Origin of the sequence: Streptomyces sp. NPDC059002 (genome assembly GCF_042740435.1) — a bacterium.
Classification (GTDB): Bacteria; Actinomycetota; Actinomycetes; order Streptomycetales; family Streptomycetaceae; genus Streptomyces.
The window spans coordinates 1-45,722 of sequence record NZ_JBHYJI010000072.1; the positions used below are offsets into that span (position 1 = coordinate 1).

Annotated in this window: 44 protein-coding genes and 1 riboswitch; of the genes, 24 read left to right on the forward strand and 20 right to left on the reverse strand. The window is 69.6% G+C overall.

Annotation, left to right across the window (positions count from 1 at the left end; all coding sequences use genetic code 11):
• Nucleotides 1–115: 115 nt before the first annotated feature.
• From ACFWZ2_RS38010 to ACFWZ2_RS38020, 3 genes are all read right to left on the reverse strand, one after another.
• Complete coding sequence (locus ACFWZ2_RS38010; protein WP_384553781.1) at nucleotides 116–1,147, reverse strand: alanine racemase; 1,032 nt, start codon at nucleotides 1,145–1,147, stop codon at nucleotides 116–118.
• Nucleotides 1,148–1,213: 66 nt separating this feature from the next.
• On the reverse strand, nucleotides 1,214–2,335 hold the full coding sequence (locus tag ACFWZ2_RS38015) for a lipid II:glycine glycyltransferase FemX (protein ID WP_384553782.1): 1,122 nt from the start codon (nucleotides 2,333–2,335) through the stop codon (nucleotides 1,214–1,216).
• 148 nt (nucleotides 2,336–2,483) lie between these two features.
• A complete protein-coding gene (locus ACFWZ2_RS38020) occupies nucleotides 2,484–2,798 on the reverse strand; it encodes a hypothetical protein (protein ID WP_384553784.1) in 315 nt (104 codons plus the stop codon).
• 266 nt (nucleotides 2,799–3,064) lie between these two features.
• Here ACFWZ2_RS38020 and rpsF point away from each other — a divergent pair, with 266 nt between their 5' ends.
• The 4 genes from rpsF (at nucleotide 3,065) to rplI (ending at nucleotide 4,805) form a co-directional block, all read left to right on the forward strand.
• Nucleotides 3,065–3,355 carry a 30S ribosomal protein S6 gene (gene rpsF, locus ACFWZ2_RS38025; protein ID WP_016644628.1) on the forward strand — a complete coding sequence of 97 codons (291 nt, stop codon included), beginning with the start codon at nucleotides 3,065–3,067 and terminating at the stop codon, nucleotides 3,353–3,355.
• 78 nt (nucleotides 3,356–3,433) lie between these two features.
• Nucleotides 3,434–4,030: a single-stranded DNA-binding protein gene (locus tag ACFWZ2_RS38030; protein WP_384553785.1), complete on the forward strand. Its 597-nt coding sequence runs from the start codon at nucleotides 3,434–3,436 to the stop codon at nucleotides 4,028–4,030.
• A 73-nt stretch (nucleotides 4,031–4,103) separates the two neighbouring features.
• Nucleotides 4,104–4,340 carry a 30S ribosomal protein S18 gene (gene rpsR, locus ACFWZ2_RS38035; RefSeq protein ID WP_003949403.1) on the forward strand — a complete coding sequence of 79 codons (237 nt, stop codon included), beginning with the start codon at nucleotides 4,104–4,106 and terminating at the stop codon, nucleotides 4,338–4,340.
• An 18-nt stretch (nucleotides 4,341–4,358) separates the two neighbouring features.
• The gene (gene rplI / locus ACFWZ2_RS38040) at nucleotides 4,359–4,805 is read left to right on the forward strand and encodes a 50S ribosomal protein L9 (RefSeq protein WP_055699823.1); all 447 of its coding nucleotides are present in this window, start codon (nucleotides 4,359–4,361) and stop codon (nucleotides 4,803–4,805) included.
• 136 nt (nucleotides 4,806–4,941) lie between these two features.
• Here rplI and ACFWZ2_RS38045 read toward each other — a convergent pair whose 3' ends face one another.
• The gene (locus ACFWZ2_RS38045) at nucleotides 4,942–6,279 is read right to left on the reverse strand and encodes an MATE family efflux transporter (RefSeq protein WP_384553786.1); all 1,338 of its coding nucleotides are present in this window, start codon (nucleotides 6,277–6,279) and stop codon (nucleotides 4,942–4,944) included.
• Between the two features lie 460 nt (nucleotides 6,280–6,739).
• On the opposite strand from ACFWZ2_RS38045, the gene dnaB reads away from it, so the two are divergent.
• The gene (gene dnaB, locus ACFWZ2_RS38050) at nucleotides 6,740–8,212 is read left to right on the forward strand and encodes a replicative DNA helicase (RefSeq protein WP_384553788.1); all 1,473 of its coding nucleotides are present in this window, start codon (nucleotides 6,740–6,742) and stop codon (nucleotides 8,210–8,212) included.
• On the opposite strand, the gene ACFWZ2_RS38055 is transcribed toward dnaB, so the two are convergent.
• Together ACFWZ2_RS38055 and ACFWZ2_RS38060 are read right to left on the reverse strand one after the other, a co-directional pair.
• Nucleotides 8,179–8,949 (reverse strand): dienelactone hydrolase family protein, encoded by a 771-nt coding sequence (locus ACFWZ2_RS38055; protein ID WP_384553789.1) that lies wholly within the window; start codon nucleotides 8,947–8,949, stop codon nucleotides 8,179–8,181. The two genes, dnaB and ACFWZ2_RS38055, sit on opposite strands and share 34 nt — an antisense overlap.
• A gap of 126 nt (nucleotides 8,950–9,075) precedes the next feature.
• Nucleotides 9,076–10,026, reverse strand: a complete 951-nt coding sequence (locus ACFWZ2_RS38060; RefSeq protein ID WP_384553790.1) for an SDR family NAD(P)-dependent oxidoreductase — start codon at nucleotides 10,024–10,026, stop codon at nucleotides 9,076–9,078.
• A gap of 58 nt (nucleotides 10,027–10,084) precedes the next feature.
• Between ACFWZ2_RS38060 and ACFWZ2_RS38065 the strand changes: the two genes are divergently transcribed.
• Both ACFWZ2_RS38065 and ACFWZ2_RS38070 read left to right on the forward strand, forming a co-directional pair.
• The gene (locus ACFWZ2_RS38065) at nucleotides 10,085–10,585 is read left to right on the forward strand and encodes a MerR family transcriptional regulator (protein WP_384553791.1); all 501 of its coding nucleotides are present in this window, start codon (nucleotides 10,085–10,087) and stop codon (nucleotides 10,583–10,585) included.
• 9 nt (nucleotides 10,586–10,594) lie between these two features.
• The gene (locus ACFWZ2_RS38070; RefSeq protein WP_384553792.1) at nucleotides 10,595–11,974 is read left to right on the forward strand and encodes a serine hydrolase domain-containing protein; all 1,380 of its coding nucleotides are present in this window, start codon (nucleotides 10,595–10,597) and stop codon (nucleotides 11,972–11,974) included.
• A gap of 114 nt (nucleotides 11,975–12,088) precedes the next feature.
• Here the strand turns inward: ACFWZ2_RS38070 and ACFWZ2_RS38075 are convergent, their stop codons facing one another.
• On the reverse strand, nucleotides 12,089–12,541 hold the full coding sequence (locus ACFWZ2_RS38075; RefSeq protein WP_384553793.1) for a GNAT family N-acetyltransferase: 453 nt from the start codon (nucleotides 12,539–12,541) through the stop codon (nucleotides 12,089–12,091).
• A gap of 95 nt (nucleotides 12,542–12,636) precedes the next feature.
• The gene (locus ACFWZ2_RS38080; protein WP_384553794.1) at nucleotides 12,637–13,095 is read right to left on the reverse strand and encodes a MarR family winged helix-turn-helix transcriptional regulator; all 459 of its coding nucleotides are present in this window, start codon (nucleotides 13,093–13,095) and stop codon (nucleotides 12,637–12,639) included.
• Between the two features lie 140 nt (nucleotides 13,096–13,235).
• On the opposite strand from ACFWZ2_RS38080, the gene ACFWZ2_RS38085 reads away from it, so the two are divergent.
• Nucleotides 13,236–14,447: an MFS transporter gene (locus ACFWZ2_RS38085; RefSeq protein ID WP_384553796.1), complete on the forward strand. Its 1,212-nt coding sequence runs from the start codon at nucleotides 13,236–13,238 to the stop codon at nucleotides 14,445–14,447.
• 50 nt (nucleotides 14,448–14,497) lie between these two features.
• A complete protein-coding gene (locus ACFWZ2_RS38090) occupies nucleotides 14,498–14,926 on the forward strand; it encodes a heme-binding protein (protein ID WP_384553797.1) in 429 nt (142 codons plus the stop codon).
• Between the two features lie 78 nt (nucleotides 14,927–15,004).
• Here ACFWZ2_RS38090 and ACFWZ2_RS38095 read toward each other — a convergent pair whose 3' ends face one another.
• Both ACFWZ2_RS38095 and ACFWZ2_RS38100 read right to left on the reverse strand, forming a co-directional pair.
• Complete coding sequence (locus tag ACFWZ2_RS38095; RefSeq protein WP_384553798.1) at nucleotides 15,005–15,874, reverse strand: GNAT family N-acetyltransferase; 870 nt, start codon at nucleotides 15,872–15,874, stop codon at nucleotides 15,005–15,007.
• Between the two features lie 5 nt (nucleotides 15,875–15,879).
• On the reverse strand, nucleotides 15,880–16,416 hold the full coding sequence (locus ACFWZ2_RS38100) for a DUF2269 domain-containing protein (RefSeq protein ID WP_384553845.1): 537 nt from the start codon (nucleotides 16,414–16,416) through the stop codon (nucleotides 15,880–15,882).
• 76 nt (nucleotides 16,417–16,492) lie between these two features.
• Between ACFWZ2_RS38100 and ACFWZ2_RS38105 the strand changes: the two genes are divergently transcribed.
• A complete protein-coding gene (locus tag ACFWZ2_RS38105) occupies nucleotides 16,493–17,125 on the forward strand; it encodes an HAD family hydrolase (protein WP_384553800.1) in 633 nt (210 codons plus the stop codon).
• Between the two features lie 391 nt (nucleotides 17,126–17,516).
• Nucleotides 17,517–19,097: a globin domain-containing protein gene (locus ACFWZ2_RS38110; RefSeq protein WP_384553802.1), complete on the forward strand. Its 1,581-nt coding sequence runs from the start codon at nucleotides 17,517–17,519 to the stop codon at nucleotides 19,095–19,097.
• On the opposite strand, the gene ACFWZ2_RS38115 is transcribed toward ACFWZ2_RS38110, so the two are convergent.
• From ACFWZ2_RS38115 to ACFWZ2_RS38135, 5 genes are all read right to left on the reverse strand, one after another.
• The gene (locus ACFWZ2_RS38115) at nucleotides 19,094–19,576 is read right to left on the reverse strand and encodes an NUDIX domain-containing protein (protein WP_384553804.1); all 483 of its coding nucleotides are present in this window, start codon (nucleotides 19,574–19,576) and stop codon (nucleotides 19,094–19,096) included. The two genes, ACFWZ2_RS38110 and ACFWZ2_RS38115, sit on opposite strands and share 4 nt — an antisense overlap.
• A 59-nt stretch (nucleotides 19,577–19,635) precedes the next feature.
• On the reverse strand, nucleotides 19,636–20,541 hold the full coding sequence (locus tag ACFWZ2_RS38120) for a LysR family transcriptional regulator (RefSeq protein ID WP_384553806.1): 906 nt from the start codon (nucleotides 20,539–20,541) through the stop codon (nucleotides 19,636–19,638).
• Between the two features lie 214 nt (nucleotides 20,542–20,755).
• Nucleotides 20,756–21,970 (reverse strand): cystathionine gamma-lyase, encoded by a 1,215-nt coding sequence (locus ACFWZ2_RS38125; RefSeq protein WP_384553808.1) that lies wholly within the window; start codon nucleotides 21,968–21,970, stop codon nucleotides 20,756–20,758.
• Complete coding sequence (locus ACFWZ2_RS38130) at nucleotides 21,967–22,455, reverse strand: low molecular weight protein-tyrosine-phosphatase (protein ID WP_384553809.1); 489 nt, start codon at nucleotides 22,453–22,455, stop codon at nucleotides 21,967–21,969. Before ACFWZ2_RS38130 ends, ACFWZ2_RS38125 begins: the two co-directional genes overlap by 4 nt.
• A gap of 8 nt (nucleotides 22,456–22,463) precedes the next feature.
• Nucleotides 22,464–22,844, reverse strand: a complete 381-nt coding sequence (locus ACFWZ2_RS38135) for a phage holin family protein (protein ID WP_384553811.1) — start codon at nucleotides 22,842–22,844, stop codon at nucleotides 22,464–22,466.
• 84 nt (nucleotides 22,845–22,928) lie between these two features.
• On the opposite strand from ACFWZ2_RS38135, the gene ACFWZ2_RS38140 reads away from it, so the two are divergent.
• From ACFWZ2_RS38140 to ACFWZ2_RS38155, 4 genes are all read left to right on the forward strand, one after another.
• Nucleotides 22,929–23,246 carry a cupin domain-containing protein gene (locus ACFWZ2_RS38140; protein ID WP_384553813.1) on the forward strand — a complete coding sequence of 106 codons (318 nt, stop codon included), beginning with the start codon at nucleotides 22,929–22,931 and terminating at the stop codon, nucleotides 23,244–23,246.
• Nucleotides 23,247–23,410: 164 nt separating this feature from the next.
• On the forward strand, nucleotides 23,411–23,632 hold the full coding sequence (locus ACFWZ2_RS38145) for a DUF5326 family protein (RefSeq protein ID WP_384553815.1): 222 nt from the start codon (nucleotides 23,411–23,413) through the stop codon (nucleotides 23,630–23,632).
• Between the two features lie 426 nt (nucleotides 23,633–24,058).
• Nucleotides 24,059–24,772, forward strand: a complete 714-nt coding sequence (locus tag ACFWZ2_RS38150) for an IclR family transcriptional regulator (RefSeq protein ID WP_384553847.1) — start codon at nucleotides 24,059–24,061, stop codon at nucleotides 24,770–24,772.
• A 103-nt stretch (nucleotides 24,773–24,875) separates the two neighbouring features.
• Nucleotides 24,876–25,313 carry an SsgA family sporulation/cell division regulator gene (locus ACFWZ2_RS38155; RefSeq protein WP_384553816.1) on the forward strand — a complete coding sequence of 146 codons (438 nt, stop codon included), beginning with the start codon at nucleotides 24,876–24,878 and terminating at the stop codon, nucleotides 25,311–25,313.
• Nucleotides 25,314–25,502: 189 nt separating this feature from the next.
• On the opposite strand, the gene ACFWZ2_RS38160 is transcribed toward ACFWZ2_RS38155, so the two are convergent.
• Nucleotides 25,503–26,930 carry a YibE/F family protein gene (locus ACFWZ2_RS38160; protein ID WP_384553818.1) on the reverse strand — a complete coding sequence of 476 codons (1,428 nt, stop codon included), beginning with the start codon at nucleotides 26,928–26,930 and terminating at the stop codon, nucleotides 25,503–25,505.
• Between the two features lie 71 nt (nucleotides 26,931–27,001).
• A riboswitch (TPP riboswitch) is annotated at nucleotides 27,002–27,161 on the forward strand.
• Here ACFWZ2_RS38160 and thiC point away from each other — a divergent pair.
• The 3 genes from thiC (at nucleotide 27,154) to ACFWZ2_RS38175 (ending at nucleotide 30,845) form a co-directional block, all read left to right on the forward strand.
• Complete coding sequence (gene thiC / locus ACFWZ2_RS38165) at nucleotides 27,154–28,941, forward strand: phosphomethylpyrimidine synthase ThiC (protein ID WP_384553820.1); 1,788 nt, start codon at nucleotides 27,154–27,156, stop codon at nucleotides 28,939–28,941. Its footprint overlaps the riboswitch before it by 8 nt.
• A gap of 114 nt (nucleotides 28,942–29,055) precedes the next feature.
• Nucleotides 29,056–29,784, forward strand: coding sequence for a hypothetical protein (locus ACFWZ2_RS38170; RefSeq protein ID WP_384553822.1), 729 nt, complete (start codon nucleotides 29,056–29,058; stop codon nucleotides 29,782–29,784).
• Nucleotides 29,781–30,845 (forward strand): hypothetical protein, encoded by a 1,065-nt coding sequence (locus ACFWZ2_RS38175; RefSeq protein WP_384553824.1) that lies wholly within the window; start codon nucleotides 29,781–29,783, stop codon nucleotides 30,843–30,845. The genes ACFWZ2_RS38170 and ACFWZ2_RS38175 overlap by 4 nt, the downstream gene beginning before the upstream one ends.
• A 28-nt stretch (nucleotides 30,846–30,873) precedes the next feature.
• Here the strand turns inward: ACFWZ2_RS38175 and ACFWZ2_RS38180 are convergent, their stop codons facing one another.
• From ACFWZ2_RS38180 to ACFWZ2_RS38190, 3 genes are all read right to left on the reverse strand, one after another.
• A complete protein-coding gene (locus ACFWZ2_RS38180) occupies nucleotides 30,874–31,761 on the reverse strand; it encodes a hypothetical protein (RefSeq protein ID WP_384553825.1) in 888 nt (295 codons plus the stop codon).
• A 180-nt stretch (nucleotides 31,762–31,941) separates the two neighbouring features.
• Nucleotides 31,942–32,997, reverse strand: coding sequence for a metallophosphoesterase (locus ACFWZ2_RS38185; RefSeq protein WP_384553827.1), 1,056 nt, complete (start codon nucleotides 32,995–32,997; stop codon nucleotides 31,942–31,944).
• Between the two features lie 220 nt (nucleotides 32,998–33,217).
• Nucleotides 33,218–34,339: a LacI family DNA-binding transcriptional regulator gene (locus tag ACFWZ2_RS38190; protein ID WP_384553829.1), complete on the reverse strand. Its 1,122-nt coding sequence runs from the start codon at nucleotides 34,337–34,339 to the stop codon at nucleotides 33,218–33,220.
• A 396-nt stretch (nucleotides 34,340–34,735) separates the two neighbouring features.
• Here ACFWZ2_RS38190 and hisC point away from each other — a divergent pair, with 396 nt between their 5' ends.
• On the forward strand, nucleotides 34,736–35,830 hold the full coding sequence (gene hisC / locus ACFWZ2_RS38195) for a histidinol-phosphate transaminase (RefSeq protein ID WP_384553831.1): 1,095 nt from the start codon (nucleotides 34,736–34,738) through the stop codon (nucleotides 35,828–35,830).
• On the opposite strand, the gene ACFWZ2_RS38200 is transcribed toward hisC, so the two are convergent.
• Nucleotides 35,827–36,201 carry a cyclophilin-like fold protein gene (locus tag ACFWZ2_RS38200; RefSeq protein WP_384553833.1) on the reverse strand — a complete coding sequence of 125 codons (375 nt, stop codon included), beginning with the start codon at nucleotides 36,199–36,201 and terminating at the stop codon, nucleotides 35,827–35,829. The genes hisC and ACFWZ2_RS38200 overlap by 4 nt on opposite strands.
• Nucleotides 36,202–36,456: 255 nt before the next feature.
• Here ACFWZ2_RS38200 and ACFWZ2_RS38205 point away from each other — a divergent pair, with 255 nt between their 5' ends.
• The 5 genes from ACFWZ2_RS38205 to ACFWZ2_RS38225 all read left to right on the forward strand — a co-directional run bounded on the left by ACFWZ2_RS38205 (nucleotide 36,457) and on the right by ACFWZ2_RS38225 (nucleotide 45,673).
• Nucleotides 36,457–37,998 (forward strand): cytochrome ubiquinol oxidase subunit I, encoded by a 1,542-nt coding sequence (locus ACFWZ2_RS38205; RefSeq protein WP_384553834.1) that lies wholly within the window; start codon nucleotides 36,457–36,459, stop codon nucleotides 37,996–37,998.
• A gap of 19 nt (nucleotides 37,999–38,017) precedes the next feature.
• Nucleotides 38,018–39,022 (forward strand): cytochrome d ubiquinol oxidase subunit II, encoded by a 1,005-nt coding sequence (gene cydB / locus ACFWZ2_RS38210; RefSeq protein ID WP_384553836.1) that lies wholly within the window; start codon nucleotides 38,018–38,020, stop codon nucleotides 39,020–39,022.
• A 48-nt stretch (nucleotides 39,023–39,070) separates the two neighbouring features.
• Nucleotides 39,071–42,580 carry a thiol reductant ABC exporter subunit CydD gene (gene cydD / locus ACFWZ2_RS38215; RefSeq protein WP_384553839.1) on the forward strand — a complete coding sequence of 1,170 codons (3,510 nt, stop codon included), beginning with the start codon at nucleotides 39,071–39,073 and terminating at the stop codon, nucleotides 42,578–42,580.
• A 175-nt stretch (nucleotides 42,581–42,755) separates the two neighbouring features.
• Complete coding sequence (locus ACFWZ2_RS38220; RefSeq protein ID WP_384553841.1) at nucleotides 42,756–44,492, forward strand: GAF domain-containing sensor histidine kinase; 1,737 nt, start codon at nucleotides 42,756–42,758, stop codon at nucleotides 44,490–44,492.
• Nucleotides 44,493–44,629: 137 nt separating this feature from the next.
• Entirely contained in the window at nucleotides 44,630–45,673 is a 1,044-nt protein-coding gene (locus ACFWZ2_RS38225) for a peptidoglycan DD-metalloendopeptidase family protein (protein ID WP_384553843.1), read from the forward strand.
• Nucleotides 45,674–45,722: the final 49 nt, after the last annotated feature.

Here is a 45,722-nt window from a genome sequence, read left to right on the forward strand (position 1 = left end):
GCTGTTCGCCGACAGCCAACATGGCCTGTGGGGAGCGGCCCGGTGTGTGCATGGCCACGGGCCGGGCCCCCCGCGCCTGGGCCCCGGCCCTCTTTGGTGCTTGATCAGTTCGGTCTCAGCGGTCGACGATCCGGTCGAACTGCGTGGTGGTGTGCCGCAGATGGGCCACCAGCTCCTCGCCGACCTTCGGCTCCGGGGCGTCGGAGGGCACGAAGAGGATGGAGACCTGCATGTGCGGGGGCTCCGCGAACCAGCGCTGCTTGCCCGCCCAGACGAACGGCGAGAGGTTGCGGTTGACCGTCGCGAGGCCCGCGCGGGCCACGCCCTTGGCCCGAGGCATCATGCCGTGCAGGGCCTTCGGGGCCTCCAGGCCGACGCCGTGCGACGTGCCGCCCGCGACCACGACCAGCCAGCCGTCGGACGCGGCCTTCTGCTGGCGGTAGCCGAAACGGTCACCCTTCGCGACCGCGGTGACGTCGAGGACGGCGCCGCGGTACTCGGTCGCGTCGTGGTCGCCGAGCCAGAGGTTCGTGCCGATGCGGGCACGGAAGCGGGTCTGCGGGAACTGCTGCTGCAGCCGGGCGAGTTCACCGGCCTTGAGGTGGCTGACGAACATCGTGTGCAGCGGCAGACGCGCCGCGCGCAGCCGGTCCATCCAGCCGATGACCTCCTCGACGGCGTCCGAGCCGTCGGTGCGGTCCAGCGGCAGGTGGATCGCGAAGCCCTCGAGGCGTACGTCCTCGATGGCCGCGTGCAGCTGCGGGAGCTCCTGCTCGCTGATGCCGTGGCGCTTCATCGAGGACATGACCTCGATGACGACGCGGGCGCCCACGAGGCCGTGCACGCCGTCCAGCGACGACACGGAGCGGATGACGCGGTCGGGCAGCGGCACGGGCTCCTCGCCCCGCCGGAACGGGGTCAGGACCAGCAGGTCGCCGCTGAACCAGTCCTTGATCCGAGCGGCTTCGTAGGTGGTGCCCACGGCGAGGACGTCGGAGCCGAAGCGCGTGGCTTCCTCGGCCAGGCGCTCATGACCGAATCCGTAGCCATTGCCCTTGCAGACCGGGACGATGCCCGGGAACTGCTCCAGCATGTGCTTCTGGTGTGCCCGCCAGCGCGCGGTGTCGACATAGAGCGTGAGCGCCATGGCTGGATCCCGAAACCTTTCTCGTGTCTGCGGTGTATCAGAGTGATGGAAGGAAATTGTGCGGGATCAGCGGCGCGACATGTAGATGTCGAGCGCCTTGTGCAGCAGCTTGTTGAGCGGGAAGTCCCACTCGCCGATGTACTCGGCGGCCTCGCCGCCGGTGCCGACCTTGAACTGGATCAGACCGAAGAGGTGGTCCGTCTCGTCCAGGGAGTCGGAGATGCCGCGCAGGTCATAGACGGTGGCACCCATCGCGTACGCGTCGCGCAGCATCCGCCACTGCATCGCGTTCGAGGGCCTGACCTCGCGCCCGATGTTGTCCGACGCGCCGTAGGAGTACCAGACGTGCCCGCCGACGACGAGCATCGTCGCGGCCGACAGGTTCACGCCGTTGTGCCGCGCGAAGTACAGCCGCATGCGGTTGGGGTCCTCGGAGTTGAGGGCCTGCCACATCTGCTGGAAGTAGCCGAGCGGGCGCGGGCGGAACTTGTCGCGCACGGCCGTGATCTCGTAGAGACGCTGCCACTCGGGCAGGTCGTGGTAGCCGCCCTGGACGACCTCGACACCGGCCTTCTCGGCCTTCTTGATGTTGCGGCGCCACAGCTGGTTGAAGCCCTTCTGGACCTCGTCCAGGGAGCGGTTGGCCAGCGGGACCTGGAAGACGAAGCGGGGCTGCACGTCACCGAAGCCGGCGCCGCCGTCCTCGCCCTGCTGCCAGCCCATGCGGCGCAGCCGGTCCGCGACCTCGAAGGCGCGCGGCTCGATGTGCGTCGCCTCGGTGTCGCGCAGCCGCTTCACGTCGGGGTTCTGGATGCCTGCCTTGATCGCCGGAGCGTCCCAGCGGCGGATCACGACGGGCGGGCCCATCTTCACGGAGAACGCACCCTGCTGCTTGAGGTGCGCCAGCATCGGCTGCAGCCACTCGTCCAGGTTCGGGGCGTACCAGTTGATGACCGGGCCCTCGGGGAGGTACGCGAGATACCGCTTCAGCTTGGGCAGCTGCCGGTAGAGCACCAGGCCGGCGCCGACCAGCTGACCGGTCCTGTCGTCGAACCAGCCCAGGTTCTCCGAGCGCCATTCGCTCTTCACGTCAGCCCATGCCGGGACCTGGCAATGACTCGCCGCCGGCAGTGTCTGGATATACGCCAGATGCTGCTCGCGACTGATGGTCCTCAGGGTCAGACTCATTCGGGGCGCTCCTCGGGCTGGTGTGTCCCCATGGGTTCAGGGGCTCCGGCTCTCGCGCCGAAGCCTACTGCGCCCTGCGAGCGACCCGTCTGGGCGTACGGAAGTCAGGCCCCCGGCCGGTCTGCCGGACCGGGGTGCCGCGCGGCCGTCAGCCGACGATTCCGCCGAAGAGTCCGCCGTGCGCCATGCCCAGGAAGAACCCGACCGCGGAGGCGCCGAGACCCAGGATCAGGCCGAAGCGCTCACGGGTCGTGGCGGAGATGAACTGGCCGTACGCGCCCGTGACGATGCCGACCAGGCCCGCCCACGAGCTGAGCAGATGGAGGTTGTGGAACATCGCCGTCACGAAGGCGATCGCCCCCAGCACCAGGGTCACGCCGACCAGCGTGTCCTGGAGTGGATGGGACTTGCCGTCCGTGGCGAAGAGGGAGGTGGCGGTGTTCGGTCGCATTGCTTGTGCCATGTGGGGCACCTCCTGCGGAAGACGGCGCATCGTAGCGCCATACACACCCGATGTGTACAGATTCTGCCCGTCCGCCGCCGGATTTCAACCGGAAGCCTAGGTGCGGGTACTCTGTACCGTCTGCACCGGTGTCTGCCCAGGCCACAGCAAGCGCCCCGCTCGCGGGAGCCGCGTTGTCAGTGGCGGCCGATACCGTTGCGTACGCATCACGACCCTCCTGCCACGGAACGACCGTGGCCGCTGAGTCCAAAGGAGGTGGGTTCCACATGCGTCACTACGAAGTGATGGTCATCCTCGACCCCGATCTCGAGGAGCGCGCTGTCTCCCCGCTGATCGAGAACTTCCTCTCCGTCGTCCGTGAGGGCAACGGAAAGGTCGAGAAGGTCGACACCTGGGGCCGTCGTCGTCTGTCCTACGAGATCAAGAAGAAGCCCGAGGGCATCTACTCGGTCATCGACCTGCAGGCCGAGCCTGCGGTCGTCAAGGAGCTCGACCGACAGATGAACCTGAACGAGTCGGTCCTCCGGACCAAGGTCCTCCGTCCCGAGATGCACTGAGCTTTCTAGCTCAGCAGCACCCGGGAATCGAGTAGCAGCAACAAGCAGCCAGCAGCAAACCCGCCGAGAGGTTCCCCCATGGCAGGCGAGACCGTCATCACGGTCGTCGGCAATCTTGTCGACGACCCCGAGCTGCGCTTCACCCCCTCCGGTGCGGCGGTCGCGAAGTTCCGTGTCGCGTCCACTCCCCGCACCTTCGACCGTCAGACCAATGAGTGGAAGGACGGCGAGAGCCTGTTCCTGACCTGCTCGGTCTGGCGTCAGGCGGCGGAGAACGTCGCGGAGTCGCTTCAGCGAGGCATGCGCGTCATCGTGCAGGGCCGACTGAAGCAGCGGTCCTACGAGGACCGTGAGGGCGTCAAGCGCACGGTCTACGAGCTGGACGTCGAGGAAGTCGGCGCCAGCCTGAAGAACGCCACGGCCAAGGTCACCAAGACCACCGGTCGCGGTGGCCAGGGCGGTTACGGCGGCGGTGGCGGCGGCCAGCAGGGCGGCGGCTGGGGCGGTGGCTCCGGCGGCGGTCAGCAGCAGGGTGGCGGCGGTGCTCCCGCCGACGACCCCTGGGCGACCGGTGCCCCGGCCGGCGGCGGCCAGCAGCAGGGCGGCGGCGGTGGCGGCTGGGGCGGAAGCTCCGGCGGCTCCGGTGGCGGCTACTCGGACGAGCCCCCCTTCTAAGCCTCAGGGCTTTCGGGCCTCCGGGCCGAGGGTGGGCCGTACCCACACTTCTTGATCACACAGGAGAAACACCATGGCGAAGCCGCCTGTGCGCAAGCCTAAGAAGAAGGTCTGCGCTTTCTGCAAGGACAAGGTCACGTACGTGGACTACAAGGACACGAACATGCTGCGGAAGTTCATTTCCGACCGCGGCAAGATCCGTGCCCGCCGCGTGACCGGCAACTGCACGCAGCACCAGCGTGACGTCGCCACGGCCGTGAAGAACAGCCGTGAGATGGCGCTGCTGCCCTACACGTCCACCGCGCGATAAGGGAAGGGTGACCGACTAATGAAGATCATCCTCACCCACGAGGTCTCCGGCCTCGGCGCCGCCGGCGAGGTCGTTGACGTCAAGGACGGCTACGCCCGCAACTACCTGATCCCGCGGAACTTCGCGATCCGCTGGACCAAGGGTGGCGAGAAGGACGTCGAGCAGATCCGTCGTGCTCGCAAGATCCACGAGATCGCGACGATCGAGCAGGCCAACGAGATCAAGGCCCAGCTCGAGGCCGTCAAGGTCCGCCTGGCCGTCCGCTCCGGCGACGCCGGTCGTCTCTTCGGTTCCGTCACCCCGGCCGACGTCGCTTCGGCGATCGAGGCTGCCGGTGGCCCGAAGATCGACAAGCGCCGCGTCGAGCTGGGTGCGCCGATCAAGACGCTGGGCGCCCACGCGACGTCCGTGCGTCTGCACCCCGAGGTTGCCGCGAAGGTCAACGTCGAGGTCGTCTCCGCCTAAGCACTGCGCTTGGCAGAGTTGAAGCACGCCATTGGGCCGCACCCTTCGGGGTGCGGCCCAATGTGTTTCACGGACACGGTGGGGTGCTGTTTCACGCACTGTGGGGCGCTGTTTCACGTGAAACAGCGCAAAGCGCTCAGCGCGTGGCGCCCGTGACGACCCAGCGACCCGAGCGGGAGCGCAGCCACAGGGTGAGCATCCGGACCGTCATCATCAGCGTCATTGCTCCCCACAGCGCGGTCAGGCCGCCGCCGAAGGTCGGTACCAGCAGGGCGACGGGCGTGAAGACCGCCAGTGTGGCGAGCATGGCCCAGGCCAGATACGGGCCGTCACCGGCGCCCATCAGGACACCGTCGAGCACGAAGACGATGCCGCAGATCGGCTGGGTGAGTGCCACCACCACGAGGGCGGGCAGCGCCGCGTCCTGGACCGCCGCGTCACTGCTGAAGAGCGGGATGAACAAGGGCCGCGCGAGGATGACCAGCAGGCCGAGGGCGACGCCGGAGGCGATGCCCCACTGCACCATCCGTCGGCAGACGGCGCGTGCACCGTCCGGATCGTCGGCGCCCAGATAGCGTCCGATGATCGCCTGCCCGGCGATGGCGATGGCGTCGAGCGCGAAGGACAGCAAACTCCACAGGGACAGAACGATCTGGTGGGCGGCCACATCGGAGTCACCGAGGCGGGCGGCCACGGCGGTCGTGATCATCAGGATGGCCCGCAGCGAGAGCGTGCGGACCAGGAGCGGTGCTCCGGCCTGGGCGCAGGCCCGGATTCCGGCGGCATCGGGGCGCAGCGAGGCGCCGTACTGCTTGGCGCCGCGTACGACGACGACCAGGTAGACGGCGGCCATGCCGAACTGGGCGATGACCGTGCCCCAGGCGGACCCGGCGATGCCCAGGTCCGCGCCGTAGACCAGGCCGACGTTGAGGACGCCGTTGGTGACGAAGCCGCCGATCGCGACGTACAGCGGGGTCCTGGTGTCCTGCAGGCCGCGCAGCACACCGGTGGCGGCGAGTACGACGAGCATGGCGGGGATGCCGAGCGAGGAGATCCGCAGATACGTGATCGCGTACGGGGCCGCGGTGTCCGAGGCGCCGAAGAGTTCCACGAGCGCGGGCGCCGTGGGCAGGACCACGGCGATGACGGCGGCGCCGAGGAGCAGGGCGAGCCAGATGCCGTCCATGCCCTGCCGGATCGCGGCCTGGAGATCGCCGGCGCCCACTCGGCGGGAGACGGCGGCAGTGGTGGCGTACGCAAGGAAGACGAAGACGCTCACCGCGGTGGTGAGGAGTGCCGAGGCGACGCCGAGACCGGCCAGTTGTGCGGTGCCGAGGTGGCCGACGATGGCGCTGTCGGCCATCACGAAGAGGGGCTCGGCGACCAGTGCGCCGAAGGCGGGGACGGCGAGCGCGATGATCTCTCGGTCGTGTCTTCGCCTGACGGCCTTGGGCGCTGCGGGAGCCTGTGTCATGGGTACCAATCTAATCTTCCACAGGTAAGAGATGCAATGTTCCTTAGACCCTTACTTGTGGGCTCGTGGGACGCTCCGTCGTGCGCCGTTTCCCACGATCTTGGTCCGACTGGGGAAGTTTTTCTTCTGCACAGCCGGTGGATGGGAAAGTTGCAGGTCAGGGGTGCTTTGTCGAGTTGGCTGAGGGCTTGTTCACAGGGCTGTCCACCGGGCCGTGCACAGGTTTGGCGGGGTTCTCCACAGCATCGGGCCCGTCATCCACACCGCCTGTGGATAACCAGATTGGCTGACGGTGCCCACGGGCCTACCGTGGTCCGGCGCCCGCCTCGTCCTCCGACCTCGGAAACCCCGCAAAACCGACGCGTCAGAACCGGAGTTGGGCCCCCTTATTTGTCAGTGTCGTGCCGTAGGAAAGAGGGGCACGGCTAGGTCCGCGCGGCGGACGGGAGGAGGTGGCCCGGTGAGTATCTCCGAGCCTTTGGACGACCCCTGGGCCGACAGCGGTCCCAGTGACCGTCTGCCCGTCTCCCGCCCGCGCCGCGATGGAGGCCGGGGCCGCGACGAGCAGCACGAGCGAGGACGCGAGGGCGGCTGGGACGGCGGTGGCACGTCCTTCGAGCGGGTTCCCCCGCAGGATCTCGACGCCGAGCAGTCGGTGCTCGGCGGCATGCTGCTCTCCAAGGACGCGATCGCCGACGTCGTCGAGGTCCTCAAGGGCCACGACTTCTACCGGCCCGCGCACGAGACGATCTACTCCTCGATCCTCGACCTGTACGCGAAGGGCGAGCCGGCCGACCCGATCACCGTCGCGGCCGAGCTCACCAAGCGCGGTGAGATCACCAAGGTCGGCGGCGCATCGTATCTGCACACCCTGGTCCAGACGGTCCCGACCGCGGCGAACGCCGAGTACTACGCGGAGATCGTCCACGAGCGCGCGGTCCTGCGCCGCCTCGTCGAGGCCGGCACCCGCATCACGCAGATGGGATACGCGGCCGACGGCGACGTCGACGAGATCGTCAACAGCGCCCAGGCCGAGATCTACGCGGTCACCGAGCAGCGCACCACCGAGGACTATCTGCCGCTCGGCGACATCATGGAGGGCGCACTCGACGAGATCGAGGCGATCGGCTCGCGGTCCGGGGAGATGACCGGTGTGCCGACCGGCTTCACCGACCTCGACCAGCTCACCAACGGTCTCCACCCGGGCCAGATGATCATCATCGCCGCCCGTCCCGCCATGGGTAAGTCGACGCTGGCGCTGGACTTCGCGCGAGCCTGCTCGATCAAGCACAACATGCCGAGCGTGATCTTCTCGCTCGAAATGGGGCGCAACGAGATCGCGATGCGTCTGCTGTCCGCCGAGGCGCGCGTGGCGCTGCACCACATGCGGTCCGGCACGATGACCGACGAGGACTGGACCCGGCTCGCGCGCCGCATGCCGGACGTCTCGGCCGCGCCGCTCTACATCGACGACTCCCCGAACCTGTCGATGATGGAGATCCGCGCCAAGTGCCGTCGGCTCAAGCAGCGCAACGACCTGAAGCTCGTCGTCATCGACTATCTGCAGCTGATGCAGTCCGGCGGCAAGCGGTCCGAGAGCCGCCAGCAGGAAGTCTCCGACATGTCGCGAAACCTGAAGCTCCTGGCCAAGGAGCTGGAGCTGCCGGTGATCGCGCTCTCGCAGCTGAACCGTGGCCCCGAGCAGCGCACGGACAAGAAGCCCATGGTCTCCGACCTGCGTGAATCGGGCTCGATCGAGCAGGACGCGGACATGGTGATCCTGCTGCACCGCGAGGACGCGTACGAGAAGGAATCACCCCGCGCGGGCGAGGCCGACATCATCGTCGGCAAGCACCGTAACGGCCCGACGGCGACGATCACGGTCGCCTTCCAGGGCCACTACTCGCGGTTCGTGGACATGGCGCAGACCTGATCCGGCCCGCTGGACTCCGCTGTGGGTAGGCATTCGGCGAGCACGGCGACGATGTCGCGCCAGGCGCGTTGAGCGTGCCGTGGGTGGTGGCCGACGCCGGGGCGCACGGTCTGGTCGACCGGCGGGTGGTGGAAGGCGTGCAGGGCGCCGCCGTAGACCACGAGGCGCCAGTCGACGCCCGCGGCCTGCATCTCGGCGGCGAACGCGTCCCGTTGCGCGGGCGGCATGATGGGGTCTTCCGAGCCGACCCCGGCCCACACCGGGCAGCGAATGTGCGCGGCTTCGCCCGGTCGGCCCGTGGTCAGCGCGTTGACCGTGCCGATCGCGTGCAAGTCGGCGCCGTCGCGCCCGAGTTCCAGCGCGATCGCGCCGCCGGTACCGTAGCCGATGGCGGCGATCCGGTCGGGGTCGGTCCGCGGTTCGGCGCGCAGTACGTCGAGGGCGGCGTGGCCGATGCCCCGCATCCGGTCGGGGTCGGCGAGCAGTGGGGTCGTGTGCGCCAGCATGTCCGTGGGGTCGGTGAACCAGCGCCCGCCGTTGATGTCGAAGGCCAGTGCCACGTACCCCAGCTCGGCCAGGGCGTCGGCGCGGCGGCGCTGGAAGTCGTTCAGGCCGGGCCCCTCGGGCCCGACCAGGACCGCGGGCCTGCGGTCGGTACCGGCCGGGAGCGCGAGGTGCCCGATCATCGTCAAGCCGTCGGCGGGGTACTCGACCGTGCGCGTGGTAACCGTCGTCATGGGCCCGGACTGTAGTGATCGTCGGGCCTGGTCGGGGCGAATCTTTTCCGTCGGCAGAACAGCGTGGACGGAGGGACCACGGCCGGGCATGGTGGAGGGTTCTGACGCCGATTCGGCCGGTCCTGCTCAGAAGGCGCCGAGTCCGGTGAGGTCGCAGGAGAGGTCCCAGAGCCGCGCGGCCGCCCCGGGGTCGACGGCCCAGGGCTTGACGCCGCCGATGAGCATGTCGTCGCCGGTGGCCGGTTCGGCGATGTCGCAGTCCTGGCAGTACGCGCCTCCGCGCCCGTCGAGCAGGGGTGAGGTCGCCGCCCACACGGCTGTCGCCGCGCCCTGCCCGGGGGACTTGAAGCCGTCGGCAGGCGCGCCGTCCGGGGTCACCCAGCCCTGCGCGTGCCACTCGGCGCGGGGGATGTGGCGCTGCAGCGGGGTGAGGATGCTGCCGGGGTGTACGGCGAAGGCGTGCAGGTCGTGGCCGGCACCGAGGGAGTCGAGGTGCAGCGCGAAGAGGGCGTTGGCGGTCTTGGACTGGGCGTAGGCCAGCCACCGGTCGTAGCCGGTGCGGAAGTGCGGGTCGTCCCAGCGGATGTCGGACAGGAAGTGCCCGGAGGAGGCCACGGACACCACCCGCGCTCCGGGCGCGAAGGCCGGGCGCAGACGCTGGACGAGCGCGAAGTGCCCGAGGTGGTTGATCCCCAAGTGCGCCTCCCAGCCCGGGCCGACACGTGTCTCGGGGCAGGCCATCACGCCCGCGCCGTTGATGAGGATGCCCAGGGAGCGGCCGGTCTCCAGGAAGCGCTCGGCGAAGACGCGCACGCTGTCCGGGTCCGCCAGATCGAGGGCGTGCACCTCGGTCCTGGGGAGGGCGCGCAGGGCGTCCTCGGCGGTGGCGGGCCGACGCGCAGGGACGACGACGTGCGCGCCCGCGCGGACGAGGGCGCGGGTCGTCTCAAGTCCCAGGCCGGAGTATCCCCCGGTCACCAGGGCGGTGGTGCCCGTCAGATCGAGACCGGTGAGGACGTCGGCGGCGGTGCTGTGGGCGCCGAATCCGGTGCCGAGTTTCCGCTGTTCCGTGATCATGCGTGTGACGCTAAAACCTAGAGCGCGCGCTAGGTCAAGGTGCCGCTACGGTCGTGGCATGAGTGAGGATGCGGGCGGTCCGCCCCCAGGAGATCCGGGTGTGCTGCCCGCAGGCGGCAGCGGTCTGTCCATCGGGAAGGTCGCCGAGGCGACCGGTCTGAGCGTGCACGCGCTGCGGTTCTTCGAGCGCGAGGAACTCTTCCTGCGCGAGATCCCCCGTTCCGGGGGCGGGCAGCGGATCTATGAACAGGCGGATGTGGACTGGCTCCTGCTGTGCGGTCGGCTGCGGGACTCGGGGATGCCGATCGCCACGATCAAGCGGTTCGCGGCGCTGGTGCGCTCGGGGCCGGGCAATGAGGAAGAGCGCCTCGCACTGCTCCAGGAGCACGAGAGGAACGTACGCGCCAAGATCGACGACCTCAGCTCCTGCCTCGACGTCATCCAGGGCAAGGTCCTCGTCTACGAGCAGCACCTGCGGGACGGGACGGCCGCCGGGCTCTGGTCGCCACTCGACGGACGCCACTCGAATTCACTCGACGCAGGGGCGCCTCCCAGGTGAACTGGTCCCATGACGACACCCCATGAAGAGCTGCTCCCCGCCACCCGCCGAGCCCTGCTGCACCGCATCGCCACCGCTCAGGCGGAGGGACGGACTCCTTCGCTGGTCGCCTCGGTGGCCCGGGACGGCGAGTTGGTGTGGAGCGGCGCCCGCAGCATGGTGGACGGTCACGCGCCGGACGAGAACGTCCAGTACCGGATCGGTTCGATCACCAAGACGTTCACCGCCGTATTGGTGTTGAGGATGCGGGACGAGGGTGTGCTCGATCTCGGCGACCCGTTGGAGAAGCATCTGCCGGGCAGCGGTGCGGGGGAGGCCACGATCGCCGAACTCCTCGCGCACACCGGCGGGTTGGCGGCCGAGACCCCGGGGGCGTGGTGGGAGCGCACGCCCGGATCGACGCGCCCGGAACTCGCCGATGTCCTGGGCGAGCAGCCCTTCCGGCACCCCGTCGGCCGTCGCTTCCACTACTCCAACCCCGGCTATACGTTGCTGGGGGCGCTGGTGGAGGCACTGCGGGACGCCTCCTGGGAGGACGTTCTGCGCCGCGAGGTGCTCGAACCGCTGGGGCTGAGCCGCACGAGTGCGCAGCCGCAGGCCCCGCACGCGGGCGGCTGGGCCGTGCATCCCTGGGCGGACGTGATGATGCCCGAACCCGTCGAGGACCTCGGCCTGATGGCTCCGGCAGGTCAGTTGTGGTCCACCACGGCCGACCTGGTGCGCTTCGCGTCCTTCCTGGCGAAGGGAGACGACCGGGTTCTCGGCGCGGAGTCCGTGCGGGAGATGCGTACGCCGTCGGCGCCGTCACAGCCGGGGGAATGGGACAGGGCGTACGGCCTCGGCATGGATCTGATGCGGTGGGAGGGGCACAGCCTGGCCGGGCACACGGGCTCGCTCCCCGGCTTCCTGGCGGGTCTGTGGGTCAGCGAAGAGGATGGCGTGGCCGCGGTCGTGCTCGCCAACAGCACCTCTGGACCGCTCGTGGCGACGGCGGCCGCGGACCTGGTGAAGATCGTGGTCGAGGCCGAGCCCCGCATCCCGGAGCCGTGGCGCCCTCTCCCCGAAGTCGACGAGAAGGTACTGGAGTTGGCGGGTCCCTGGTACTGGGGGACTCAGGTGCTCGCGCTCCGGCTCACGGCCGACGGCGGGGTCGAGCTGGGCCCGCTCTCCGGCGCGGGACGCCAGGCGCGCTTCCGTTCCAACGGCGACGGCACCTGGACGGGGCTCAACGGCTACTACGCGGGGGAGCTGCTCCAGGCAGTGCGGCGCCGGGACGGTTCGGTGAGCCATCTCGACCTGGGGTCGTTCGTCTTCACACGCAAGCCGTACGACGAGGGGGCGCCTGTTCCGGGTGGGGTGGACCCGCAGGGGTGGCGCGGCTTCGAGTAGGCGCCGAGTAGCGGCACTTGGTGATGCGGCGGCCTGTTTCACGTGAAACAGGCCGCCTTGCTCTGTCCAGAGCCTGGAGCCATGCCCCGGAGTTCAGAGCACACAGTTCCGGGCTCAGAGCTGAAGCTTGAACCCCACGTGCGACGCCGTGAAGCCGAGCCGTTCGTAGAAGCGGTGCGCGTCGGTACGGGTGGCGTCGGAGGTCAGCTGCACCAACTGGCAGCCCTGGCGCCGGGATTCCTCGACGGCCCATTCGATGAACCGGGTGCCGAGCCCGCTGCCGCGCTCATCGGCATGGACGCGTACGGCTTCGATGATCGACCGTATGGCGCCCTTCCGGGAGAGCCCCGGAATGATCGTGAGCTGAAGCGTGCCGACGACGCGTCCCTCGCGCACGGCGACGACCATGTGCTGGTTCGGGTCGTCGGCCAGCCGCTCGTACGCCGCGACGTACGGAGTGAGGTCGTCCGGCGACTCGCGCGCGGCGCCCAAGGGGTCGTCGGCGAGCATGCCCACGATGGCGGGCAGGTCGTCGACGACCGCAGGGCGTATCTCAAGATCTCCCATGGCCGCAGCCTATGCGGGCCGCGGCCTCCTGGGCAGGCGCTCGCAGCCGTTCTCCCGGAGGCGCGCCTGGCCCGGATGTGTCCGTCGCGCCCCGCTCAGGCGGGCACCCGGAGCGTCTCGACCGCCTTGACCAGCGGGGCGAGCTCCGGATCCTGCGCGGCCTCGTCGAGTGCCTCGCGCAGGGCGGCGTCATTGGTGGGGCGCGCCTCGGCGAGCAGCGCGGCGCCCGCCTCGCTCACGTCCGTGTAGATGCCGCGGCGGTCGGTGGGGCACAGATAGCGGGCCAGCAGCCCGCGGTCCTCAAGGCGGGTGACCAGGCGCGTGGTGGCGCTCTGGCTCAGCACCACGGCGTCCGCGACCTGCTTCATCTGCAGATGGCCACCGTCCCCGTCGTGCTGGCGGCTGAGCACGTCGAGCAGGGAGTACTCGCGCACGCTCAGGCCGTGCTTGCTCTGCAGGGCGCGCTCGATGTGGGTCTCGATCTGCCCGTGGAGCAGGGAGAGCGCGCACCAGCTCTGGGCGAGCGCGGTGAGTGCGGGGTCCGTCGCTGTCATGGCTCTTGGTTCCTCCGTCCCGGAGTGGCTGTCACCAGGGTAGTCCACAGCTGCAATATCCAGCGCTTGCAATTAGCCAGCGTCTGCAATTATTGTGGACGCACGTTAAGCGCATCCGCAACTGTCTGGAAGGTAGATCCATGCCTCTCGCGCTACTGGCCCTCGCGATCGGGGCCTTTGGAATCGGAACCACAGAATTCGTGATCATGGGGCTGCTCCCCGAGGTCGCGAGCGACTTCGGTGTCTCCATCCCCACGGCCGGCTTCCTCGTGACCGGTTACGCCCTGGGCGTTGTCCTCGGTGCCCCGCTGATGACCGTCCTCGGCACCAAGATCTCCCGCAAGCGGATGCTGATGCTGCTGATGGGCCTGTTCATCGCGGGCAATCTGCTCTCGGCCGTCGCCCCCGTCTTCGGCGTGATGCTGGCAGGCCGTGTCGTCGCCTCCCTCGCCCACGGCGCCTTCTTCGGCATCGGCTCGGTCGTCGCGGCCGAACTGGTCGCCCCCGAGAAGAAGGCCGGAGCGATCGCCATGATGTTCACCGGCCTGACCGTCGCCAATGTGGTCGGCGTGCCGCTCGGCACCTTCGTCGGCCAGACGCTCGGCTGGCGGATGACCTTCACCATCGTCGCGGCGCTCGGCGTCATCGGCCTGGCGGGCATCGCCAAGCTCGTCCCGGACCTGCCCAAGCCCGAGGGTGTGCGGCTCCGTCACGAGCTGGCCGCCTTCCGCAATGTGCAGGTGCTGCTGGCCATGGCGATGACCGTGCTCGGCTTCGGCGGAGTCTTCGCCGCCATCACGTACCTGGCGCCGATGATGACGGACGTCGCCGGTTACGCGCACTCGTCCGTGACCTGGCTGCTCGTCCTCTTCGGCGTCGGCATGGTCGTCGGCAACCTGGTCGGCGGGAAGTTCGCGGACCGTGCGCTGATGCCGCTGCTCTACATCTCGCTGGGCGCCCTGGCCGTCGTGCTCGCCCTCTTCACGCTCACCGCGCACAACAAGATCGCTGCCGCCGTGACCATCATGCTGATCGGCGCTCTGGGCTTCGCCACCGTGCCGCCGCTCCAGAAGCGCGTCCTCGACCAGGCGTCCGGCGCGCCCACCCTCGCCTCGGCCGTCAACATCGGCGCCTTCAACCTCGGCAACGCCCTCGCGGCCTGGCTCGGTGGCATCGTGATCGCCGCGGGCCTCGGCTACACCGCCCCGAACTGGGTGGGCGCGGTTCTCGCCGCATCCGCCCTCGTCCTCGCCATCCTCTCGGCCGCGCTGGAGCGCCGCTCCGCCACGGCCCCGAGCCTGGTCGTGACCGGAGGGGCGCCCGTCGAGCAGCCGACCCCGGTCCACCACTGACCCCCCACACCCCCCACATCCCAGCACCACCCGCAAGGAGAAGACCCCTCATGAGCACCACCGCCACCACTGCCGTCGCCCCGCTGACCATCGGGGACGCCGAGGCGCTCGTCGGCGCGGCCCACCGTGCCGCCGAAGCTGCCGGTGTCACCGTCAGCGTCACCGTCCTCGACGCGGGCGGCCACCTCCTCGCCTTCCGGCGCGACGACCGGGCCGTGCTGATCTCCGGTGAGACCAGCACCCGCAAGGCGTACACCGCCCTTCAGCTGAACGCCCCGACCGCCGATCTCGTCGACGCGGTCCAGCCCGGCGGCCTCTTCCACACGCTGCCCACCGCACTCGACCGGCCGCTGCTCTTCATCGCCGGTGGCGTGCCGGTCCACCGCGACGGCCGTCTGATCGGCGCGATCGGCGTCGGCGGCGGTGCGCCGGAGCAGGACCACGGCTTCGCGACGGCGGCCGTCGAGGCCCTCGCGTAACCCGTACAGGAAAGCCCGCCCTCAAGTGCCGGAAGGACCAAGGCACTTGAGGGCGGGCTTCTGTGTGTCGGTGTGCCGTCAGCCGGCCGCCACCGTCAGTGGTGCGAAGCGGCGGGTACAGTCACCGGGCAGCTCCGAAATGCCGTAGGCCATCACGGAGTTGAAGGCGACGGAGGCGAGGCCGCTCTCCTTCACCCACGCCAGAAGCTCTTCATGCCGTACGTCGATGTCGGTGCGCAGCGGCCGGTCGGTGCGGGTGCCGAGCGAGGCGATGAGGGCCTTCGCGGTCTCCGTGTCGCGGGCGATGAGCGGGCCGACCACATGGGTCTCCATGTTCGGCCAGGCGCCCGCGTACCCGATGATCTCGCCGTCGGCCTCCGCGACCCGGAGCTGGTCGGTGAAGGCGGGGAGCCGGGTGATCACATGGGTGCGGTCGTGGCCGAAGACCTCGGTGTCGAGCCGGAGGATGGCCGTCAGGTCTTCCGCGGTGGCGGATCGCGTGGCGATGTCGGGCAGTGGGCCCGCGGGGTCGAAGCGGCCGCTGACCATTTCGGCACGGCCGATCGCCTTGAAGCCGAGCTGCTCGTAGAGCGGGCGGCCGTTCGGCGTCGCGTGGAGGGTCAGCGGGATGGTGGCCGCCGCTTCGACGGCGTACTGCATCAGGCGGCGGCCGATGCCCCGGCGGGCATATCGCTCGGCGACGAGAACCATGCCGATCGCCGCGAGTCCGGGGCGTTCCTGGGGGCCGTATTGGGTCACTACGTAGGCGCCGATGAGGCCGTTGCCGTCGGGGTCGTCGATGCCGTAGCCCGTTCCGGCGGAGAGCAGAAGGCCCCATTTGTGTTCTTCGCGCGGCCAGCCCCGGTCCTCGGACAGGTCGGCGCAGGAGGCCAGATCACGGGGGGTGAGTCGGCGGATGGGCAGTGCGGAGAGGGAAGGTGTCGACACTCGGGTCAGGCTGTCTGACGTTTGTCCCTGGCGTCCACCCGTTTGTGGGCAGAAGCACGTTGCTTTTGGCCACGGCGGGTGAGTCCCCAGGGCTTGAGCACCGAGATGACCGTCATGAAGACGTAGGCGCTCAGCGAGACGATCGGCCCGGCGATCAGGCCGCTGGCGTCCGTGATCGGGTCGCCCGCGGCCACGGTCGCGGCCGAGTCGCTGACGCCGGGGCGCAGTGCGAAGACCGAGGCGATGGTCGTGGCCAGGGTCAGCCAGAACTTCGTGTAGACCCAGCGGTGCTTCGCGAGCCCCCACGGCGTGCCCACGGAAAGGAGCAGGCCGCTCAGCAGGGTGAGCAGGGAGAGCGGGATCACCAGCCAGTCCGTGAAGATCTTCATCGAGCGGACGGCGGCCTCGATGATCGTGGTGGATTCCGTTGTGATCGCGGTGAGGGCGAGAGCCAGCAGCCCGAGCGTGAGCCCGAGCCAGCCGGCTGAACCGACTACATGGACAACCAGGGTGGCCCGTCGAGCGGGGCGGCTTAGTTTCACGTGAAACACGATGCCGAGCGGGTCCGCCAGGGGCGTCTGACAGCGGGAGTAACCGCGGGTACTAGCCTCGGCGTACATGGCACGCCTACACCTTTTCGACCTTGACGGGACGCTGCTGCACGGCACGGCGGCCCCTGTGGAGATATCGCGGCAGCTCGGCCTGGACGCGGAGATCGCCGAGCTGGAGCGTGACTTCGTGGCGGGGCACATCGATTCGCCGGAGTACGCGGTCCGCGTCCATGCCCTGTGGGCGGAGCTCACGGACGCACAGGTGACGGAGGCCTTCGACGGGGCGCCCTGGCTGTCCGGCATCAGGGAGACCTGGGCCGAGATCCGGGAAGGCGGTGACTACTGCGCGGTGGTGTCGCTGTCGCCGTCCTTCTTTGTGGAGCGGCTCGTGGGGTGGGGCGCTCATGCCGCGTACGGGTCGCGTTTTCCTGCGGTGCCGTTCGCCGAGCCCGTGAATCCGGCGGGCATTCTCGATGCCGCGGCCAAGGTGAAGATCGCGGACCGGCTCTGTGAAGAGTTCGGGGTGGGGCGGAGCGATTGCGTCGCGTACGGAGACTCGCTTTCCGACCTGGAGTTGTTCGGTGCCGTGCCGGTTTCCGTCGCGGTCAATGCGGATCAACGGCTGGTGAGCCTGGCTACCCACTCTTATGTCGGGAGGGATCTGCGTAAGGCGTACGAATTGGTGCGGCACGCCCGGTAATTGAGGCAATTGAGGGGCAGGCCCGTTGAATTCAGGGCGAAGGGAAGGGGGACTTGTGCGTCGGGCGGCTGCCGGTATGGTCGAGTCCGGTCCGTGCCTGGTGCGCATCTTCGCACCGTGGGGGGTACACGCGCAGGTCAATGAAGCCTAACGGGGCGAAGAGATCCAGAACCCGTACTTCTCGTTATGCGGTCGGCACGTCGACGGTGAATGGGATGCTGCGGTGAGATGACTGCGGCCAATGTCACATTCTCGACCTACTTGTCCGTAGGGTCCGGGAATCCAAGGTTCAATGTGGCCCTATTGGTCATCGAGGCAGAGCGGGGAAAGCAGGCGGCTTCCGGCAGGAAGCGCACAGACCGACTGAGAGATGTTCGAGGCGAGGCACAGCATGGACGCTCCGACCACCACGTCGTCGGAAGACGACACTTCCGGCGAGGGAGGCGGCTGGTTCACCCCACGCAGGCCACCGAAGCGGCAGGAGGACGGGGAACCACAGCAGTCCGGTGCCGACGGACCCGAGGCCGTCGAGGGGCGCCGCGTGGCCTCGATACGCCCTCTCGGCAGGCCCGCCACGGAGACCAGCGGTGCCGTGTCCGCCGCAGAGATCAGCGGTGCCGTGCCTGCCGCGGCGCCCAGCCCCTCGGCGCCCAACCCTTCGGCGCCCGCCGCGGAGGCCAGCAGCCCCGCGCCCGCCACCGAGCCGGGAGAAGCGCGAATACCGGCCGCCCGCGAAGCCGCCGAGCCGACGCCCACCGACGACACGGCAGGCACCCCGCCCGCGCCCTCGGAAGAACACCGCGCCTCCGTGGAACACCTCGCGCCGCGCGCCTCTGTCGCGCCCCCGGAGCGGGCCGAGACGGGATCCCCTGACGCCATCCTCGTGCAGCGCACGATGGCGGAAATCGGCCCTGTCGCCGACAAGGTCACCTCGTACTTCTACGCGCTGCTCTTCACCCGTCACCCCGATCTCCGCCCCCTGTTCCCCGCGGCGATGGACACCCAGCGGGACCGGCTCCTGAAGGCGCTGCTCACCGCGGCCGAGCACATCGACCACACCGACGTACTCGTCTCGTATCTGAAGAACCTCGGGCGCGGACACCGCAAGTACGGCACTCAGCCTGAGCACTATCCGGCCGTCGGCGAGTGTCTGATCGGCTCGCTGAGCCGGTACGCGAGCGCGGTCTGGGACGACGAGACCGAGGCCGCCTGGGTCCGGACGTACACGACGATCTCCCAGGTCATGATCGACGCGGCGGCGGCCGACGAACTGCGCGCCCCCGCCTGGTGGTTCGCCGAGGTCGTCGCGCACGACCTCAGAACCCCGGACATAGCCATCGTCACGGTCCGCCCCGACCAGCCGTACCCCTTCCTCGCCGGGCAGTACACCAGCCTGGAGACTCCCTGGTGGCCGCGGATCTGGCGGCACTACTCCTTCGCTTCCGCGCCCCGCTCGGACGGGCTGCTGTCCTTCCACGTCAAGGCCGTCCCGGCCGGCTGGGTCTCCAACGCGCTGGTGCACCACGCCCGTCCCGGTGATGTCCTGCGGCTCGGGCCGCCCGCCGGATCGATGACCGTCGACCACACCACCGACAGCGGACTGCTCTGCCTGGGCGGCGGCACCGGCATCGCGCCCATCAAGGCGCTGGTCGAAGATGTCGCCGAGCACGGCAGACGGCGCCCGGTCGAGGTGTTCTACGGCGCCAGGACCGATCACGACCTGTACGACATCGACACGATGCTGCGACTGCAGCAGACCCACCCGTGGCTCGCCGTCCGCCCGGTCGTCGACCAGCGGGCCCAGCTTCCCGACGCCGTACGCGAGTACGGCCCGTGGAACGAGTACGACGCGTATCTCTCCGGCCCGCCCGGCATGATCCGCAGCGGTGTCGACGCGCTGCGGGACGTGGGCATCCCCGCGGGCAGGATCCGCCACGACTCGGTCGAGGAACTGGTCGCGGCGGGGGATTAGCCCAGGTCGGGGGCGTGCATCGCGCGTACGCCCTCGATATTGCCGTCCAGGTAGTGGCGCAGCGACAGCGGTACGAGATGGACCGAGGCGATCCCGACCCGGGTGAAGGGCACGCGGACGATCTCGTACTCGCCGCACGGCTCCTCGATCTCGGGGCCGTGCCGCAGACCGGTGTCCATGGACTCCAGGCGGCATACGAAGAAGTGCTGCACCTTCACACCGGTCGCGCCGCCGTCCTCACCGATGTGCTCCACGGTGTCGACGAAGCAGGGCACGACATCGATGATCTTGGCGCCGAGTTCCTCGTGCACTTCACGATGGAGCGCGTCGACGACGGTGGCGTCCTCCGCCTCCACGCCGCCGCCCGGGGTGACCCAGTACGGATCGACGCCGGGCTTGGTCCGCTTGATCAGGATCAGATTGTCCCCGTCCAGCAGGACGGCGCGTGCGGTGCGCTTGACCACGGGTCGGACGGTCATGGGGGAAATGTGGCCCGGACTGTTCCACGTGAAACATCGTGAACCAGTCGAAGCCCCCATCAAGCCCAGTCGGCGGCAGCGCGCAGCAGCCACTCATGTGCCCGCGCAATGTGCGGCATGGCGAGTGTGCCGGTGCGCACCACCAAGAAGTACGTACGCAAAGGGGGCACCGCGGGGTCGAGGAGGGACACGACCTCGCCGCGCTCCAGGGCCTCGGCGCACAGATAGCGGGGCAGCACGGCGAGACCGGCGCCGGAGATCGCGCAGGCCAGGACCGCGCGCAGGTCCGGCACGATGACGGCGCCCGACGCGGCGGGGCGGGCATCGAAGACGGCGGCCCAGTAGCGCGCGACGAACGGCAGCGACTCGTGCACCTCCACCACCGGCAGGTTCTCCAGCGGCAGCGCTCCCCTGCGGCGCAGTTTGCCGGGGGCGAGGCGGGCCGCCCAGCACTCCCCCGCCACCAGGACGTGCTCCTCGTCGCAGAGCGGAGTCGCGGTGAGCAGGGCGCCGCGCGGCTGGGCCGTGGTGATGGCCAGATCGTGGTGCCCGGCGGCGAGCCCTTCGAGGACTTCCTCGGCGTTGCCGAACGAGGCGCGCAGGGCATAGCTGTGGCCGTCCTGGCCGGTGAGCCCGGTGAGGGCGGGCAGGGCGCGTTCCGCGGTGAACTCCGGCGGCCCCGCGAGGTGCAGTGTGCGCACCGACGAATCCTCGTCGATCCCGGTCTCGGCGATCTCGACCAGGGCGTCCAGATGCGGGGCGGCCTTGTGGGCGAGCTCGTCGCCGATGGTCGTGGGCGTCACTCCACGGGCCTGACGCAGGAACAGGGGGCGGCCCAGCTGTCGCTCCAGCGTGCGGATCTGGGACGTGACGGCCGGCTGCGAGAGGCCGAGCAGCGCGGCGGCGCGGGTGAAGGAACCGGCCCGGTGCACCGTCACAAAGGTGCGCAGCAGGGCCAGATCCATGACGACGTCCCTCCCCTCCAGTGGCCGGAGCGCGCCCAACTATAAATATGTCGATAGCTTTCTGTCGCTAGCGTGATTGGACACTGACACAGAGTCAACTAGCCTTGTTCGCGCGGTTCTTCGCGCGCAGAACCGGGACGGTCCGAGCCACGAGGGGGGAGGCTCGGACCGTTCGTTGTGCGTAGTGCGGGTGCCGAAGAGGCCACCGAGTGGGTCAGCCCACCGCACCGGCCGACTCGTCCAGCGCACGCAGCACGTCCGCCACCAGATCATCGGTGTCCTCGGCGCCCGCGGAGAAGCGGATGAAGCCCTCGGGGACGGCGTCGCCGCCCCAGCGGCGGCGGCGCTCGGCCGTGGAGCGTACGCCGCCGAAGCTGGTCGCGTCGTCGACCAGGCGCAGGGCTTCGAGGAAGGACTCGGCACGCGCGCGCGTGGGCAGCGTGAAGGAAACCACGCACCCGAAGCGCCGCATCTGCTGCGCGGCGATCTTGTGGGAGGGGTCGTCGGGCAGGCCGGGGTAGCGCAGGTCCGAGACGTCGGCGTGGGTGCGCAGCGCCTCGGCGAGCGCCAGCGCGTTGGCGTTCTGGCGGTCGGCGCGCAGCTGGAGTGTGGCAAGGGAACGGTGCGCGAGCCAGGCCTCCATCGGCCCCGGGATGGCTCCGACGATCTTGCGCCAGCGGCGTACGGAAGCGGTCAACTCCGCGTCCCGACAGGTGACGTACCCCAGGAGGATGTCGCCGTGACCGGTGAGCATCTTGGTGCCGCTGGCCACGGAGAAGTCGGCGCCGAGCTCCAGCGGGCGCTGGCCGAGCGGTGTGGCGAGGGTGTTGTCGACCGCCACCAGGGCTCCACGCGCGTGTGCCTCATCGGCGAGCCGACGCACGTCGCACACGTCGAGGCCCGGGTTGGACGGCGTCTCGATCCACAGCAGCTTGGCGCCGTCCAGGACGTCGAGCTGGGCGTCACCCTCGGTCGGGGCGGTGCGCACCTCGACGCCGTACGCGGTGAGCTGCTCATGGACCAGGGGAAGCAACTGGTAGCCGTCGCCCGGCAGGACGACCACGTCACCGGCGCGCAGCTGGGAGAACAGCACCGCCGAGATCGCGGCCATGCCGGAGGCGAAGGTCAGCGTCTCGACGTCGTCGGCACCCGGCGCCTCCAGCTCGCTGATGGCGCGCTCCAGATGCGTCCAGGTGGGGTTCTCGTCGCGGCCGTAGGCGTAGCCGCCGGTGGGGTCGCCAGGCAGGTGGAAGTGCGCCGCGAACACCGGTCCCGGAAGCGTCGGTTCGTGCTTCACCGGCTCGGGGAGGCCGGCCCGCACCGCGCGGGTGCCGTCGCCGAGGGCCGCCGGGCTTTCGCTCACGGACGCCGGGCCTTCTCCCACGAGCCTCGAGCCGTCGCCTACGCCTATCGGTGCCGATTCCGTCATTGCGCCCGCCCTTCCACCGCTTCTCGTACGACGTCGAGCAGCCCTTCGCTCGCCGCCTCCACCATGCTCAGACACTCCTCGAACCCCTCGAATTCCCCGTAGTAGGGATCGGGGACGTCCAGGTCGGTGGCGGCCGGGTCGTACGAGCGCAGCAGCCGCACCTTGTCGGCGTCGGCCGGGGCCGGGGCCAGGCGGCGCAGGGCCCGCAGATGGCCGGAGTCCAGGGCGATGACCAGGTCGCGCTTGGCGAACCAGTCGGCCTGGAAGCGCCGGGCCAGGTGGTTGCTCCCGTAACCGGCCGCCCGCAGCACGGAGACGGTGCGCGGATCGGCACCGTCCCCTTCGTGCCAGCCGTCGGTGCCCGCGCTGTCCACCTGGACCCGGTCGCCGAGACCGGCCTCGTCGACGCGGGCGCGGAAGACGGACTCGGCCATCGGTGAACGGCAGATGTTGCCCGTGCAGACGAAACAGACGGAGTAGGGCATCGGGCGGGTCAGTCCTTGTCGTCGGGGAGGACGACGTTCATGGCCCAGGACACGATCGAGATGATCAGGCCGCCCAGGACGGCGGTCCAGAAGCCCTCCACGTGGAAGGACAGGTCGAACTTGTCGGCCAGCCACGAGGTGAGCAGCAGCATCAGCGCGTTGACCACGAGCGTGATCAGACCCAGGGTCAGGATGAACAGCGGGAAGGTGAGGACCTTCACCACCGGCTTGACCAGGAAGTTCACCAGGCCGAAGAGCAGCGCGACGATGAGCAGCGTGCCCACCTTCTTGCCCGTGCTGTCGCCGGTCAGGGTGATCTTGTCGAGCAGCCACACGGCGACGGCCAGGGCCGCGGCGTTGGCGATCGTCTTGACTACGAAATTCTTCATGTGTCTGATCGTGGCAGACGTAGGTCGAGAGCGGTCGGTCGAGAACCGCCGGTTCACGAGCAGGGCAAGGGGCGTACGAGGGCGATGAAGGCATTCCGACTGGACGAGCTCGAGGCGGAGCGCGCCGCCAATGACGGCGCGTATCTGCAGTTCCTGCGGGAGCGGAACATGTCGGTCGGGCTGTACGCGCTCGATGCCGGGGAGTCCGACCCGCAGCAGCCGCACGGGCAGGACGAGGTGTACATGGTGGTGAGCGGACGGGCCTCGATCACGGTCGGGATGGAGACCACGTCGGTGGCGCGCGGCAGTGTCGTCTACGTGCCGGCCGGGGTGGCCCACAAGTTCCACCACATCAGCGAGGACCTGCGGGTGCTCGTCGTCTTCTCTCCCCCCGAAGGCTGACCGAATCAGGGCTACGACCTCGGGGTTCTCTCAGGGTTCGGTCAGGGGAGGACAAGGGCTCCGAGGCCCCCACAGAGCCCTTCGGCGTCCTAGCATCGAATGCAAGAAGCCGGGAACCTGCAAAGAATCAGGAACCCGCACAGATGCGGAGAGAGGTAAGGACGATGGCAGCGAAGGAGATCTTTGCGGGAATGCCGTGGTGGGTGAAGTGGATCGCGGTGCCTGTCGTCGCCCTGGTCGTGTTCGGCAGCCTGATAGCGAGCGTCGTCGGTTTCGTGGTCTCCCTGCTCTTCAAGGCGCTGATATTCGTGGCCTTGGTCGGTGGACTCATCTATGTCGTACGGAAGTTCATATCCGGCTCGTCGTCGTCGCGCAGCGACTGGTGACGGTGGCCGGTGACAGCGACCGGTGACGTTTCGCGCGACGAGCGGTGATGCGCGTTCGGTGACTTTTCGCAACGGTTCCCTCGGCCGGGGGAAGTTTCCCGGCGGGAGGCCGTAGAGCGGTGGCCAAGGGTTAGAGTCCGAAATCCGACGCGGGGTCGAGCCCCGCGGACGGGTGCACTGCCCTCCCTGTTTCTCCGGGCACGGGTGGACCCTCACGCGCTTCGGGAGTGAACCTTGGCCGCGGTCGACATCACCAACTCGCAGGTGGACACCACCACTTCGCCGACCGGCGTGACCACGTCGCCGACCGGCGCGACCTCTTCGCCTCCTGGCGCGATCACGTCGCCGACCGGCGCGACCTCTTCGCCGACCGGCGCGGCATCCGCCACCGTCACGCCCACCCTCATCGGCTCCGTCCAGCGGGCGATGCGGTTGCTGGAAGCCGCTGCCTCACATCTGCACGGGGCGCCCGCCAAACAGTTGGCGCGCGAAGCGGGACTCGCGCTCCCCACCGCGTACCACCTGCTGCGCACACTGACCCATGAGGGCTATCTGCGCCGCGACAAGGGAGTGTTCGTGCTCGGCGAGGCGGCCGAGCGGCTGGGCAGCAGCGGTGCGCAGCAGAGTCGGCGCGGCAGGATCCGGGAGGCCCTGGCGCACTGGCGTGACACCATCGGCGTCCCCGTGTACTTCGCCATGTACCGCGAGGGCGAGATCGAGGTCGTGGCCGTCGCCGACACCCCGAGCAACCCCGCGGTCGAGGAATGGGCGGACTTCCGCGAGACAGGGCATGCCCACGCGATCGGCCAGTGCCTCCTCAGCCAACTCGACGACGAAGCACGGCAGGACCACCTCGACCGCTACCCGGTCCAGTCGATCACTCGCTACTCGATCAGGGACGACCGCGCGTTCATGCGCAGACTCGACGGGATGGGGCGGATGCAGCCCGTCGTGGAGCGTCAGGAGTACGCGCTCGGGACGGTCTGTGCCGCGATTCCGATCACGGCCGGGGACACCGCGGCGACCTTGGCCATTTCTGTACCTTCCTGTCAGGCCGACCGGCTGCTTCCCGCCGCGGAGAGATTGCAGAGTGAGATCGGAAAGCTACTAGGGACACTCGCGTTCTCTATCAGCATCTGAAAACTCACTCCTTGTGATCTGGTGTGTACGTTAAGCAAGATGCCAGGAGTGTCAGGGAGTTGGTTCCTGGCCACTTGAGGGCTAAGTGACGGGGTAGGGCGCGATGGGCGAGTCGGTGCAGGCAGAGGTCATGATGAGCTTCCTCGTTTCCGAGGAGCTTTCGTTCCGCATCCCGGTGGAGCTGCGCTATGAGACCGGGGATCCCTATGCCGTGCGGCTGACGTTCCACCTGCCGGGGGATGCGCCGGTGACGTGGGCGTTCGGGCGGGAGTTGCTGGTCGACGGGGTGGGCAGGCCGTGCGGTGACGGGGATGTGCGCATCGAGCCCACCGACTCCGATCTGCTCGACGAGGCGCTGATCAGGCTGCAGGTCGGCGGGGACCAGGCGCTGTTCCGGGTGGGGATTCCGCCGCTCCTCGCGTTCCTCGACCGTACGGACAAGCTGGTGCCGCTCGGGCAGGAGCGGGCGCTGGCCGACTTCGACTCGCATCTGGACGAGGCGCTCGACCGGATCCTCGCCGAGGAGCAGAACGCGGGCTGATCCGCTGCGGTCAACGGGCGGATGCGGATGGCAGATTGGTGCATTTCGTGGCATCCGCGGGGGCGTCGGGAGACGTCGCCGGGGGACTGACGGTCAGGCGGCAGGCGGCAGGCGGCAGGCGGCGGGTTGGCGGCGGGCTGGCCGCAGGCAAGGCGGCAGTCGGCACGGACCGGGCTTACGACTTACGGCTCACGGCTTGCGGCGACGTCCTCTGCCGCCGCGGGACGGCCGGGCGGCAGGCTGGGCGGCAGGCTGGGCGGCACCGGACATCGCGGCGCGCGGACTGCCCGGACCCGGACCCGGCCCCAGCCCCAGCTCCGTGGAGCGGTCGGCCGAGACGACGAGGGCGGCCAGCGCGGTCGTCACCGGCACCGAGGCGACCAGGCCGATCGAGCCGATCAGGGTGCGGACGATCTCCTCGGCGACGAGCTCGCTGTTGGCCACCGTGCCCACGCTGGACTGGGCGATCGAGAAGAGGAGCAGCAGGGGCAGCGCGGCGCCCGCGTAGGCGAGGACGAGGGTGTTGACGACCGAGGCGATGTGGTCGCGGCCGATGCGGATGCCCGCACGGTAGAGGCCGCGCCAGCCCATCGTCGGGTTGGCCTGGTGCAGTTCCCAGACGGCCGAGGTTTGGGTGACGGTCACGTCGTCGAGCACGCCGAGCGAGCCGATGATGACGCCCGCGAGCAGCAGGCCGCTCATGTCGATGGACGGATACAGGCCGTGGATGAGGCCGGTGTTGTCGTCCGTGTTGCCGGTGAGCGCGGCCCAGCCGATGAAGAGCGAGCCGAGCAGGCCGATGAGGAGGAGGGAGATCAGCGTGCCGAGTACCGCGACGGATGTGCGGGCGGTGAGGCCATGGCAGAGATAGAGCGCGATCAGCATGATGGCGCTCGCCCCGATCACCGCGACGACCAGCGGGTTCGAGCCCTGCAGGATGGCCGGCAGGATGAAGAAGGTCAGGACCAGGAAGCTGATGGCGAGCGCGACCAGGGCCATCACGCCGCGCAGCCGTCCCACCACGACGACGGCGAGCGCGAAGATCCCGGCGAGCAGCGCCATCGGGATCTTGCGGTTCACATCGGTGACCGAGTACTGCAGCCCCTCGGGCGCCTTGGGCTCATAGGCGACCACCACCTGCTGGCCCTGGTGCAGCTGCCGGGGCGAGTCCGGCTGGATGATCTCGGTGAAGGTGCGGCCCTTGTCCTTGCCGCTGGTCACCTCGATCGTCGCCTTCTTGCAGGTGCCGTCCGCGCTGGACTGGGCGGACTGGCCCTCCGCGGTGGAGGTGTCGCCGTTCGGCGGGGTCTGCGAGGGGTTGAGGTCCTTGCAGGACAGCTCCTGCACCTTCGTGACCGTCGCCGACTGCGTCTGCCGGTCGAAGCCGACGCCGGTGCGTTCGTGGCTCGGCGTGCCGCCCGGCCAGAACACCAGGAGCCCCACGACCACCGCGGTGGCGAAAGGAATCAGCACCGCGGCGATGACCTTGCGCAGATGTTTGGAGACGGGCGCGGCCGGGCCGTGACTGTGCGAGTGGCCGTGCCCGTGACCGTGCCCGTGGGGGTCGGGGAGGGGTGGCTGCGAGGGTGGCTGGGACGGCGGCTCAGTGGTGGTCACTGCCCGATCATCGCAAGAACGGAGGGGGCCCTCTGTTCAGCGCGCCCGATATGACGCTAGCGTGGAGCCACCTTTGCAATCGCGGGAGCTCGGAGCACCGGGCTGAGAGGGCGCTGACCTCCGTACGAGAAGGCACGAGTGAATCGTGCCCGAGCCATACGGAATCCGCTGCGTCGACCGCCGAACCTGTTACCGGGTAATGCCGGCGTAGGGAGTAGGTCTCATGACCACATCGGACGCACGCACGCCTGCCTCGACGCAGCACCAGAGCGACGAGGCCGGGAAGTCCATCGGCTGGCACAAGGCGTATGTCGAGGGCTCGCGCCCCGACCTGCGGGTGCCGGTCCGCCAGGTGCACCTCACCAACGGCAAGGCCGTGACCCTGTACGACACTTCGGGTCCGTACACCGATCCGAACGCCGAGACCGACGTCCGCCGCGGACTGCCGCCGCTGCGGGAGAACTGGATCATCGCCCGCGGCGACACCGAGGAGTACGTGGGCCGCCCGCCCCGTCCCGAGGACGACGGCATCAAGCACACCTCGCCGCGCGGCGGGCTCAAGAACCTCGACGCGGTCTTCCCCGGCCGCCCGCGCCAGCCGCGCCGCGGCCGCCAGGGACAGGCGGTCACGCAGCTCGCGTACGCCCGCCGGGGCGAGATCACGCCCGAGATGGAGTTCATCGGGATCCGCGAGAACATCGACCCCGAGGTCGTGCGGCAGGAAGTCGCCGCGGGCCGGGCCGTGATCCCGGCGAACGTGAACCACCCGGAGATCGAGCCGATGATCATCGGCAAGAAGTTCCTGGTGAAGGTGAACGCCAACATCGGCAATTCCGCGGTCACTTCCTCCATCGAGGAGGAGGTGGACAAGATGACCTGGGCGACCAAGTGGGGCGCCGACACGGTCATGGACCTGTCCACCGGCCGGAACATCCACACCACCCGCGAGTGGGTCCTGCGCAACTCCCCCGTGCCGATCGGCACCGTGCCGCTCTACCAGGCCCTGGAGAAGGTCGACGGCAAGGCCGAGGAGCTGACCTGGGAGATCTACAAGGACACGGTCATCGAGCAGGCCGAGCAGGGCGTGGACTACATGACGGTGCACGCGGGCGTGCGCCTTCCATATGTCCCGCTCACCGCACGCCGCAAAACCGGCATCGTCTCGCGCGGCGGTTCGATCATGGCCGCCTGGTGCCTCGCGCACCACAAGGAGAGCTTCCTCTACGAGCACTTCGAGGAGCTGTGCGAGATCCTCGCGGCGTACGACGTGACGTACTCGCTCGGCGACGGCCTGCGCCCGGGGTCGATCGCGGACGCCAACGACGAGGCGCAGTTCGCCGAGTTGAGGACCCTCGGCGAGCTCAACACCATCGCCAAGCGGCACAACGTGCAGACCATGATCGAGGGTCCTGGCCACGTCCCGATGCACAAGATCAAGGAGAACATCGATCTCCAGCAGGAGATCTGCGAGGAGGCGCCGTTCTACACGCTCGGCCCGCTGACCACGGACATCGCGCCCGCCTACGACCACATCACCTCCGGCATCGGCGCCGCGATGATCGGCTGGTGGGGCACCGCGATGCTCTGCTACGTCACGCCCAAGGAGCACCTCGGCCTGCCCAACCGCGACGACGTGAAGACCGGTGTCATCACGTACAAGATCGCGGCGCATGCGGCGGACCTCGCCAAGGGGCACCCGGGCGCGCAGGACTGGGACGACGCGCTCTCGGACGCGCGCTTCGAGTTCCGCTGGGAGGACCAGTTCAATCTGGCCCTCGACCCGGTCACCGCACGGGAGTTCCACGACGAGACGCTGCCGGCCGAGCCCGCGAAGACGGCGCACTTCTGCTCGATGTGCGGGCCGAAGTTCTGCTCGATGAAGATCTCGCAGGACATCCGGCGCGAGCACGGCGGTGACCTGGGCAGCGAGGACATCGAGGCGGGCATGGAGCAGAAGTCCAAGGAGTTCGCCGCGGCAGGCAACCGGGTCTATCTGCCGATCGCCGACTGAGCGAACACCACACGTGGGCGGGACCGTGGACGGGACCGTAGACGGGGGTGTCCGTGGAGTGCCATTCTCCTGAGACCGCACGGTTCAGGACATTGGTGCCCTAGGTGGTGCGATATGGCGACATCTCTGCGGATACCCCGGTCGGCCACTCTTCTGCTCCTGAGTCTCCTGTGTCTGCCCGCCCTCGCGTGCGGGGGCGACAGCGATGACGACGGAAGTACGTCCGGAGGCGGGGTCGCGGCTTCCGGCGGCGGTGTCATCGGCGGCGGCTCGACCACGGGCGGCGGAACCGGGGACACCGGTGACAGTGGTGCCAATGGGGACACCGGCGACAGTGGTTACAGCGCGAGCGCCGGTGGCAGTGGCGACAGCAGTGACAACAGCGGTGGCAGCAGCGGCGACGACGGCGGCGATGACGGCGGCGACGGAAAAGTGCCGACCGCGCCGCTGCACATTCCGCCCATCAACTACAAGGGCCGGCCGTTCGACGACGTCACCGACTTCGGCAGGCAGACCTGGGAGTTGATCCAGAACGACGTCCGTACCGCCTGCAAGGACGGCACGGTCTGCCTCCGTCTGGAGCGGCTCTACAGCGTCGATCTCCCCGAGTCCGAGACCGCGGGCGTGGCGGAGTGCGGCTTCGTGAAGATCTCACCGGTCGCGGGCACGAAGGTCGACCCCCAGTCCCCGCTGACGATCATCGGCCTGGGGCCCTGCCTGGGCGGAACACCGGATGACGGTTCCTCGCCCGAGGAGTCCGACCCCGTCACTCCGCCGACCGACCCCGAGACACCCTCAACCGTGGCCTCCGACCCCGTGCCCCCGTCGACCAGCACCCCATGACCGCACAGGAACCGTCCGAAGGCCCGCTCGGCATCCAGCAGTTGTGGACCATCGTGGGCACGATCATCGCGCCCACCAGCATGATCACCGCGCTGCTCTACTACTTCGGCTGGCACCACGCGTACTGGTTCTTCGACTACTTCGGCGTGAACTCCACCGTCCTCGGCTTCGGCACGACCGACTATCTGATGCGCAGCCTGGACGCGCTCTACGTCCCGCTGACGGTCACCGCGGGCGCGGCGCTGCTCGCGTTCTGGGGGCACGACCTGCTGCGCAGGCGCCTCACGGCCGGGGCCGAACTCCTCGTGCTGCGGCGTGTACTGCCGTTCATGACGGGGCTCGGCTCGCTGCTCACGCTCGGCGGCTTCTGGTCCGTACTCGCCCCGACCTTCCTGCGCGACATCCTCGTGGCGGCGCCGCTGAGCCTGTCGTTCGGCGTGCTGCTGCTCGCGTACACGCTCCATCTCTGGCGTACGCTGCCCAACTCCCGGCCGGACGACGGCACTTCAGGGCCGGGGGAGGAGGACGCCCCCACATCCCCCGTACCCGGGGACGACGAAACGGAGCCGCCCCCGCCGTCACCGAGCACGCCAAACCCACCGAGCACTCCGGACCCGCCCAGCACGCCAGCCCCACCGAACACACCGACCCCACCCCGCCCGGCGGCGGCCGCGCTCGCGGAATGGGGTGTCGTCCTCGTGCTCGTGGGGCTCGGCCTCTTCTGGGCGGCCAACGACTACGCGGCCGCCGTCGGCGAGACCCGTGCCCGCGAGTTCGCCGCCGGCCTGCCCACATATCCGTATGCGATCGTCTACAGCGCCGACAGCCTCAGTCTCACCGCACCGGGAGTGCGGGAGACCCGCTGCCGGGACCCCAAGGCCGCCTACGGCTTCCGCTACGACGGGCTCAAGCTCATGCTGCAGTCCGGAGACCAGTACGTCCTCGTGCCCGAGCGCTGGTCCCGGGCGAATGGGGTGGCCGTACTCATTCCCCGCTCCGACTCCGTGCGCCTCGAGTTCGCGCCGCCGCTCGCCGGCAGCGGCGCCTCGAAGAGGTGTTGACTACTCCGGGTTTACTGCTCCGGGTTGACTACTCCGGCTTGTGGTCGGGCCCGCCGAAGTCCGGACTGGAGAAGTCGGGGCTCGAGAAGCTCGGTCGCGGACCCGCCGTCGGGCCGCCGTCAGGGCTGCTGAACCCCGGCCTGTGATAGCCGAGTTGCGGCATGCGGTTGTTCGCCGCCTCGGATCCCGACGACGGAGTACGGGCCGCGCGGCTCGCACTCGGGTCCGTCAGGGCCTCCCGGAGGAACGGCACGATGCCCCGCTCCAGGAGCGCCCGGCCCCAGGCTTCCCTGGCCCGGTCCATCTCCTTGTACCGCTCGCCGTGCGGTCCCGCCTGGAGCGAGGTGGCGCCGTTGCGCAGTGCGGTCAGCAGCAGGCCTACCGCGGCGACCAGGATGCCCCCGGCGGTGAGCGCGCCGAACAGCCACCCCGCGGTGAGCAGGGTGTCGGCGAAGGCGGGCTCGGGGTTGAGCATCTTCAGGATGTAGCCGACGAGCAGGAAGATCGCGGCGGCCGTCCCCGCGAGGACGGGTGCGAGGACCGCGACGACGGCGATCGCCCCGGCTCCCGCTGCCGCTGGTTCGGCGACCTCGCCCATCGTGGTGGCGAGGCTGACACCGCCGGAGCCCGACTCCGCGGCGCTCTGTCCACTCCCTTCGCGGATCGACGTGGACGTCGGTCGAGGTTCGCGCAACTCCTCGCGAACCTTCACGTAGTGCGCGTACTCGGCCGCGGCAGCGGCCGTGATCAGTGCTGTCGCGTTCAGGGCCATGGTGCGCAGTTGTTCGGTGTTGAGCCGCTGGCCCACTGCGGCGAGTTCCGGACGGTCAGGTGCGGTGCGCAGCGCCTCATCGAGGATCCGCTCGTACTCGGGGCGGTCCTCATTGAGCAGGTGTGGAGCGCTGTTCATGTGCATCCCCCGATGCTCCGTAGGGCTAGGGCTCGCATGGCTACGAGCCGTCGGGCAGAAACGGAGGGGAGCCTGCTACGGATAAGCCGATGGTAGAGCCGTGACGGCACGCGGTGACAGGGGGTTTCCAGAAATAGGCCCCCTGGCCAGCGTGATCCTGTAATGGACCGCCTGCCCAGCTAACGCTCAGATACCCAGGGGGAGTTGCTGGACCAGTAGCTTTCCGGCCATGGTCACTCCGCCGTCCATGGCGATGGCAAGACCGTCCGCGTAGACGTGCGGTCCCTCGATGACCGGGCCGCCCCCGTCCGACTCGTCCTCGGAGCCGACATCGCCCAGGAGGTAGGGGATGGGGCTGTGGCCGTGCACGATGCGCGTGCCGCCGTACATGTCGAGGAGTTCGCGTACGGCCGAGGGGCCCGACTCGTCGCGGAAGGCGAAGCGCTTGGTGAACTTCCGGAAGAGGTCCCAGCACTCGTCGGCGTCATTGCGCGTGAGGGTTTCCCGGATGGTGTCGTTCACCGCCTCGATCGAGTCACCGTAATCCAGATAGGCGGTCGTGTCGGAGTGCACGAGCAGATGGCCGTCGGCCTCCTCCATCGCGTCCAGGCGGGCCATCCACTGGAGGTGGTGGTCCTCCAGGCGCTCCATGTCGGTCTTCTGCCCGCCGTTCAGGAGCCAGGCGGCCTGGAAGGTGGCGGTGCCCGCACCGGAGTTGACCGGGGTGTCCCCGAAGCGCTTGGCGCCGAGCAGGAGCAGCTCGTGGTTGCCCATGAGCGCCTTGCAGTAGCCGCCGGCGGCCGCGGCCTCGGCGGAGAGCCGCATCACGAGGTCGATGACGCCGATGCCGTCGGGCCCGCGGTCGGTGAAGTCGCCGAGGAACCACAGGCGTGCGTTGCCCGCGGACCAGCTGCCCTCGGCGTCGATGAGGCCCTGCTCCTGGAGCGCGGCGACGAGCTCGTCGAGATAGCCGTGGACGTCGCCGACGACGTACAGGGGCCCGTGCTCGTCGCTGGCCCGCGGCTGCGGGGGCTCCGGCATGACCTGCACCTGGACGGTGTCGCCGCGGTTGATGACGGGCAGGTCGCGCTGGGTGGGGGTGTAGCCGTCCTCGGACGGTTCACCCCCGCCGGGCGCGTTCTGCTGGGGGCTTCCGGTGGTCTCATGGACGTACGCCGGTACGCGGAAGTCGCGCAGCGTCGCCGTCCGCACATCGGGTCCCTGACCGGCCCCCTGAGTCATCGACCCCTCCACCACCATTGCGCCGCATCTGCACCGAGATCGGACTGCCTGGTCGCAGCGGCCCGCGGTGTCGTCCGCCCATCATAGGAATGCGGCTCCCGCTGTGTGGTGCACCAGGGGTGGTCAATCGATGCTGGACCCCAGTTCACCGCGGTTTTCTCCCGAATTGGGCAGAGGTTTCCCCGCTGGTGGGGGGACCTCTGCCCGGTCGTCCGCGGGGTCAGCCCTGACCGGATGAGCGGGGCGGGCTGACGGTCGTGCGCGGCGGACGTCGCTCGGACGAGGTGCGCACGATCAGTTCGGTCGGTATCACCTGCTCGACGGGCCGCCCCGAGTCGAGGCCCTCGATGGCGTCGATGAGGAGCTGGACGACGGCCGTGCCGATGCGGCGCGGTTTGAGGGAGAGCGTGGTGATGGGCGGTTCCGTGGTGGCGTACACCGTGGACTCGCTGCAGCAGACGAGCAGCAGGTCGTCGGGGACGCGCAGGCCGTAGCGCCGGGCGGCGGCGAGCAGGTCGGTGCCGTTGGGGTCGAAGAGGCCGTAGACGGCGTCGGGCCGGTCGGGCCTGGCGAGCAGCCGGTCGGCGGCGACGGCGCCCGCGCACGGGTCGTGGGCGGGGTAGGACTCGTAGACGGGGTCCTGGCCGACGCGTTCGCACCAGCGCAGGTAGGCGGTCGTGGACAGATGGGTGTACGTGTCGGTGGTGGTGCCGGTGAGCAGGCCGATGCGGCGGGCGCCCGCGGCGGCGAGGTGGTCGAGGATTTCGAGGACCGCGGCCTCGTGGTCGTTGTCGACCCAGGCGGTGACGGGCAGGGATCCGGCGGGGCGGCCGTCGGAGACGACGGGGAGGCCCTGTCTGACGAGTTCGCTGACGACCGGGTCGTGGTCGGAGGGGTCGACGACGACGGTGCCGTCGAGTGCCACGTTCGACCACACGTCGACCGGGCTGCGGCGTGAGGTGGCGGGCAGGATAACCAGGGCGTAGCCGCGGGCGAGCGCGGCGGATGTGGCGGCTCTCGCCATCTCCGCGAAGTACGCGAATTCGGTGAAGGTGAAAGGTTCATCCCCGTACGTCGTCACGGTCAGGCCGATGAGGCCCGACTTGCCGGTACGGAGCGTGCGGGCCGCCGCGGACGGGCGATAGCCCAGCCGTTCTGCGACCTCGCGGACGTGGCGTCGGGTGGCGTCGGGCAGCCGTCCCTTGCCGTTGAGGGCGTCGGAGACAGTCGTGATGGAGACACCGGCGGCGGCGGCCACGTCTCTGATGCCCGCTCGACTCTGCCGGTTGCCCCGACGGGCGGTCTCCGCTCGGCTCACCTGGTGCTTCCCTGCTGCTGTCATGGCGAGCCGATAGTAGGGCTCATGAGGGTGGGTAGTGCGGGCGCATATTCACTCGTTGACAGGCACGTTTCTGCATGGCCGCCACCGGTCAATGACCTTGGAATACAAGGGAGTTGGCGAGATCAATGGGCAGCTGCCCCTGATCGTCGCGTGCGGACCTGCCAAATGCGCGAGGTCTCGAAGAGGTCTCAACTCACCTTCACGAGGGATGCGCGCCACGGAGTGAGCCACCGGCGCATGGATGGAAACGGGGCGCTCCCCCTCCTCGCGCGCCGTCGCCCCCGGATCTCCGGCGCCGCCGTACCCGGATCCCCTGGGCCCATTCGCAGCGGCGCGGAATCCTCATAGGGTGAGCAGCATTCGAACTGTGCTGGCACTGGTACGAGGAGGACTGCGGTGAGCGAGACGAGCCCGAGGCTGCGCGCCGAGCTGGAAGGGGTGCCCACCTACAAGCCGGGCAAGCCCGCCGCGGCCGACGGACCTGTGGCCTACAAACTGTCCTCCAACGAGAACCCCTACCCGCCGCTCCCCGGTGTCATGGAGAGCGCGCTCGCCGCGGCCGGCTCCTTCAACCGCTACCCGGACATGGCGTGCACGGGCCTGATGAACGAGCTGGCCGACCGCTTCGGGGTGCCCGTCTCGCACATCGCCACCGGCACCGGCTCCGTCGGCGTCGCGCAGCAGCTGCTCCAGGCCACGTCGGGCCCCGGTGACGAGGTCATCTACGCGTGGCGGTCCTTCGAGGCGTACCCGATCATCACGCAGGTCAGCGGGGCGACGTCGGTGCGCGTACCGCTGACGGACGACGAGGTGCACGACCTGGACGCGATGGCCGACGCCATCACGGAGCGGACCCGTCTCATCTTCGTCTGCAACCCGAACAACCCGACCGGCACGGTGGTCCGCAGGGCCGAGCTCGAACGGTTCCTCGACCGGGTACCGAGCGATGTCCTGGTCGTCCTCGACGAGGCGTACCGCGAGTTCATCCGTGCCGCCGAAGGCGAAGGGGGTGGGGTCCCGGACGGCATCGAGATCTACCGTGACCGCCCCAACGTCTGCGTCCTGCGCACGTTCTCGAAGGCGTACGGCCTGGCGGGCCTGCGCGTCGGCTTCGCGGTCGCCCACGAGCCGGTGGCCGCCGCGCTGCGCAAGACGGCGGTGCCCTTCGGCGTGAGCCAGCTCGCCCAGGACGCGGCGGTCGCCTCGCTGCGGGCCGAGGACGAACTGATGGGCCGTGTCGGCTCGTTGGTCGCCGAGCGCGCGCGGGTGGTCGAGGCGCTGCGCGGTCAGGGCTGGACGGTGCCCGAGACGCAGGCGAACTTCGTGTGGCTGCGGCTCGGGGACCGTACGGCCGACTTCGCCGCGGCGTGCGAGAAGGCCGGCGTGGTCGTGCGGCCGTTCGCGGGCGAGGGGATGCGGGCCACGATCGGCGAGACCGAGGCCAACGACATCTTCCTGCAGGCGGCAGAGGCGTTCCGCAAGGAGCTCTAGCCTTCGGCGAGTTCGACGCGGATGGGGTCGCCGGTGCGCACGGTGGCCAGCGTCCTCGGGTCGCCGTCGATCCGTCCCAGGAGGTTGCACGGGCTCGCGAGGCGGCACTCGTCGCCTCGCGAGATCGGGGTGGGGCCGTAGGGGAGGGCGAGGGCGTCGCCGTCGGTCCAGAAGGCGACCGTGCCCGGCTCGACGATCTGCTGGGCGCCGTCCTCGCGCGGGACGCTCACGCCCGTGTCGAAGTAGACCTCTTCGCCCCAGGTGTTGGCGGTGGCGGAGAGCGGCAGCACCTGGGCGAGGGCCAGGCTGGTGGGGGTCTCGTCGAGCGTCGCGGTGAGGTGGCCTGCGGGCCAGGAGAGCCGTATCTGCATGGCGCGGATTCAACAATATGTTGAAGTTCTTGGGAAGGCCCCGGAGGAGCTCCTCCGGGGCCTTCCGTGATCCGGCCAGCGGATTGGCGCGTTCCCCCCGGTAAGGGGGACCCCCCTTTCGGGTGCCGACAGCCAGTACGACATAATGCTTGTGAATGTGAACGCGTTCACAAGCGTGTCCCGGTTCCTCCGGATATCAGTGGAATAAAAGGGGCAAACTGCCGCTATGACCACGGCGAGTAAGGAGAAGACGCAGTGGACCTGGCTCTAGCGCCGGAAACCCTGGCGCGATGGCAGTTCGGCATCACGACCGTCTACCACTTCCTGTTCGTTCCCCTGACGATCTCTCTCGCCGCCCTCACGGCGATCCTCGAGACGGCGTGGGTGCGGACCGGCAAGGAGCACTACCTCAGAGCCACCAAGTTCTGGGGCAAGCTGTTCCTGATCAACATTGCGATGGGTGTCGTCACCGGCATCGTCCAGGAGTTCCAGTTCGGCATGAACTGGTCCGACTACTCGCGCTTCGTCGGCGACATCTTCGGGGCGCCGCTCGCCTTCGAGGCCCTGATCGCCTTCTTCTTCGAGTCGACCTTCATCGGCCTGTGGATCTTCGGCTGGGACAAGCTGCCGAAGAAGCTGCACTGCGCGACGATCTGGATCGTCTCCATCGGCACCGTCCTGTCGGCGTACTTCATCATCGCCGCCAACGCCTTTATGCAGCACCCGGTCGGCTACAAGATCGTGGAGCGGGACGGCACCAAGCGCGCGGAACTCACCGACTTCGCGAAGGTGCTCTTCCAAGAGACGACGATCGTCAACTTCGCCCACGTCATCTCGGCGGCCATCCTGGTCGGCGGCGCCTTCATGACCGGCATCGCCATCTTCCACCTGCGCAAGAAGCAGCACATCCGCACCATGCGGATGTCGATGCGGCTCGGTCTGGTCACCGCGTTCGTCGGCACCCTGCTCACCGTCGTCAGCGCCGACACCCTCGGCAAGGTGATGTACGAGCAGCAGCCGATGAAGATGTCGGCCGCCGAGGCGCTGTGGGAGACGGAGAAGCCGGCGCCGTTCTCGCTCTTCGCGTACGGCGATGTCTCCAAGGGCCACAACGACGTCGCCATCGAGATCCCCGGGATACTGTCCTTCCTCGCCAAGAACGACTTCAACGCCGAGATCCCCGGCATCAACGACATCAACAAGGCCGAGCAGGAGAAGTTCGGGCCCGGCGACTACCGGCCCAACATCCCCACCGCCTACTGGTCGTACCGCTGGATGATCGGCTTCGGCGGCGTCTCGATGGCCCTGTGCACCGTGGGCCTGTGGCTGACGCGCAAGAAGTTCTGGCTCGCTCCGGAGCACCGCACCGGCGCCGACGACGTGCCCAAGCTGATGCTCACCAAGAACAAGGAGCTGACGCCGAAGCTCGGCAACTGGTGGTGGCGGCTCTCCCAGTGGACGCTGATCTTCCCCCTCATCGGCACCGCCTGGGGCTGGATCTTCACCGAGACGGGCCGTCAGCCCTGGGTGGTCTACGGAGTCCTTCGCACCGAGGACGCGGTCTCGCCAGGGGTCTCGCAGGGCGAGGTGCTCACCTCGCTGATCGGGTTCACGCTGCTCTACGCGATCCTCGCCGTGATCGAGGTGAAGCTCCTGCTCAAGTACGTCAAGAAGGGGCCGCCCGAGCTGACCGAGGCGGATCTCAACCCGCCCACCAAGATCGGCGGACCCGGGTCGGGCAAGGGCTCCGACTCCGATTCCGACGATGCCGACCGGCCCATGGCCTTCTCGTACTGAAGGAAGGAGCGACTAGGACATGGAACTTCACGACGTCTGGTTCGTACTGATCGCCGTCCTGTGGATCGGCTACTTCTTCCTGGAGGGCTTCGACTTCGGGATCGGCGTTCTGACCAAGCTGCTCGCCCGAGACCGGGTCGAGAAGCGGGTCCTCATCAACACCATCGGTCCCGTCTGGGACGGCAACGAGGTGTGGCTGCTCACGGCGGGCGGCGCGACCTTCGCCGCCTTCCCCGAGTGGTACGCGACGCTCTTCTCCGGGTTCTATCTGCCCCTCCTGATCATCCTGGTCTGTCTGATCGTGCGCGGAGTCGCCTTCGAGTACCGCGCCAAGCGGCCCGAGGAGCGCTGGCAGACCAACTGGGAACACGCGATCTTCTGGACCTCGCTGATCCCGGCGCTGCTGTGGGGTGTGGCCTTCGGCAACATCGTGCGCGGCGTGAAGATCGACGCCCACAAGGAGTACGTGGGCAACTTCTGGGACCTGCTCAACCCGTACGCGATTCTCGGCGGGCTTGTCACCCTGACGCTGTTCACCTTCCACGGCGCGGTGTTCGCCTCGCTCAAGACGGTGGGCGACATCCGGGTGCGGGCGCGGAAGATGGCGCTCGGCCTCGGGCTCGTCACGGCCGTCCTCGCGCTCGGGTTCCTGATCTGGACCCAGGCCGACAAGGGCGACGGCAAGAGCCTGATCGCGATGATCGTGGCGGTGCTCGCCCTGGTGGGTGCCATCGCGGCCATCAAGATCGGGCGTGAGGGCTGGTCGTTCGCGCTGTCGGGCATCACCATCGCGGCGGCCGTCGCGATGCTCTTCCTGACGCTCTTCCCGAACGTCATGCCGTCGTCCCTGAACGAGGAGTGGAGCCTCACGGTCACCAACGCCTCGTCGAGTCCGTACACCCTGAAGATCATGACCTGGTGCGCCGGCATCGCGACCCCTGTGGTGCTGCTCTACCAGTCGTGGACGTACTGGGTGTTCCGCAAGCGGATCGGTACGCAGCACATCGCTGACGCCGCGCACTGAGCCCGCCTCGACCTGCCTGTCCCCCGTCCTTCGGAGGGTGTGTTTCACGTGAAACCGATCGACCCGCGCCTGCTTCGGTACGCCCGCGCCACTCGCTTCTTCCTCGTCGCGGTGGTGGTTCTGGGACTTGTCGGAGCGGGCCTGGTCATCGGCCAGGCGATGCTCATCGCCGAGATCGTGGTGGGCGCCTTCCAAAAGGGCCACTCCGTAGGTGACTTGGGCACACCGCTGGTGCTGCTCGCCGTGGTGGCGGTGGGACGGGGGCTGGTCTCCTGGCTCACCGAACTCGCCGCGCACCGGGCGAGCGCGGCGGTCAAGTCGGAGCTTCGGGGGCGGCTTCTCAAGCGGGCGGGGGAGCTCGGTCCCGGGTGGCTGACCAGTCAGCGGACCGGTTCGCTCGTCTCGCTCGCGACGCGGGGCGTGGACGCGCTCGACGACTACTTCTCGCGCTATCTGCCGCAGTTGGGGCTCGCGGTGGTGGTGCCGGTGGCGGTGCTCGCCCGCATCGTCACCGAGGACTGGGTGTCGGCGGCGATCATCGTCGTGACGCTGCCGCTGATCCCGGTCTTCATGATTCTGATCGGCTGGGCCACGCAGAACCGGATGGACCGTCAATGGCGGCTCCTCTCCCGTCTGTCGGGGCACTTCCTGGACGTGGTGGCGGGGCTTCCGACCCTGAAGGTGTTCGGCCGCGCCAAGGCGCAGGCCGAGTCCATCCGCAAGATCACCGGCGAGTACCGGCAGGCGACGATGCGGACGCTGCGCATCGCTTTCCTGTCGTCCTTCGCCCTGGAACTGCTCGCCACGATCTCGGTCGCGCTGGTGGCCGTGACCATCGGCATGCGGCTCGTGCACGGCGAGATGGATCTGTACGACGGTCTCGTCGTCCTGGTCCTCGCGCCCGAGGCCTATCTGCCGCTGCGGCAGGTCGGCGCGCAGTACCACGCGGCGGCCGAGGGGCTCTCCGCCGCCGAGGAGATCTTCGAGGTCCTGGAGACCCCGGCGCCGACCGCCGGTACGGGTCCCGCGCCCACCGGCGCCCTCGCCTTCGAGGGCGTGACGGTCCGCTACCCGGGACGGTCGGCGGACGCCGTGTCGGACGTCTCCTTCGAGGTCGGCTCCGGCGAGACCGTGGCGCTCGTGGGGCCCAGCGGGGTGGGCAAGTCGACCCTTCTGAACGTGCTGTTGAGCTTCGTACGTCCCGACGGCGGCCGGGTCCGTGTCGGGGGCGTCGACCTGGCAGAGGTGTCGCCCGAGCGGTGGCGGGAGCGGGTCGCGTGGGTGCCGCAGCGGCCGCATCTCTTCGCCGGGACCATCGCGGAGAACGTACGTCTTGCGCGACCCGAGGCGTCCGATGCGGAGATGCGGGAGGCGCTGCGCTCGGCCGGGGCGCTGTCCTTCGTCGACGCGCTGCCGGTCGGGGCCGACACCGTGCTCGGCGAGGACGGGACCGGGCTCTCCGCGGGGCAGCGGCAACGGCTCGCGCTGGCGCGGGCGTTCCTCGCGGACCGGCCCGTGGTGCTGCTCGACGAGCCGACCGCGGCGCTGGACGGCGGGACCGAGGCGGAGGTCGTTGAAGCGGTCCGCCGCCTTGCCGTCGGGCGGACCGTTCTGCTGGTCGTGCATCGGCCCGCGCTCTTGGCCGTCGCCGACAGGGTCGTACGACTCGATGCCTCCGTAGACGGTGCTCGGCAGCGGGGGGTGTGCCCACCTGCGCCGTCCGGCGGCGCGATGGCCCACAACAGTGACAGCGGCGTCGTCACCGCAGCCTTGAGGGAGGCGGAAGTCTCCGACCCGAAGGGGCGGGTGCTCGCCCGGGTGCGGCATGCGGCGCGGGCCCGGCGGGGGCAGTTGGCGCTGGCGCTGTTGCTCGGAAGTCTTGCGCTCGGGAGTGCCGTGGGGCTCATGGCCACGTCCGGGTGGCTGATCTCCAGGGCGTCGGAACAGCCGCCCGTGATGTACCTGATGATCGCCGTGACGGCGACCCGCGCCTTCGGTATCGGCCGTGCCGTCTTCCGGTACGCCGAGCGCCTCGTCTCGCACGACGCCGTGCTGCGGATGCTCGCCGACACCCGCGTCGCCGTCTACCGGCGCCTGGAACGCCTCGCCCCCGCGGGACTGCGCGGGACCCGGCGCGGGGACCTCCTCTCGCGGCTCGTGGCCGACGTCGACGCCCTGCAGGACTACTGGCTGCGCTGGCTGCTGCCCGCGTCCGCCGCGGCCGTCGTGAGCGCGGGCGCCGTCGGCTTCACCGCCTGGCTGCTGCCCGAGGCGGGCGCCGTGCTCGCCGTGGGCCTGCTCGTGGCGGGTGTCGGCGTGCCGCTGGTGAGCGGCGCCGTGGCCCGTCGCGCGGAGCGGAAACTGGCCCCCGCGCGCGGGACGCTGGCCACCCGCGTGGCCGACCTGCTCACCGGGACCGCGGAGCTGACCGTCGCCGGCGCGCTGGGACGGCGTACGGCCAAGGCACGCGATGCCGACGCCGAGCTGACCGGGATCGCCTCCAGGGGCGCCACCGCGACGGCGCTCGGCGACGGGCTCGGCGCGCTCGTGACCGGCCTCACGGTGGCCGCCGCCGCGCTCGTCGGCGTGCAGGCGGTCCACGACGGGCGGCTCGGCGGCCTCACGCTGGCCGTCGTCGTCCTCACCCCGCTCGCCGCCTTCGAGGCGGTGGCCGGGCTGCCGCTCGCCGTGCAGTACCGCCAGCGGGTCAGGAAGAGCGCTGAGCGCGTCTACGAAGTCCTCGACGCGCCCGTGCCCGTCCCCGAGCCCGCCGTGCCCGCACAGGCGCCGCGGACGCCTTTCCCGCTGCGTGTCGAGGGGCTGCGCGCCCGCCATGAGGGACAGGACGTTGACGCGCCCGCGCTCGCGGGTGTCGACCTGACGCTGGAGCAGGGGCGGCGCATCGCCGTGGTCGGCCCCTCGGGGTCGGGAAAGACGACGCTCGCGCAGGTGCTGCTGCGGTTCCTCGGGGCGTACGAAGGGACGTACACGCTCGGGGGCACGGACGTGGACACGCTGGACGGCGACACGGTGCGCCGACTCGTCGGACTGTGCGCGCAGGACGCGCACATCTTCGACAGCTCGGTGCGCGAGAACCTGCTCCTCGCGAAGCGGGACGCCACCGAAGGGGAACTCCGCGACGCCCTGGTCCGCGCGCGGCTCGACGGCTGGGCCGACTCGCTGCCCGACGGGCTCGACACGCTCGTCGGCGAGCACGGGGCGCGGCTCTCCGGAGGACAGCGCCAGCGTCTCGCCCTGGCCCGCGCGCTGCTCGCGGACTTCCCCGTCCTCATCCTCGACGAGCCCGCCGAGCACCTGGACCTGCCGACGGCCGACGCCCTCACCGCGGACCTGCTGGCCGCGACCGAGGGGCGTACGACGCTGCTCATCACGCACCGGCTCGCCGGGCTCGACGCGGTGGACGAGGTGCTCGTCCTCGACGCGGGGCGGGTGGCGCAGCGCGGCACGTACGCGGATCTCGCCGTGGCGGACGGGCCGCTGCGACGGATGCTGGAACTGGAGCGGGCGGCGGATCTGCTGACGGTGGGGGCGCGCTAAGCGCTCCGCGGGAAGTACGGTCCACATCTGCGGGTGTGTCGTGGCTGGTCGCGCAGTTCCCCGCGCCCCTTCGGGGCGCACTCGAACCGCACCGGACTTCCACAAGGCCGCTTAGCGCAGTGGAGAACGTGGCCTCGACTTTCCCCTGCAAATAGGACTTACTAGGCTCAAAGGCATGTCAGCACCATCGGCCTCCGCCGACTCTCCGCTCCCCGACGGCACACCGGACTCGGCGGAGGCGGCGACGCGGGCCACCCGCAGCCTGCAGGGGCTCTCGCCCGAGCTGACCTCACGGGTGCCGCAGCTGCTCGAAGCCATGCGGTCGGTCGGCACCGGGCTCGAACTGCACACCACCCTCGACCGCATCTGCGAGACCGCCGCCGAGCTCGCGGACGCCCACTACGCCGCGATCGGCGTCGTTTCCGAAGACGGCGAGGGGCTCTCGGACTTCGTCTACTACGGCATCGATCCCGAGACGGCCGAGCGGATCGGACGGCTGCCCGACGGCCACAAGGGGCTGCTCGGCGCGCTCATCCACCAGCCCAGGACGCTGCGCCTCGCCGACCTCTCCGCCGACCCGCGCTCCTGCGGCTTCCCGCCCCACCACCCGCCGATGCGGACCTTCCTCGGCGTCCCCATCCGCGTCCAGGGTGAGATCTTCGGCAACCTCTATCTGACCGAGAAGCGCGGGGGCGCCGAGTTCAACGACTACGACGTGCACATGGTCCGCGTGCTTGCCACGGAGGCGGGCATCGCCATCGGCAACGCGCGCCTCTACGAAGCGGCCAAGCAGCGCGAACGCTGGATCGACGGCTCCGTGGCGGTCACCACGGCCCTGCTGTCCGGCAGCGACGCGGAGGAGGCGCTCGCGGTCGTCGCCGAGCAGGCCAGGCACCTCGCGGACTCGGCGGCCGGAATCGTGCTGCTGCCCGACGAGGAGGGCGGCATGGAGATCGTCGCCGTCTCCTCGGACGATCCCAGCGGGGCGCTCGGCGTGATCGTCCCTCCGGAGAGCCGCATCGTCACCCAACTCCTCGAAGGGGAGGCCGTTTTCATCGACGACGCGGCGACCGACCCGCGCATCATGACCGAGCTGGCGCGCAACTACGGGCCCGTCATGATGCTGCCGCTGCAGAGCGACGGCCGGGTGCTCGGGACGCTGGTGACGCCACGCGCGCATGGGGGACGTCCTTTCAGCGAGGCGGAGCGGACGCTGGCCGCGCAGTTCGCCTCGCAGGCCGCGCTCGCGCTGATGATGGCCGACGCGCAGCGGGACCGGGAGCGGCTCGCGGTGTACGAGGACAGGGACCGGATCGCCAGGGACCTGCACGACCTCGTCATCCAACGGCTGTTCGCCACCGGGATGATGCTGGAGAGCGCCCAGCGCCGATCCGTCGTGCCCGAGGTGCAGGTCGGCGTCGGCAAGGCGGTCGACGAGCTGGACGTGACGATCCAGGAGATCCGTACGGCGATCTTCGCCCTGCAGCAGGGCCCCGCCGAGGCCCCCTCGGGGCTGCGCACCCGGGTCCTGCGCGAGATCAACATGGCCGCTGTGCCGCTCGGCTTCAAGCCCGCGCACCACTTCGTGGGTCCCGTCGACACGGTGGTCGGCGAGCTGACGGGCAAGAACCTCATCGCGGCGTTGCGGGAGGCGCTGTCCAACGCGTTCCGGCATGCGCAGGCGGCTCGTATCGAGGTGGTCGTGGACTCGTCCGTGGTCCTGCCGGACGGGCAGCAGGGGGTGCGTCTGACCGTCGCCGACGACGGCGTGGGCATCGCGGAGGGCGGTCGGCGCAGCGGTCTGAAGAACCTCAAGCGGCGGGCGGAGTCGCTGGGCGGCGACAGTTGGTACGGGCCCGGGATCGGTGAGGACGGCGGCGGTACGACGGTGGTGTGGCAGGCACCGTACTGAGGTCGCGCGGAGGGACTCGGGTCCCGTAAGGACGCCCCTGTTCGGCGGTATACGCGTGGGCCGTACGGGGCACCGCGCCCCCCGAGTGCACGAGTCGCGCAGGATCCGTGCCGCCGAGGCGGGCAACGATCCCTGACATGTCTGCGAGCCGCCACCGCCGTCCGCACCCGCTCCTCAGTGTGTCGGTGCTGCTCTGCGCTCTGTTGGGCCTCACGCCGCCCGCCGCCGCGTCCGAGGGCCCGAGTGCGAGCGCCGATGTGGCACGCCTCTACGAAGAGGCGTCCGCCGCGACCGCCCGCTACGAAGAGGGGCGTCGGGCGGCCGGTCTCCAGAAGGCGAAGGTCCGGAAACTGGACCGACTCCTCGCCAAGGAGCGGCACGACGTGGCCGTGCTCCACGGCGACCTGGGCCGGATGGCCAGCGCCCAGTACCGCACCGGCGGCGGCCTGCCCTACACCGCGCAACTGCTCCTCGCCGACAGCCCCGACGACCTGATGCGCGGGAAGCAGGTCCTGTGGCAGACGGATCTCGCGGTGAACAGTGCCGTCGCCAAGACCCAGCGGGCCGCCGCCAGGCTCGGGGCCGCCAAGCGCAGGGCGGACCGGGCCAAACGCTCCCTGGACCGCCGCAACGTACGCCTTGCGGAGCTGAAGCGCGGCATCGAGCGGAAGCTGGAGTCGGCGCAGTGGACCCTGCAGGGCGAGGCCGACAGGTCGGTCACCGCGGGGAAGTGCCGGGGCGCCGTACGCCTGGAACAGCCGAAGAAGCGCGCCACGCGCGCGTGGGTGCCGCCCGTGGAGACGTACGAACTCTCCGCGGGCTTCGACAGCGCGGGCGAACGGTGGGCGCACCGGCACACGGGGCAGGACTTCGCGGTCGGCATCGGGGCGCCCGTGCGGGCGGTCGGCGCGGGCCGGGTGGAGAGCGTGTCGTGCGGCGGGGGCTTCGGCATCGAGATCGTGGTGCGGCACGCGGGCGGCTACTTCACGCAGTACGCGCATCTCGCGGCCGTCACCGTCGACCAGGGGGACCGGGTGCGCCCCGGCCAGTGGATCGGGCAGGCGGGCACGACCGGCAACTCGACGGGGCCGCATCTGCACTTCGAGACGCGGCTCACGCCGTATCTGGGCTCGGGCGTGGACCCGCGGGCGTGGCTGGCGGAGCGGGGCGTCAGACTCTAGGGGGTGTCTTTCCGATCATCGGATCGTTGGGTTCGGTGTGAGGGATGCA

Bases quoted from the DNA above. Each gene is read 5' to 3' on its own strand.
- ACFWZ2_RS38010 (WP_384553781.1), bottom strand. From the start codon at position 1,147: ATGGCGCTCACGCTCTATGTCGACACCGCGCGCTGGCGGGCACACCAG.
- ACFWZ2_RS38015 (WP_384553782.1), bottom strand. From the start codon at position 2,335: ATGAGTCTGACCCTGAGGACCATCAGTCGCGAGCAGCATCTGGCGTAT.
- ACFWZ2_RS38020 (WP_384553784.1), bottom strand. From the start codon at position 2,798: ATGGCACAAGCAATGCGACCGAACACCGCCACCTCCCTCTTCGCCACG.
- rpsF (WP_016644628.1), top strand. From the start codon at position 3,065: ATGCGTCACTACGAAGTGATGGTCATCCTCGACCCCGATCTCGAGGAG.
- ACFWZ2_RS38030 (WP_384553785.1), top strand. From the start codon at position 3,434: ATGGCAGGCGAGACCGTCATCACGGTCGTCGGCAATCTTGTCGACGAC.
- rpsR (WP_003949403.1), top strand. From the start codon at position 4,104: ATGGCGAAGCCGCCTGTGCGCAAGCCTAAGAAGAAGGTCTGCGCTTTC.
- rplI (WP_055699823.1), top strand. From the start codon at position 4,359: ATGAAGATCATCCTCACCCACGAGGTCTCCGGCCTCGGCGCCGCCGGC.
- ACFWZ2_RS38045 (WP_384553786.1), bottom strand. From the start codon at position 6,279: ATGACACAGGCTCCCGCAGCGCCCAAGGCCGTCAGGCGAAGACACGAC.
- ACFWZ2_RS38055 (WP_384553789.1), bottom strand. From the start codon at position 8,949: ATGACGACGGTTACCACGCGCACGGTCGAGTACCCCGCCGACGGCTTG.
- ACFWZ2_RS38060 (WP_384553790.1), bottom strand. From the start codon at position 10,026: ATGATCACGGAACAGCGGAAACTCGGCACCGGATTCGGCGCCCACAGC.
- ACFWZ2_RS38065 (WP_384553791.1), top strand. From the start codon at position 10,085: ATGAGTGAGGATGCGGGCGGTCCGCCCCCAGGAGATCCGGGTGTGCTG.
- ACFWZ2_RS38070 (WP_384553792.1), top strand. From the start codon at position 10,595: ATGACGACACCCCATGAAGAGCTGCTCCCCGCCACCCGCCGAGCCCTG.
- ACFWZ2_RS38075 (WP_384553793.1), bottom strand. From the start codon at position 12,541: ATGGGAGATCTTGAGATACGCCCTGCGGTCGTCGACGACCTGCCCGCC.
- ACFWZ2_RS38080 (WP_384553794.1), bottom strand. From the start codon at position 13,095: ATGACAGCGACGGACCCCGCACTCACCGCGCTCGCCCAGAGCTGGTGC.
- ACFWZ2_RS38085 (WP_384553796.1), top strand. From the start codon at position 13,236: ATGCCTCTCGCGCTACTGGCCCTCGCGATCGGGGCCTTTGGAATCGGA.
- ACFWZ2_RS38090 (WP_384553797.1), top strand. From the start codon at position 14,498: ATGAGCACCACCGCCACCACTGCCGTCGCCCCGCTGACCATCGGGGAC.
- ACFWZ2_RS38105 (WP_384553800.1), top strand. From the start codon at position 16,493: ATGGCACGCCTACACCTTTTCGACCTTGACGGGACGCTGCTGCACGGC.
- ACFWZ2_RS38110 (WP_384553802.1), top strand. From the start codon at position 17,517: ATGGACGCTCCGACCACCACGTCGTCGGAAGACGACACTTCCGGCGAG.
- ACFWZ2_RS38115 (WP_384553804.1), bottom strand. From the start codon at position 19,576: ATGACCGTCCGACCCGTGGTCAAGCGCACCGCACGCGCCGTCCTGCTG.
- ACFWZ2_RS38120 (WP_384553806.1), bottom strand. From the start codon at position 20,541: ATGGATCTGGCCCTGCTGCGCACCTTTGTGACGGTGCACCGGGCCGGT.
- ACFWZ2_RS38125 (WP_384553808.1), bottom strand. From the start codon at position 21,970: ATGACGGAATCGGCACCGATAGGCGTAGGCGACGGCTCGAGGCTCGTG.
- ACFWZ2_RS38130 (WP_384553809.1), bottom strand. From the start codon at position 22,455: ATGCCCTACTCCGTCTGTTTCGTCTGCACGGGCAACATCTGCCGTTCA.
- ACFWZ2_RS38135 (WP_384553811.1), bottom strand. From the start codon at position 22,844: ATGAAGAATTTCGTAGTCAAGACGATCGCCAACGCCGCGGCCCTGGCC.
- ACFWZ2_RS38140 (WP_384553813.1), top strand. From the start codon at position 22,929: ATGAAGGCATTCCGACTGGACGAGCTCGAGGCGGAGCGCGCCGCCAAT.
- ACFWZ2_RS38145 (WP_384553815.1), top strand. From the start codon at position 23,411: ATGGCAGCGAAGGAGATCTTTGCGGGAATGCCGTGGTGGGTGAAGTGG.
- ACFWZ2_RS38150 (WP_384553847.1), top strand. From the start codon at position 24,059: ATGCGGTTGCTGGAAGCCGCTGCCTCACATCTGCACGGGGCGCCCGCC.
- ACFWZ2_RS38155 (WP_384553816.1), top strand. From the start codon at position 24,876: ATGGGCGAGTCGGTGCAGGCAGAGGTCATGATGAGCTTCCTCGTTTCC.
- thiC (WP_384553820.1), top strand. From the start codon at position 27,154: ATGACCACATCGGACGCACGCACGCCTGCCTCGACGCAGCACCAGAGC.
- ACFWZ2_RS38170 (WP_384553822.1), top strand. From the start codon at position 29,056: ATGGCGACATCTCTGCGGATACCCCGGTCGGCCACTCTTCTGCTCCTG.
- ACFWZ2_RS38175 (WP_384553824.1), top strand. From the start codon at position 29,781: ATGACCGCACAGGAACCGTCCGAAGGCCCGCTCGGCATCCAGCAGTTG.
- ACFWZ2_RS38180 (WP_384553825.1), bottom strand. From the start codon at position 31,761: ATGCACATGAACAGCGCTCCACACCTGCTCAATGAGGACCGCCCCGAG.
- ACFWZ2_RS38185 (WP_384553827.1), bottom strand. From the start codon at position 32,997: ATGACTCAGGGGGCCGGTCAGGGACCCGATGTGCGGACGGCGACGCTG.
- ACFWZ2_RS38190 (WP_384553829.1), bottom strand. From the start codon at position 34,339: ATGACAGCAGCAGGGAAGCACCAGGTGAGCCGAGCGGAGACCGCCCGT.
- ACFWZ2_RS38200 (WP_384553833.1), bottom strand. From the start codon at position 36,201: ATGCAGATACGGCTCTCCTGGCCCGCAGGCCACCTCACCGCGACGCTC.
- cydB (WP_384553836.1), top strand. From the start codon at position 38,018: ATGGAACTTCACGACGTCTGGTTCGTACTGATCGCCGTCCTGTGGATC.
- ACFWZ2_RS38220 (WP_384553841.1), top strand. From the start codon at position 42,756: ATGTCAGCACCATCGGCCTCCGCCGACTCTCCGCTCCCCGACGGCACA.
- ACFWZ2_RS38225 (WP_384553843.1), top strand. From the start codon at position 44,630: ATGTCTGCGAGCCGCCACCGCCGTCCGCACCCGCTCCTCAGTGTGTCG.